This window comes from Mycoplasmoides gallisepticum (genome assembly GCF_900476085.1).
Classification (GTDB): Bacteria; Bacillota_I; Bacilli_A; order Mycoplasmatales; family Mycoplasmoidaceae; genus Mycoplasmoides; species Mycoplasmoides gallisepticum.
Map to the genome: position 1 here is coordinate 115,343 of NZ_LS991952.1, position 57,671 is coordinate 173,013.

General features: G+C 29.9%; 39 protein-coding genes, 6 tRNA genes and 4 pseudogenes (1 of these 49 cut by a window edge). 37 read left to right on the plus strand and 12 right to left on the minus strand.

Features of this window, described 5'->3' with window-relative positions; genetic code table 4:
• Window positions 1–666: 666 nt before the first annotated feature.
• Together D2833_RS00500 and D2833_RS00505 are read right to left on the minus strand one after the other, a co-directional pair.
• On the minus strand, window positions 667–2,148 hold the full coding sequence (locus D2833_RS00500; RefSeq protein ID WP_011113325.1) for a hypothetical protein: 1,482 nt from the start codon (window positions 2,146–2,148) through the stop codon (window positions 667–669).
• A 15-nt stretch (window positions 2,149–2,163) separates the two neighbouring features.
• A complete protein-coding gene (locus D2833_RS00505) occupies window positions 2,164–4,107 on the minus strand; it encodes a S8 family serine peptidase (protein ID WP_027333216.1) in 1,944 nt (647 codons plus the stop codon).
• A 263-nt stretch (window positions 4,108–4,370) separates the two neighbouring features.
• On the opposite strand from D2833_RS00505, the gene D2833_RS00510 reads away from it, so the two are divergent.
• On the plus strand, window positions 4,371–5,630 hold the full coding sequence (locus tag D2833_RS00510; RefSeq protein ID WP_117273920.1) for an IS256 family transposase: 1,260 nt from the start codon (window positions 4,371–4,373) through the stop codon (window positions 5,628–5,630).
• Between the two features lie 225 nt (window positions 5,631–5,855).
• Here the strand turns inward: D2833_RS00510 and D2833_RS00520 are convergent, their stop codons facing one another.
• From D2833_RS00520 to D2833_RS04405, 4 genes and pseudogenes are all read right to left on the minus strand, one after another.
• Window positions 5,856–7,307 (minus strand): hypothetical protein, encoded by a 1,452-nt coding sequence (locus tag D2833_RS00520; RefSeq protein WP_011113327.1) that lies wholly within the window; start codon window positions 7,305–7,307, stop codon window positions 5,856–5,858.
• Window positions 7,308–7,320: 13 nt separating this feature from the next.
• Complete coding sequence (locus D2833_RS04145) at window positions 7,321–8,466, minus strand: S8 family serine peptidase (protein WP_011113328.1); 1,146 nt, start codon at window positions 8,464–8,466, stop codon at window positions 7,321–7,323.
• 77 nt (window positions 8,467–8,543) lie between these two features.
• A complete protein-coding gene (locus D2833_RS04150; RefSeq protein WP_011113329.1) occupies window positions 8,544–9,293 on the minus strand; it encodes a hypothetical protein in 750 nt (249 codons plus the stop codon).
• 306 nt (window positions 9,294–9,599) lie between these two features.
• A pseudogene (locus D2833_RS04405) lies at window positions 9,600–10,818 on the minus strand (IS256 family transposase).
• A 349-nt stretch (window positions 10,819–11,167) separates the two neighbouring features.
• Here D2833_RS04405 and D2833_RS00545 point away from each other — a divergent pair.
• The 5 genes and pseudogenes from D2833_RS00545 to D2833_RS00565 all read left to right on the plus strand — a co-directional run bounded on the left by D2833_RS00545 (window position 11,168) and on the right by D2833_RS00565 (window position 17,490).
• Window positions 11,168–13,000 (plus strand): ABC-2 transporter permease, encoded by a 1,833-nt coding sequence (locus D2833_RS00545; protein ID WP_027333279.1) that lies wholly within the window; start codon window positions 11,168–11,170, stop codon window positions 12,998–13,000.
• Window positions 13,000–13,704, plus strand: a pseudogene (locus D2833_RS04390) (ABC transporter ATP-binding protein); the annotation flags it as partial. The gene D2833_RS00545 and the pseudogene D2833_RS04390, both read left to right, overlap by 1 nt.
• Before the next feature lie 973 nt (window positions 13,705–14,677).
• A complete protein-coding gene (locus D2833_RS00555) occupies window positions 14,678–15,676 on the plus strand; it encodes an aromatic motif membrane protein (RefSeq protein WP_011113333.1) in 999 nt (332 codons plus the stop codon).
• 5 nt (window positions 15,677–15,681) lie between these two features.
• Complete coding sequence (locus D2833_RS00560; protein WP_011113334.1) at window positions 15,682–16,563, plus strand: aromatic motif membrane protein; 882 nt, start codon at window positions 15,682–15,684, stop codon at window positions 16,561–16,563.
• Window positions 16,564–17,490 (plus strand): hypothetical protein, encoded by a 927-nt coding sequence (locus tag D2833_RS00565; protein WP_011113335.1) that lies wholly within the window; start codon window positions 16,564–16,566, stop codon window positions 17,488–17,490.
• A 504-nt stretch (window positions 17,491–17,994) separates the two neighbouring features.
• Here the strand turns inward: D2833_RS00565 and D2833_RS00570 are convergent.
• Together D2833_RS00570 and D2833_RS04425 are read right to left on the minus strand one after the other, a co-directional pair.
• The gene (locus tag D2833_RS00570; protein WP_011113336.1) at window positions 17,995–18,354 is read right to left on the minus strand and encodes a hypothetical protein; all 360 of its coding nucleotides are present in this window, start codon (window positions 18,352–18,354) and stop codon (window positions 17,995–17,997) included.
• 95 nt (window positions 18,355–18,449) lie between these two features.
• A pseudogene (locus tag D2833_RS04425) lies at window positions 18,450–19,614 on the minus strand (IS256 family transposase).
• A 382-nt stretch (window positions 19,615–19,996) separates the two neighbouring features.
• Between D2833_RS04425 and D2833_RS00585 the strand changes: the two are divergent.
• From D2833_RS00585 to rbfA, 8 genes are all read left to right on the plus strand, one after another.
• On the plus strand, window positions 19,997–21,940 hold the full coding sequence (locus D2833_RS00585; protein ID WP_170128407.1) for a S8 family serine peptidase: 1,944 nt from the start codon (window positions 19,997–19,999) through the stop codon (window positions 21,938–21,940).
• 15 nt (window positions 21,941–21,955) lie between these two features.
• Entirely contained in the window at window positions 21,956–23,434 is a 1,479-nt protein-coding gene (locus D2833_RS00590) for a hypothetical protein (protein WP_011113338.1), read from the plus strand.
• A gap of 295 nt (window positions 23,435–23,729) precedes the next feature.
• Window positions 23,730–23,876 (plus strand): hypothetical protein, encoded by a 147-nt coding sequence (locus D2833_RS04065; protein ID WP_011113339.1) that lies wholly within the window; start codon window positions 23,730–23,732, stop codon window positions 23,874–23,876.
• Window positions 23,877–23,882: 6 nt separating this feature from the next.
• Window positions 23,883–25,214: a hypothetical protein gene (locus D2833_RS00595; protein ID WP_011113340.1), complete on the plus strand. Its 1,332-nt coding sequence runs from the start codon at window positions 23,883–23,885 to the stop codon at window positions 25,212–25,214.
• A gap of 302 nt (window positions 25,215–25,516) precedes the next feature.
• Window positions 25,517–27,385, plus strand: coding sequence for a transcription termination factor NusA (nusA, locus tag D2833_RS00600; protein WP_027333277.1), 1,869 nt, complete (start codon window positions 25,517–25,519; stop codon window positions 27,383–27,385).
• 14 nt (window positions 27,386–27,399) lie between these two features.
• Complete coding sequence (locus D2833_RS00605; RefSeq protein ID WP_011113342.1) at window positions 27,400–27,669, plus strand: DUF448 domain-containing protein; 270 nt, start codon at window positions 27,400–27,402, stop codon at window positions 27,667–27,669.
• Window positions 27,662–29,509, plus strand: coding sequence for a translation initiation factor IF-2 (gene infB / locus D2833_RS00610; protein WP_011113343.1), 1,848 nt, complete (start codon window positions 27,662–27,664; stop codon window positions 29,507–29,509). Before D2833_RS00605 ends, infB begins: the two co-directional genes overlap by 8 nt.
• Window positions 29,509–29,868 carry a 30S ribosome-binding factor RbfA gene (gene rbfA, locus D2833_RS00615; protein ID WP_011113344.1) on the plus strand — a complete coding sequence of 120 codons (360 nt, stop codon included), beginning with the start codon at window positions 29,509–29,511 and terminating at the stop codon, window positions 29,866–29,868. Before infB ends, rbfA begins: the two co-directional genes overlap by 1 nt.
• A 320-nt stretch (window positions 29,869–30,188) precedes the next feature.
• Here rbfA and D2833_RS04395 read toward each other — a convergent pair.
• Window positions 30,189–31,449: pseudogene (locus D2833_RS04395) on the minus strand (IS256 family transposase).
• Between the two features lie 294 nt (window positions 31,450–31,743).
• Entirely contained in the window at window positions 31,744–33,612 is a 1,869-nt protein-coding gene (locus D2833_RS00625; protein WP_014885856.1) for a P68 family surface lipoprotein, read from the minus strand.
• Window positions 33,613–34,661: 1,049 nt separating this feature from the next.
• Between D2833_RS00625 and D2833_RS00635 the strand changes: the two genes are divergently transcribed.
• Genes D2833_RS00635 through mnmA form a run of 3 tightly spaced genes read left to right on the plus strand, consistent with a single transcriptional unit; the run spans window position 34,662 to window position 37,691 of the window.
• On the plus strand, window positions 34,662–35,093 hold the full coding sequence (locus D2833_RS00635) for an MPN157 family protein (protein ID WP_011113347.1): 432 nt from the start codon (window positions 34,662–34,664) through the stop codon (window positions 35,091–35,093).
• An 8-nt stretch (window positions 35,094–35,101) separates the two neighbouring features.
• The gene (gene truB, locus D2833_RS00640) at window positions 35,102–35,746 is read left to right on the plus strand and encodes a tRNA pseudouridine(55) synthase TruB (RefSeq protein ID WP_011113348.1); all 645 of its coding nucleotides are present in this window, start codon (window positions 35,102–35,104) and stop codon (window positions 35,744–35,746) included.
• Window positions 35,718–37,691 carry a tRNA 2-thiouridine(34) synthase MnmA gene (gene mnmA / locus D2833_RS00645; RefSeq protein ID WP_027333234.1) on the plus strand — a complete coding sequence of 658 codons (1,974 nt, stop codon included), beginning with the start codon at window positions 35,718–35,720 and terminating at the stop codon, window positions 37,689–37,691. Before truB ends, mnmA begins: the two co-directional genes overlap by 29 nt.
• Before the next feature lies 1 nt (window position 37,692).
• Here the strand turns inward: mnmA and D2833_RS00650 are convergent, their stop codons facing one another.
• Entirely contained in the window at window positions 37,693–39,009 is a 1,317-nt protein-coding gene (locus D2833_RS00650; protein WP_027333233.1) for an acetyl-CoA hydrolase/transferase family protein, read from the minus strand.
• 489 nt (window positions 39,010–39,498) lie between these two features.
• Between D2833_RS00650 and alaS the strand changes: the two genes are divergently transcribed.
• Genes alaS through D2833_RS00675 form a run of 5 tightly spaced genes read left to right on the plus strand, consistent with a single transcriptional unit; the run spans window position 39,499 to window position 45,321 of the window.
• Window positions 39,499–42,207: an alanine--tRNA ligase gene (gene alaS / locus D2833_RS00655; RefSeq protein ID WP_011113351.1), complete on the plus strand. Its 2,709-nt coding sequence runs from the start codon at window positions 39,499–39,501 to the stop codon at window positions 42,205–42,207.
• Window positions 42,195–42,623 carry a Holliday junction resolvase RuvX gene (gene ruvX / locus D2833_RS00660; RefSeq protein WP_011113352.1) on the plus strand — a complete coding sequence of 143 codons (429 nt, stop codon included), beginning with the start codon at window positions 42,195–42,197 and terminating at the stop codon, window positions 42,621–42,623. Before alaS ends, ruvX begins: the two co-directional genes overlap by 13 nt.
• Window positions 42,601–43,170 (plus strand): O-methyltransferase, encoded by a 570-nt coding sequence (locus tag D2833_RS00665; protein ID WP_231992469.1) that lies wholly within the window; start codon window positions 42,601–42,603, stop codon window positions 43,168–43,170. The genes ruvX and D2833_RS00665 overlap by 23 nt, the downstream gene beginning before the upstream one ends.
• The gene (locus D2833_RS00670) at window positions 43,139–44,092 is read left to right on the plus strand and encodes a U32 family peptidase (RefSeq protein ID WP_011113354.1); all 954 of its coding nucleotides are present in this window, start codon (window positions 43,139–43,141) and stop codon (window positions 44,090–44,092) included. The genes D2833_RS00665 and D2833_RS00670 overlap by 32 nt, the downstream gene beginning before the upstream one ends.
• Window positions 44,092–45,321, plus strand: a complete 1,230-nt coding sequence (locus tag D2833_RS00675) for a peptidase U32 family protein (RefSeq protein ID WP_011113355.1) — start codon at window positions 44,092–44,094, stop codon at window positions 45,319–45,321. The genes D2833_RS00670 and D2833_RS00675 overlap by 1 nt, the downstream gene beginning before the upstream one ends.
• A gap of 11 nt (window positions 45,322–45,332) precedes the next feature.
• On the opposite strand, the gene rpsT is transcribed toward D2833_RS00675, so the two are convergent.
• The gene (gene rpsT / locus D2833_RS00680; RefSeq protein ID WP_011113356.1) at window positions 45,333–45,587 is read right to left on the minus strand and encodes a 30S ribosomal protein S20; all 255 of its coding nucleotides are present in this window, start codon (window positions 45,585–45,587) and stop codon (window positions 45,333–45,335) included.
• 76 nt (window positions 45,588–45,663) lie between these two features.
• Here rpsT and D2833_RS00685 point away from each other — a divergent pair, with 76 nt between their 5' ends.
• The 15 genes from D2833_RS00685 to D2833_RS00755 form a co-directional block, all read left to right on the plus strand.
• Window positions 45,664–46,323 carry a DUF5385 domain-containing protein gene (locus tag D2833_RS00685; RefSeq protein WP_011113357.1) on the plus strand — a complete coding sequence of 220 codons (660 nt, stop codon included), beginning with the start codon at window positions 45,664–45,666 and terminating at the stop codon, window positions 46,321–46,323.
• A 6-nt stretch (window positions 46,324–46,329) separates the two neighbouring features.
• On the plus strand, window positions 46,330–47,277 hold the full coding sequence (gene fmt, locus D2833_RS00690) for a methionyl-tRNA formyltransferase (protein ID WP_011113358.1): 948 nt from the start codon (window positions 46,330–46,332) through the stop codon (window positions 47,275–47,277).
• Window positions 47,278–47,282: 5 nt separating this feature from the next.
• Window positions 47,283–49,433: a DUF2779 domain-containing protein gene (locus tag D2833_RS00695; RefSeq protein WP_011113359.1), complete on the plus strand. Its 2,151-nt coding sequence runs from the start codon at window positions 47,283–47,285 to the stop codon at window positions 49,431–49,433.
• Window positions 49,434–49,477: 44 nt separating this feature from the next.
• Window positions 49,478–49,966 (plus strand): YhcH/YjgK/YiaL family protein, encoded by a 489-nt coding sequence (locus D2833_RS00700; protein ID WP_011113360.1) that lies wholly within the window; start codon window positions 49,478–49,480, stop codon window positions 49,964–49,966.
• Window positions 49,957–50,802 carry a hypothetical protein gene (locus tag D2833_RS04185; RefSeq protein WP_231992475.1) on the plus strand — a complete coding sequence of 282 codons (846 nt, stop codon included), beginning with the start codon at window positions 49,957–49,959 and terminating at the stop codon, window positions 50,800–50,802. Before D2833_RS00700 ends, D2833_RS04185 begins: the two co-directional genes overlap by 10 nt.
• 1,167 nt (window positions 50,803–51,969) lie before the next feature.
• Window positions 51,970–52,674: a YebC/PmpR family DNA-binding transcriptional regulator gene (locus D2833_RS00710; protein WP_011883850.1), complete on the plus strand. Its 705-nt coding sequence runs from the start codon at window positions 51,970–51,972 to the stop codon at window positions 52,672–52,674.
• A gap of 34 nt (window positions 52,675–52,708) precedes the next feature.
• Window positions 52,709–52,783, plus strand: a tRNA-Asn gene (locus tag D2833_RS00715).
• Between the two features lie 4 nt (window positions 52,784–52,787).
• Window positions 52,788–52,864 (plus strand) — tRNA-Glu (locus D2833_RS00720).
• 123 nt (window positions 52,865–52,987) lie between these two features.
• Window positions 52,988–53,063, plus strand: a tRNA-Val gene (locus tag D2833_RS00725).
• Window position 53,064: 1 nt separating this feature from the next.
• Window positions 53,065–53,140: transfer RNA gene (locus tag D2833_RS00730), tRNA-Thr, on the plus strand.
• Between the two features lie 4 nt (window positions 53,141–53,144).
• Window positions 53,145–53,220: transfer RNA gene (locus D2833_RS00735), tRNA-Lys, on the plus strand.
• 4 nt (window positions 53,221–53,224) lie between these two features.
• Window positions 53,225–53,310, plus strand: a tRNA-Leu gene (locus D2833_RS00740).
• 449 nt (window positions 53,311–53,759) lie between these two features.
• The gene (locus D2833_RS04410; protein WP_011113363.1) at window positions 53,760–54,026 is read left to right on the plus strand and encodes an MPN207a family PTS transporter accessory protein; all 267 of its coding nucleotides are present in this window, start codon (window positions 53,760–53,762) and stop codon (window positions 54,024–54,026) included.
• A 57-nt stretch (window positions 54,027–54,083) separates the two neighbouring features.
• Window positions 54,084–56,759 (plus strand): PTS transporter subunit IIABC, encoded by a 2,676-nt coding sequence (locus D2833_RS00750; RefSeq protein ID WP_117273927.1) that lies wholly within the window; start codon window positions 54,084–54,086, stop codon window positions 56,757–56,759.
• 86 nt (window positions 56,760–56,845) lie between these two features.
• Window positions 56,846–57,671, plus strand: partial view of an NADP-dependent glyceraldehyde-3-phosphate dehydrogenase gene (locus D2833_RS00755; protein WP_011113365.1) — the 5' portion only. 662 nt of this gene lie beyond the right edge of the window; only the first 826 of its 1,488 coding nucleotides appear in the window; its start codon is at window positions 56,846–56,848; its stop codon lies off the right edge, out of view.

Here is a 57,671-nt window from a genome sequence, read left to right on the forward strand (position 1 = left end):
ATGAGATTTGAATTGTGATCAAAATCTCATCTCCTTGTTTTTGTAGTTTGGTACAACTTAAGACTGCGTTAAGTCTAACTTTAATTTTATAAATCTTTGTTGTTAGACAAAGGAGTAAAAAGTAAAGAAAAAAAGTGTGTAAGATAAATTTATTTTGCTAATTCTTTGATATTTGGGGCTATCTGATCGTTTTGTTTTCCTTCACGCGTTCTTTTTATTCTTGCGAAATTTCTTCTTTTAATTACTTATTCTTTCTAGTGTATGAACGGTTTTGATACTTATTAGCATTTTTTTTCTAAACAACTCTAGGTTAGCAACGCGTTCACGACCAACCAGAGTCTGTAAAACAGGCTTAACAATATAATCAACGATCTTTAATAGTTGATTTCGACTATTTGAACTAAATCGTTTGACAAATTCACAATTAATTTTTGAACCTGTCTAATTTGTTCGCCTTTTGAATTCATTCTTGTTTACCGTTTATAAAATTAATAATCTTATCTTTTTAAGTAAATTAATGATTTTACATAAAATTCAATTTAATGCCATCACAGAGAATAAATAAGTTCAGTGTTATATTTGGTCATAACATTAAGTATTCTTATGCATTAATCATAAAAACCCAGCAAATCATTTGCTGGGTTTTTATGATTAATAGTTATAGACTTAAATTAAACGGCAGTTAAATTTATTAACTTGTTTTCTTTTTTCTATAACGTGTTTAGGTACAAAGAATAATGTTGCAAAAGGGATATACATAAAGATTCTTGTTCTCTTAGAAAACATACCAGCTTTTGCATAGATCAAGAATCAACTTAGATATAATGCTACGAAGAATAGATTTGTAGTTGTAAATAAATCTGAGCTAGAATAAATTAAACTAGTTAAATCTGGCTTAACGGGTTCAGGCGGAGGATATACAGCTGGAACATCTGCAACTGACGATATAATCCTTCAGCTTGCATTAGATAAAAAGAAAATTCACACTAATAATAAGAATGCTCATTGTGCAATTTCAATAACAACTAAAGTTAATGATAAAGTATATTTATTCTTTCTGATTGCTTTAGGAAAAACGAATGGATTATCATCTAGAATGATTCCCATACTGAATACGATGAAGATGATCAACATTATAATTGCTGCTGCTCATCAAAATAACGATAATAATATTTCCTTTTCTAACATTGAATAATTTAAAAAGTCAATTGAATAAGCGGCAACATAAGTATCAGAAGGGATTAGTGTGTATCCATATCCATCAGTAAGAATAAAATATGAAGCTAATGCTGTGAATGTCAACACGCCAACTAAAAAGAAGAATGACAAGTAAACAACTGTTGAAGTTAATTTAATTTGGAATACTGTCTTATTTGATAATAAGATTTTTTGATATCACTTTAAGTTTTCATTATTATCGGTGATTAATCCTTCATGATTAAATCTTGTTGGTCTTAAATAACTTAATACCAATCCACTAAATGGAATTAAAACTAATGTTCTTTGCTTTGGTTTAAATAAACTAAGTTTTAAGAAAGGAATAAATAAAGCGATGTATAAAGCAAAGTAAATGATATTTGATAATGAAAATACATCTTTGTTAAAGAAATATGGAAGTGTAGCTGCATATTTCAAAACAGATAATTTTAGATCAGCAAAGAAGTTGTTATTAATACTAATGAATGATAACAAACCAGTTTGAATGCTGCGATTAGTAAAATCAGCTGTAGCTATTTGTTCTTGATAAATTTGTGCAATTGTTTTATTAATCGGATAGAAATAAGCGATTAAAATTATCAAGAAAAACAATCATGCAATTAACTGCACAAATTCAATAAAAGCTAATAGTGTCTTGAACTTATAAGTTTGTTGGATTAGTTTATTATCATACTTATAACTTTCTTTACCAGTTAATAAAATTGCTAAACCGGTGATAGCAAAAATAACAAAGAAAACTAACGGTAAAATTAGAGAAATCGTGTATAAATTTTCGCTATAAATTACGAAGTTATTTCCACCAGGAGATACAATTGCGTTTGTCATTAAACTGATGATTCCAGCACTTGCTAGAAAAATCGTCGCTAAATAAACTAAAAATAACGCTAATTGCCTTCTGGTTACATTGATAATCTTAAAATATTTTTTCATTTTATTTTTTTTAACTTACTCTACATCAGTTGTTCATGATAAAGCCAATTCTATCTCAGGTTTTACTAGACGGTTCGACTGTTTTGATACTACCAAATCATAATAACCATCTTCAGGAACAGTATACTTAATGAATTCGTAATTTCTTAAAGTTTTAGAAGAAACCTTTTCAAGTCTGCCCTTTTTTAAAATCAAATCATAATTTTCAGATAAATAATTAATAGAACTTGTTAAATTTAAAGTTTCTTTTAGTTGTCTTTTATAAGTTGTTTGTCTTTCAGGGTTAAATAATCATGATAAACCAGCTCTTAAAACGTCGCCTTTTCTTAAAAAAATTTTTTTAACTGTTAAAGAGTTATCAGTGTTTTTATTGCTTCATACATTATTCACTAATACTTGTCTATTATTAGTTCATCTAATATAGTTTAGATTATTAAATGCAGAGCTTAGTTTTTTGTAATCTAATGAACCAGCACCATATTCATAATCTAAACCTTTTTGCACATTAGAATTGTCATATTTTGAAGAAACACCTAAAGCTGCCTTGGCTATTATTGAGTTAATACCAAGTTTGTATTTTTCCTTATATTGGATTAATGTATTAGCCAAGATTCCTGATATAAATGGTGCTGAGAAACTAGTCCCTGATGAGAAATCGTTTTTAAAAGAATAATTACTACCGTTAGCTAAAATCAACGGGACATTAGTGTTATATGAACCGATAGATGAAAGACTACTTTTTTTACCATTATAATCATTAGAGCCAACCACTATAGTATTATAAGCAAGTTGATAGCGCGATAATTTTTTAAATTTTTGTGCTAAGTTACCATTATTTCCAGCAGAAAACACATAAATCATTTCGCGTTCATTTGCTGTTACAAGATCAATATATCTTGAATAAAAATTGTAACTATACCAAGCTTCAGGAATGCTATTACTATTTCTCACTCCTCAAGAATTATTCACAATTTTTAAATTATTCAATCTCTTTATGTAATCAATTTCGTTTTCTAACCCACTATATGCTGTTCCAGAATGCACAGCATTAAAATCGAACGCATTATATTTAACACCATATAGATCGTGATATAGATTTACGCCATTTGTACCTGATATTATTGAACCTACCTTAGTAGAGTGATTTCCATATTGTAAAGATCTGAAACCGACTCTTCAGAATAGATCTCAACGATTTCTTACATTTGTTATTTTTGGATCAAAATAGTATGGATCTATAGCATCAATTAATGCCTTTGAATCATTTTCTCTTTCTCCTACTTCTAAAACTGCTACACCAATTCTTTTTTCGTTATTGTATTTTAATTGATTTCTTGTATAAACAATTGCCTGAGATCGCTCATAATCTGTATATCCGTTAGATTCGAAATTCGAATTGTATCGATTTAGAAATTTTTCTCAAACTCTATTAGTTTTTGGATCATAATTAAATTGAGCAGAACTTTGTTCAACCGTCTCAACAGCTTGATTATTTTCTTTCATATAAAAATCACCCGAAAGATCGTATTTCTCTAAGAAGTGATCGAATTTTTCTTGATCATTAGAATTTTTCTTGAAAAAGAAAGAAACCAAATAATAATTTTCAATAATTTTACTTTTTCTTGCGTCTAAAACTTGAGGTTGCTTTTTAATAAGTTGTAAAATGCTGTTTTGATCATAAACAACAGCATTGCCTTTGAATGTTATAAAACCTTCGTAATATTCATTATTTTCAAAATCGTAGATTGAATTATCAGATCCATAAACAACTTCATTAGGTACCTTTTGTTCTTGCTTGTTAATTTGTACACTATTATTAACTAAACCATAATTTTTCATTTTAGTTAATTGATTAGTGATAGGAACTTCAGCTTCCTTTTTTTGCAATGCAGCAGAGAGTGGTACAACAGACGTTGTTATTCCTAACGAAACAACACTAATGAATGTCTTAAGCTTCACAACTTATACCTTTCTTCTTTTTCACATATTTTTTTTATTCAATTTATTTAATAATTTATTAAAACTTATTTGTGTTAATAAAATTCAGGTTTCTATAGAAGTCAAACTAATTATTTGTTGCCAACATATTTATCCTTATTGGTGTTAAATAAATTGTTAATTTAAACATAACATATTAGGCGGCACCGAATTCAATTTTGTGTAAAACAATTAATTAACTCAAAAAAAGAAAGGTTAATATAATTTTATAAACGGTAATAAAAATGAATTCAAAAGACGAACAAATGAAACAGATTCAAAAATTAATTGTTGAATTTGTAAAACAATTTGGTCCTAGTAGTGGAAAACAACTATTAAACATCACTGATTATATTGCTAAGCCTGTTTTACAGGCTCTGGTTGATGGTGAACATGTTGGCAAACTAGAATTATTGAGAGAAAATGCTGATAATGATGAGAATGTGTATCAAAACGGCTCATACACTAGAAATGTTAAGTGAGGGCAAGAAGAAATTCCCATAAAAATGAAAAGAATTCGTGGTGAAAATCAAGACTCTCAAATTATCCCGAAATATCAAAGAATTATCCATGATAAGTTTATCTTAGATGTTCTTTCTTTAGCTTCTACTCGTTTGTCAAACAATGAAATCGCTGATCAAATAACGTCAATATATGGATTCAAAGTAAGTCCTAGCGTAATTTCAAATTGTATCCAAACTGTTCAAGATGAGATGCGCGATTGGCACGAAAGACCGCTAGAAAACAACTACCCAATCATAATGATTGACGGTAAAGTCTTTAAGATCAAAACTGAAGAAAGCGGACGGTCAAAGTACGTAAATAAAACGCTTTATGTCGTGGTAGGAATCAATGCGGATGGTCAAAAAGAGCTTATAGCGCTATACGTAAGCAACACCGAATCTGCTACAGAATGAATTAACATTCTTGATAATTTGAAAGAACGCGGCTTGTCTGAAACATATATTATTGTTTCAGATGGTTTAAAGGGTTTGAAAGAAGCGATTGAAAACGTTTATCCAAAAGCAATGCATATTACTTGCACGGTTCATATGATTAGAAATGCTGCAAAATATGTATCTCATTCTATGAAGTCCGATTTTTTAAGAGACTTAAAAAACATATATGGAGCAGACAATTGAGAAAGTGCAAAACACAACTTTGAATATTTAAAAAATAAGTGAGGCGGTTCTAACAAGCGCGCAGTTGAAGTTGTGGAAAGAGCGATGGACAACATAGAAAAACTCTTTAGCTTTTCTAAAGCTTTACGGACATTAGTTTATACCAGCAACATAGTTGAAAACTATAATTCAGTAATTGGGAGTTTCCTAGCTGCTAAAAAGTCTTTTAATAACATAAACCAGCTGTTATTAGACCTATATGTACATTTTGGTTACAATCCAAGATATAAAAAACTAAATCAGAAAAGTAATAGAGTGAGAAATTGATATAGAATATATGAAGAGTTAATGGATGTATTTCCGAACTTACTTAAGAAAAACTAAAAGTTCGAAAAAATCCAATTACACAAAATTAGCTTCGTTACCTATTAGGCATGAAAACTAAAAAAAAGCAACTTAAAAATAAATAAATTTTTTAGCAAATTTTTTGTGGCTATATAAAATTTTTTATTTAAATCTGATGAGCTTTAAACGAAAATTCAAATTTTCTGTTTATATTTAAGTTAACTAATTTCACGTTTATATTTGCTTTGCTAGAACTAATATTAATTAAGGAAGATCATTATTATTGCTACTCTTTGTATTGTTTGCAACCATATATTTATTAACAAAGAATAGTGAAGCAAAAGGAACGATACTTAAAACTCCTGCTCGTTGCGCAAAAACACCTGATTTAATAAAGATTAAGAATCAAATAGAATATAAAACAACTAAAAAACCAATCCCAATCATAAACATGTCTTGCGCTGATAAAAGTGGATTAGCAGGTTGTTGCAGAAAAACCGTTGGTCGAATTACAGCAAATGTTGCTAAATTAGGGGTAGCGGCTATAAGGTATGGGTAGGCAACTATAAATAGGAGTTGGATAATCTCCATTATTATTAATACTAATGATAAGTTAAGCTTATTTTTAGTTAATTTAGCACTGAAAACATATGGATTTTTGTTTAAAACAAGAAAGATGATAGATCCAATAAAGACAGGTATTGGAATTAAAAAAAGAATAGTTCCTTGAATTGTTGCTAACGTCTCTTGGTCTATAGAAACTTCAGATCTTAAATCGATTACATATCTTTTATTATTTTCAAGCGATCAATTAAGTTTATATTCGCCTTGATTTAAAAATGTGATTGATGCCGCAGATATCGTAAATACAACAATTCAAAAGATGTAGAATATTAACAATTTGAACAGTTGTTTAGTTAATTTAATTTCAAATACACTCTTGTTTGATTCTAGGATTTTTTGATATCATTTTAGATTAACTTGTGAATCGTTATCAAGTGCTTGTTCGTTTAAGTTATTAGCTGATTTTAAAGAAATAACTGATCCAACAAAGGGAATTAAAGCTAATACTCTTTGTTTTGATTTAAATAGAGCTAGTTTAATATAGGATAAGAATAAACCAAGATAAAAAACTAAATAAACTACGTTATAAAAGATAAATGCATTCTTATTGTAAAAGTATGGAAGAATTGCAGCATAATCAATGATCGATCTTTTAAGATCGACAAAGAAATTATTATCTATTTTTATAAACGCTAATAGACCTGAATAAATCTGATCATTAGCAAAATCTACAGTCGTGGTTTTTGTTTGATAAATCTGATCTACTGATTGGTTTATTGGAAAGAAATAGGTGATTAATATTAATAAGAAAAATACCCATAAGATCAATTGAACTATCTCAATAAATGTTATTACTGTATGGATTTTTTTAGGACTATTAATTACTTTTGCACTAAACTGATATTTTTCTTTACCAGTAAGCAAAATTGGCAGCGTAATTCCAACTAGTAAAATGAAGAAAATCGATGGTAAAAATAATGAAATATTAAATTTCACTTGATCATAAAAGGAATATGATAATAAGTCATTTGATACTGCTTGACTCATTAAAACCAGCATGCCAATACTAGCAGATAAAGCAATTAATAGATAGACTATGAATAAGGTTAATTGTCTTTTGGTTACATGGATGGTCCGAAAGTTTTGGTTCATAGTGATGCAGTTTTTATTTGTTATCGATCGTTCAAGATACTGCTAAATCATTATTTACTGATTTAGATGTTTTAGATCCTTTGGAAATTATAATTTGGTAATAACCACTGTTTTTAATTTGATATCTTATGAATTCAAAATTATTAAGAGTTCTCGAAGAAGCAATATCGTTTCCGTTCATATCTCTTAAGATTAAATCATAATCCTGTGAAATATAATCAATAGAATCATAGTAGTTATTAGTGTATTTTTGAATATTTAAAGCAAAACTGTTTTTTGGTTTAAATAATCATGATAAATCGACTCTTAATACATCATTTTTATTTAAATATATTCTTCCTAAACTTAAATTATCAGAACTATCCTTTGAGTGTCATCCATTATTTACCGAAATATATTTATTATCAGTCCATTTAATATATTTCAAATTGTTGAATGCCGAATGAATTTTTTTATAATCTAAGATTCCTACACCGTAATTTTTATTTATACCCTCTTGTTTCGATGTTTTGTCGTTAGCTTCATTTAATGAAGAAACACCTAATATAGCTTTAGCAATAATAGAATTAATCCCTAATTTATATTTATCTTTGTATTTTAAAAGAGTATTAGCTATAACACCGGATATAAAAGGAGCTGAAAAACTCGTTCCATATCGATATTTATCATCTTGTGTAGCATAATTTTCTCCATTTGCAAGTATTAGCGGACCACCATAAGTATTTGTTCCTCTTGAAGAAAATGAACTTAATCTTCCGTTTGAATCATTAGATCCCACGGTTATAGAATTATATGAAAGGTTACTTCATGATAATTTTCTTGCTGATTCTATAGGATTATTACCGTTATTCCCAGCTGAAAAAACATAGATTAATTCTGGTTCGTTTGCAGTTATCAAGTCCATGTATCTCGAATAGAAATTATAGTTATACCATTGTTTTGTAACTGCATTTATAACTTTATTTTCTTGAAAATGTCCTCATGAATTATTAACGATCTTAACATTATCTAATTTCTTAATATATGAAATTTCGTTATCTAAACCTGATAACGCTAAACCGAATAAATTTAAATCATTTAAAAATGGTTGATTATACTTAATGCCATACAAATCATGATAAGGATTAACACCGTTAACCCCTGAAATAATTGAAGCCACAGCTGTTGCATGACCGCCATAGTTAGGACGTCATATTAGTCCGTGTCAAAAAGGATCTCAGCGATTATATACCCTAGTTATATCTTTGTTGAAATAATAAGTATTTCAGCGTCAATTAAGGCTTGAGCTTGAAGAAATCCTTCTCCTATTTCTAAAACTGCTACACCAACTCTTTTATTATTAGATGATAGCAATCGTGAAGTTTCATTTATAGCATTTATTCTTTCTATTTTATCATAGTTATTAGATTCGAAATTGGGTTGGTATCTGTCTAAGTATTTAGTAGTGCCTCCTGATATCTCATTAAATGGACTAAACGGAATGTCGCGCAATATAACATTCGGTTTGTACTCAGGTTCTACATCAATAATATAAAAATCACCCACTAAGTTATTAGTTTTTAAAAATCTTTCAAATTTATTGTAATCATCAGAGCCCTTTTTAAAAACTATTTCAACTAAATAATAACCTTGAATAGCTTTACTGATACTAGCATTTACTACTACTGGCTGTTTTTTAATGAGCTTTAGAATATTATTATTATCATAAACACGGAAATCACCATTAAAAGTAATGAATCCTTGGTAATAGTCATTGTTTTCAAAGTCATAAAGCTCATCGTAAGAACCGCCATATAAATCTTCTGACGGATTAATATCTTGTTTATTAATTTCTAGACTATTATTAACTAAACCATAATTACGATTATAAGTTCTTTTGGAATCGCTAAGTTTTCCAGTTTTATCATTATTAAAAGTAGCAAAAAGTGGAACAGCAGGAGTTATTATTGCTAATGAAATAATACTTGTAATTTTTTTAATTTTCATATCAATCCTTAAAAAATCTAATAGTTATTTAGATAAAACTATACGTAAACAATCCAGGTGGTCATTAGATTTCAGTTATTTTTTCTTTACAACACAAACATAATTATTTAATAATAGAAATGCATTTTCATATCATCATTCAAATAATATGATTTTTTAGTTTAACATATTCAACAGCCGATTCTTTTGTTTCACAAAAAAAATAATTCGAAATTTATTAACAGGTATTTTGAGAAATTTTGGTGAACAAAGATAATTTTGTTTAATCTGAGTTTTTTCAAACTTCCCGTTTTTCTCAAATAAGTACTAAAATAGATGCATCAACTCTTCATATTTTTTTTAATTGAATTTCCAACTCCGCGACTATTTTTATTTAGTTTTTTATCTCTTGGGCTGTAACCAAAATGTACATAAAGATCTAATAGTTAGTTAGCTTATGTTATTAAAAGATTTTTTTGTAGTTAAGAAACTATCAACTACAGTTTTCAACTATATTGCTGATATAAACTAATGTCCATAAAGCTTTAGAAAAAGCGAAGAGTTTTTCTATGCTGTTTATAGTTCTTTTGACAACTTCACCTGCCTGCTTGGCTAGAACCAACTTACTTATTTTTTTAATATTAAAGCTGTATTTTGCGCATTCTCAACTGTCTGCGCCGTATATGTTTTTAAGTACCTTAAAAAATCTGATCTCGTGGAGTATGATAAATATTTTGCTGCATTTCTAATCATGTAAAGGGTGCAAGTAATGTGCATTCTCTGGATAAGCCTTCTCAATTACCCATTTAAGCCATCTAAACTATAATGCATGTTTCAGACAATCCTCGTTATTTGAGATTACCAAGAAGGTTCATTCATTCAGTAGCCGGTTTAGTGTTACTTACGTATAGTGCTATAAGCTCTTTTTGACAGTTAGCATTGATTCATACCACCACATAAAGCTTTTTATTTACATACTTTGAACGTCCGCTTTCTTCAGTTTTAATCTTAAAACCTTACCGTCAATCACTATGATTGGATAGTTGTTTTCAAGCGACCTTTCACGCCGATCGCGTATCTCTTCTTGAACAGTTTGGATGCAATTTGAGATTACGCTAGGGCTTACTTTGAACCCATACATTAACGTTATTTGATCAGCAATTTCATTGTTTGATAAACGAGTAGAAGTTAAAGAAAGAACATCTAAGATAAACTTATCTTGAATAATTCTTTGATATTTCAGGATAATTTGAAAGTTTTGATTTTCGTTACGAATTCTTTTTATTCTTATGGGAGTTTCTTCTTTCCCTCACTTAACATTTCTAGTGTATGAGCCATTTTGATACACGTTCTCATCATTATCAGCATTTTTCTCTTAGTAACTCTAGTTTACCAACGTGTTCATCATTAACTAAAGCCTGTAAAACAGGCTCGGCAATACAATTAGTGATGTTTAATAGTTACTTTCTACTACCAGGACCAAATTGTTTAACCAATCGACAATTAATTTTTGAATCTGTTTCATTTGTTCGTCTTTTGAATTTATTCTTGTTTACCGTTTATTAAATTATATTAGTCTTTCTTGTTTGAGTTGATAAATGTTTTACACAAAATTTAATTCAGTGCCACAAAAAACATTTTTATCGGTTTTACTTACTTGAGTAAAAAGTTGATTAAAAACTCATTAATTGTTAAATTGATATATAATATAAAAAAGTTAATTCTATACCCATGAACCTAAATAAAAAATTTTTATTAGGTTATAATATCCCCAAATTTTTAATTTGAATATTATTTAATTAATAATTTAGTAGTTGGAACTACTAAATTATTAATTATTTAAAACATACGCAATCGTTGATTATTCCACTTATTATTATCATTTAGTAGTTAATATGAAATCAGTAAAAAGTTATGTATATTTTTTACATAAAATCATCTTAAAAAAGAAAAGCAGTTACGTCTTACCAATTGTCTTTTTTGCTTTAGCAATTATCTTTAGCATTACATTATCAGTAGTTCAGATTCCAGATCGTTTTAAGAACTTTACTATTTATGCAATTATCTTTGCTGAAATGATTCTAACAATCTTTTATGCGAGTTTAAAAGCACTAAATATTTATAAAGATTTAGAAGAAGAAGGATTGGAATTACTTACATATAGTAAACCGATTAACCGAAGGGATATTTTTATTGCTAAATTTATTGTTTTTATTATTTTCGATTGTTATTGAGCAATATTAATGACGCTTAGCAATATAATTTTAGTTTTAAATCTACAAAAAACAAACTTAACACTGGTTTTGTTACTTTCATTTACGGTTTTCTTTTTTGCTTTTTTAATTTTTGGGTTGTTTGCTTCAATCATCGGTTATAAATTCAATGGAAAGATTGCCTTAGCGATCCCATTAACAATCATCTCGCCTTTAATTATTGGTGGTAGTATTGTAAGCTCACAGTCTACTTCGTCAGCAAACAATTTAGCTTTCTATCTGAATACAAAAAGGTTATTACAACCAGCTGGAAATGAAGCTAATGTAGAAACATTTTATCTAAATAATAATCAGGATAATTTTTATATCTTACCAAACGGTTATGACGAACCAACCTTTAGTCAAAAACAAACTGAATATCTAAGAACTGCTTATAATTTTGCAAAAAACTCGTCTACTGAATGACAGATATATTCTTGACTAGTTACCCCTTATCAAATGATTGATATCTTTAACTTTAAAAACCAAAATATTTTTAATACATTTCAAAGTAACTATACTACTAATTTAGATAACTACCTATATTACAACAAGCTAGATGCACCAACATATTCTTATCAATTAAATGAGAATAACGTTTTACCAAGATATTTAGTCAATATACGTGACGACAAAACACCTAATTATCAAGATGTTTATTTAGTTCCAGGAGCCTTAAAAAATAATTTAAATCCAAGTTTAGACGAACTAAATAACACTAAAATTATCTATGCGCGACAGGATGCTGATAATTTTGATATTACTTTTCCTGAAGATGAATTTAATAATACTAATGCTAGTGATATTGTCGGCAAATTGAACTGAACTTATATTAAAGAATTATTAGATTCAAAAGTATTTAATGCTTATTCTAAACAATTTATTGATAATTTAATTAAGTCTGATGGTTATATAAACGGGGATCCTAATGATTTAACTTATTATCACAATCTTCTTATGAGTGAGATTCAAAATGAAATTACTGATGAACAATCTAAGTTTAACAATTTGGATGATAATATAACCGTTTTAGAGGATTCATCAATTACCAACAAAATAATTAAATCTAATATTGAAAGACAGATCTATTTAACTGTTGCTTTAGTTTATTACATTTACTTTAATCAAAATAACGATCTATTAACAACTGCTTTATTATTTAATAATAAGCTAGATGATAATTCAAATAACTTTACACCAAAACAATTAAGTTTTAATTATGGTGCTTATACTTACCATATTGGTGGATATACAAATTACTCAACTAAGCAAGAAGTGCAAAATAATAAAGTTATCATTCGTTACGACTTAAAACAATCTAATAATTTTGTTTTTCAACCTGTGACACAAATTATGCAAATGACGCGTAACAAAGAGATTATTAATAAATACTCATTCATTTTACTATGAGCTGTGATTGCATCATTATTTGTAGTAGCAAACAATATCTTATACATTAGAAAGGATTACAAATAATGTATATCTTGGAAGTTAAACGTTTAAATAAAATATATCAAGATAAGAAAAGCTCTAGAGGAGTGTTTGATTTAAATTTTAGTGTTGAAAAAGGGGCATTTCACGCTTTTATTGGTGAAAATGGTGCAGGAAAAACTACAACAATTAAGTCAATTATTGGTTCATATCGTCAATATGAAGGTGAGATTCTAATTAATGGCATTTCCTCACGAGAAGCTGCTTCTAAAGCTAAGTTAGGTTATGTGCCAGAAAATACAATTTTTCCAAAAGAACTAACAACATGAGAATATTTGTTTTCCTTGGCTAAATTAAGTGGTTTAAGTTCGACTCAAGCTAAAACCAAAATTAATGAATTGTTGAAAAAATTTGATATTGTTGATTTAGTAAATTTAAAACCATATTCTTTTTCATCCGGACAAAAGAAAAAAGTATTATTAATGCAAGCATTAATTAACGATCCTGAAATAATTATTTTGGACGAACCAGCAGCTAACTTAGACCCCACTGCTCGATATCAATTATTTAAATTATTAAGTCAATTACATAACGAAGGTAAAACGATATTTATCTCTTCACACAATCTTAGTGAAATTGATAAATACGTTGATTCTTACACTTTAATTCATAAGGGTAAAATAATTTCATCGAGTAAGAAAGAAAAATCATTAGAATGCATTTTTTATGAAAAGTCATCAATAAATAAAATATTTGTTTTTATCGCAAGTTTTAGTATTTTTCCTGGCTTACTTTTATCTAGCTGTGTTAATGAAAGAAATCCAAAAGATCAAAGCGAAGTAACTATTAAACTAAAACAGAAACAACCCTTAACAACAAATGAAATGTTTGTTGAAAATTATTTGAATCAAATTCAACCTGATAAGAAATTAGCCGATCTATACAAAAGAACTCAGCTAACTATCTCTAATGCTTTTTATGATGAATTAAAAGCAGCATTAATCACAGCTAGCCCTTCAAACATTAATGTCTTGTCAAAGTCAGCTTCAGAAAACTCATTACAAGTAACCAACTCAATTAACACAATCAAAAACACATTAACTAAAAACTGATTTTGATACTTGTGAAATATCAATCAAAACACATACGTTTTAAATTACTTTAACGACGATTACACTGACATCAAAGGTAATGAAGAAACTCCAGATAATCCAAAGAACACTAAAAGTCTTTTTGATTACGTTCAAGATAAATATAAATCATATTTTTATAATTTAAAAAACTTAACTTTTGAAGGAATTAAAACATTTGAGTTGGCAAACCAAAAACATGATGTTTATACGGCAAAAACGGCTAATTATTTAAAATTAGGAACAGATGCTTTCATTGTGTTTTTTAGATATACACAAGATAATAAAGAAGAGATTTTATTTTCCCCAGATGTTTTTGTTAAAAATGTTGAAAATTTAGATCTGAATACTTTAATTGATGCTTTTAATACAAATTATATTTTAGCTTACGAAAATATAATTAAACAAATGATTAATTATTACACTGTGTTAGGAGAAGAAAATCCAGAAGATCTAGCTTACAAGGAACATGCTGATAACGTTCTTTTTAGCTTATACACAAGAAACAATTACGCAAGCGTTTTTAATAGGGCTTTAGATCTAGTAAACAATGATCAACTAAAACTTTTAAGGTATAGATGAGGAGATATCAATGAAATTAAAAACTAAATTAACCAAATTATCTTTAATTATTCCGTTTGCTTTTAGTGCCGCTTCATGTGCTGATTATGATCAAAAATCAAAATTAAGTTCACTTATTGATCACAGTAAGGATATTTCTTTAAGAACAACAAGTAAGGAAGAATTAGTTCATAAGAATATTATTGATAGTTTACTTAATTTAATCTATAAAAATACTCCTGAAGCTCAAAATGCTAAAGAAGTTTATATTCATCAACAAGAAACAAATGCCGATAATATAAAAGCGCAATTTAAACAAATTGAAGAAGACTTTAATAAACAATTCAAAATTTTAGAAATAACTAATTGAGAAGAAGAGTTAAAACAAAAACGTGAAGAATTAATTTTTTCTAGATTTAACCCTGAAAAAGCTGCTGAAATAAGAGCAAGAATTCAAGAACTCCAAGACTTAATTGCTAGCGCTAGAAACGATGATAATCCAATTGATTTTTTTGCTCAATATCAAGATTTTGTGTCAAAAAATTGATTCTTTATTCTTAACAACTTAAATATCTTTGATTGAAACTTTATAACCTGAGCGCTAAATCCTTATTATCCCGAATCAAAGAAGATCTTAGTATCTGAAGAATACCAAAACAAAGTTAAAAGATTAACACCATTTAATAGTTTGAATTTTAGCAACACTTATTTAGATGATATTAAACTTGGCGATGAAAGTCGTGAAATTGGCGATAATGACGTTTATTATCTCAAAAAAGATAAACTAGTCCTTAGATTTTTAATTAGGACCGTTTCAGCACCTATTAGTGGAGTTGTTCTAAGTTATTTACCAATATATTTTGGAGCTTCAAGAGCAAAAAACATTTCATTAAATTTAATTTCATCAGTTATTCATAGTGGGTTTATTCACCGTTATGAAACGGGATTACAACAATACGAAGTTGATATGCCAATAAAGCAAAGATATGGTTATCCGGCTTTTGTTTTTAATTTTCTAAAAAAAGGATAAAACTAATGAAAATTAAAAAGGCTTTTTTAAAATTTATTATCAGTTCAGCTTTTGTTAGTCTTGCTTTAGTTACAATTCCATCTTATGGTATTAAAAGTCAAGTTGTGAGTCAAAACTTAGATCAAATTAACTTAACTTCTGATCTTGATTTAAAATGAAGAAATTTTTTAAATCAAACTGCTATTACTAATGTTTTGCATGAAATGTTTGGTGATAACAATCAAGCAAAAGATGAATACATTAAAAGTCAATTTGATCTGATTAACTCACCATATGCAATCAAATTAAAATCAGCACTTAAATATGCTAATTTAATTACAAGACCATCAACAGCTAAATTCGATTTTTTTAGTGGTATTTCATACCCTTATCCAATCGAACAGGCTATTAAGGTTATCGACGAAGCACAAAGTCAAAATTGGTTATGATATCTATATAATTTAACTACTTTAGTTTTTATGCAAAAATCTGATTTTACCAGGCAAAACAATGAATCTGCTGCATCTTTTGCTATTCGCGATAACGAAAACAAACTACTTTACAGTAATTTTGTAACCTTAAAAAGTAATATTTTTATCCAAGAGGTTAAACAAGTTGATTCAGATAATAATGTTACTTTTTATCTATTAAATAAGGATGGTTATATTTTACAAATCGAAATACGCAAAGATCCAGAAGAACCAACTAGCGCTATTATATTTGGATATATTAGAACATATCCAAAATTATTAGAAGCTAATCAAATTAACGAGATTTTTAATTTAAACAAATATGTAAACCTATATGCTTCGTTTGGTTTAAGTTCTAATAATGAAACTGCTGAGGTTTTATATAAAGACTTTTATGGAGGGGTTTTATTGCAATATACTGCAGTAGATATTTATTAAATGAAAAAGATATTTAAACTATTAAATTTAGGTTTGTTAACTGCTTTATTACCTATTGTTATAGCATCTTGTACTAATGACAATATTTCTGAAAAAATTAGGATGAAAAGCGATGATAAAGTATCTTATAGTCCGCTACCTAGATTATTTTTTCCTAAAGCTAAGTATGTTGATGATTTAGAAGCCGCTTTAGCTAAATATGATTTAAGTTTTTCTGATGAACAGGAACAAAATTTTGAGAAATTTGATCTTGCAAAATTTAATAAATTAGATAGCCAGTTAACTAAAAATGCGAATGAAATCTATCGTTTGCAAAAACAAATTGCTGAAACATCAATATCAGCTGAAGTTAAAGCAGAAAAACATCAACAAATTTTAGTTTTGTTCGATAAAAACTCAGCTTTATTAAGTGATAATATTATGGCTTTCTTTAAGTATATTTATAATTTCAGAATGAAATTTTATGATTACGCTTTATTAACAGATTCATTTAAAAATAACTCAGAAAACCATTCAGCTCGTTATCTACATTTTGCACTAAACGTTAATAACCAGTTTGCTAATGATAATCTTGCAGCTCATATTCATTTTAGATACAACCGTAGCATCACTCGCGTAAATATTGTTGGCACTGATTTAAAGACTTCTATGTTGGTTGACTCAGAATTAAGAGAAGGGTACAGAGTTATGTATGTGTCTTTATCAAATGTAATCTTCAAACTTTATGTTTCAAATGATAACAAAATTTCATTAGATTCAAGAGCGATCTTCTTCTCTGGTGCTATTGGAAACATTGACCCACAAGAAACATTGGATGCTATGGAAAAAAATCCTGAAAAATTAACTCAGTTTGACATTGAAAATTTTGAAAACAAATTTACTGCACTCCCATATGTTAAATACCCACAAATTAACTCAATTTTTTAACAATTAATTTCATATAAATAACCAAAATCATCGGTAAAAATTAATAAAATTAACATGCTGCTGCTAAAAACAATTTGCATGTTGATTTTATTTTGCATTAGTTTTAGTTCTATTTAATTAGCCTCATAACCAAAACAATCAATTGATAAAGGTGTTAATGATTTGTTAACAATCTTGATTGTATGTTGATCATAACTAGCAAATCTGTTTTCAAACAACTTGACACCATTCATTGCGTAGGTTGATGAAATCTTATAGTTTTGCTTAATTAATTTCCATCTTCGTAAATATCTACAATGACTGGTTGATTAGACGTATTGCCATAAAGAACAAACACTTTCATCTTTCTAGAAAACTCAAGATAATCATTAACTTTATCAGTAGTTAACAAGCTTCCATTAACTAATGATGTGTTATTATCATCAACTTTTCAAAAGTCATAATAATTAGCGCTATCATTAATTGCGTCTAAATACTTATTAATTCGATTATCTTGATAAAAAGCTATTCTCCAATAACAATTCCGCTATTAGTACTTGTATTTTTATATCAAACTTGATCGCTTACATTAGTTGAATTTACTAATGCTTCTACGTTTGCTGATAAATAAGCAGTATCACCATTACCCGTAGAATTACAGCTAGATAAATTACCACCACTAATTATGGTGCTATCACCTATACTTGAATTGTTTACAACTGAACTATTAGCGCTGTTAATTTTATTAAGATTAGCAGTCTCGCTTTGCGCATTATTTTCAGTAGCTACCTGAAGTTGAACCCTATCATTCCTTACTTGTTTTTTTAAGACTGAAACATAAGCACAACTACTCATTGCTAGACCTAAAAAGATGATTGAAAGCAATCATACAAGTTTTGTGGGGACAAAGCTAATTTTGTGTAATTAGATTTTCTCTAATTTTTAGTTTTTTTAATTAAGTTCGAAGATATATCCATTAACTATTCATATATTCTATATCAATTTCTAACTCTTCGAGTTTTTTGATTTAGTTTTTTATATCTTGGGTTGTTACCAAAATGTACATAAAGATCTAATAGGAATTGATTTATGTTATTAAAAGACTTTTTCGCAGGTAGGAAAGTGCCAATTACTGAATTATAGTTTTCAACTATGTTGCTAGTATAAACTAATGTCCGTAAATCCTTAAAAAGTAAAGAGTTTTCTATGTTGTCCATGGTTCTTTGGATAACTTCGATTGCGCTCTTGTTAGAACTGCCTCACTTATTTTTTAAATATTCAAAGCTCTGTGTTTTGCGCCTTCCAATTGTTTGCACCATATATGTTTTTTTAAGTCTCTTAAAAAATTGGGCTTCATGGAGTGTAATACATATTTCGCGGCATTTCTAATCATATGGACCGTACAAGTAATATGTATAGCTTTCGGATAAACGTTCTCACTTGCTTCTTTGAAACCCTTTAAGCCATCCGTAACAATAATACATGTTTCAGACAATCCCGTCCTTTAAGATCATCAACAAGGTTTGTTTATTCAGTATCCCATTCAGTGCTATAAGTTCTTTTTAACAGTCAGCATTGATTTCTATCACCAGATAAAGTATTTTATTTTTATACTTTGAACGTCCACTTTTTTTAGTTTTGATCTTAAAAACCTTACCGTCAATCATTATGATTGGGTAGTTGTTTTCTAGCGACCTTTCGTGCCAATCGCGCATCTCATTTTGAATAGTTTTGAAGCAATTTTAGATTACGCTAGGACTTACTTTAAAAACATACGTAGCCGTTATTTGATAAACAATTTCATTGTTTGAGAAACTAGCAAAAACTAAAGAAAGCACATCTAAGATAACTTATTTTGGATGATTCTTTGATATTTCGGGATAATTTGAGAGTCTTGATTTTCACCACGAATTCTTTTCATTATTATAGGAATTTTCCTTGCCTACATTTAACATTTCTAGTGTTTGGCTGTTTTGATACTTAACAACATTTTCTCTCAACAATTCTAGTTTACCAATGTGTTAATCATCAACCTGAGCCTGTAAACAGGCTTAACTATATAATGAGTGATGTTTAATAGTTACTTTAACTACCAGAACCAAATTGTTTAACAAACTAAACAATTAATTTTCAAATCTGTTTCATTTGCTCGTCCTTTAACTTCTTATTTTTTTAACTCTCATCAAATTATATTTAGCTATGTCTTTTAGGTTAATTAACTGTTTTACACAAAATTGATTCGGTGCTATAATTTCCTATAATGACGAATAAAGTGAAAAAAGTTATTAATCATAAGTAAGTTTAGGTAAACAAAAACAAAATCTTAAAACTTAAAAATTTGACACAAAAATTGATTCTTATATTAAGATAAGTTATATTATAAGTTATATTAGTTGATTTATAAGATAGTCCAAGCTATTATTTTTCAATATTTAAAAATGATATTTTGAAAAAGCTTTGAATAAATAGATATAGCTATTAATTCAAAATTAGTTTGGGTTATTTACATTTATTATTAGAAGATTTTATGAAGTTAAATAAAATTATAAGTGTAATTTCACTAGGAGTAACAGGAGCAGCATTTCCGCTATCTGTCGTTTTCAACAGTTATAAAAAAACTAATACTAAGAGCTTAATTAATAAAACTACCAACGGAGTTATTAATAAAGATAAAACAAATACCAAAGTACTAAATAATGAAACAGAAAACCTAGTTGATCAATCTAGCGATTCGTTTTATGACTTTGAAAAAAACGATTACTTTAAAGGTTTTATTACCTTTAAAGGCAATTTTGATATTTTCAACCATGATAATATTTTGAAACTTATAAGACAGCAACCTCAAGTTCTATACGCGAAAAAAAGCCTTGCAATCAAAAATTATTATTTAGTTACACTTTCTTTCAAAAAGAATTCAGATGATAAAAAACAATTTGATAGTTTCTTAAACACATACGATCTGGTTGGGGATTTTTATGAAATAGAAAATGATGAAAAGGTTGAATCTAATCCTTCTATTGCGATCATAAATGGCGTTGAGGACAGTTACGTTAATGGTGGTGGATTATCACAAAATTTAAACAGATATAGGAATAACTTTGAATCCAACTACTATACTGATCTAGATAGAAATGTAATTATACAACATGTAGATCATCAAGTTAATTATTACGGTCAAAAAAGAATTGGTATAGCTGTATTAGAGGTAGGTGAAGGTGATAAACATCCAGAACGAGCTTTAATTGATGCTAATAATTCTTCTTATTATTTCGACAAAAAGATAACCAATGTCTACAATAGATGAGATCCTTATTGAAACGGGTTGTTTCATAAACCAACATACGGAAATCACTCTACGGAAGTTGCTTCAGTAATTTCTGGAATAAATGGAGTAAATCCTTACCATAATTTATATGGAGTGAAAGTAAATCTATTTAATAGTTCGCTTTTGTATGCTTTTTCAGGTTTAGATAATGAAATAGATTATATAAGACGCATCGATAACTTAAAAATTGTTAATAATTCTTGGGGTATAGGGAAACCGAAAAATGCTAATTCGAATTTATTTAAATATAATTACTATTCAAGATTCTTAGATCTATTAACTGCAAACGAAAGAGATTTGATATTTGTAATTGCAGCAGGTAATGAAGGAAATACAAATCTTCCAAAATTATTTGGTTTTGATCTGTCATATAACAGCATATTAGTTGGTTCTAACAACGATGATAAATCATTAAGTTGATTTTCATCACGAGGGTCAAATACATATAGCTCACCTCTTATTTTGGCTAATGGTTCTTCATATCCATTTAAAAATTCAAGAAAATCGGGAACAAGTTATTCTGCCCCTTTTGTATCTGGTGTCTTGGCTAATACACTAATTCAATATAAGGAAAAATATAAACTAGGAATTAATTCAATTATTGCTAAAGCAGCATTAGGCGTTTCATCAACAAATGAAAAAAACGATAAAACTGTAGAGAAAAATAGATTAGATCCTTCTCAAGGTGTGGGGATACTAAATTATCAAAAATTATGATCTGCATTCAATAATCTTAAATATATAAAATGAACTGATAGTAGTGATGTTTTAGTGAATAATTTATGAAAATCTAAAAACGTTGATAAAAGCTTAACAATAGAAAGGCTGCAGTTAAAAAAAGGTGATAACTTAAGAATTAGTTTATCTTGACTATTTAAACCTTCAAGTTCAACTGTATATAGATGAGAACAAAACAATAAAGATTTAACTAGTTCAATAAATTATGATGAACAAAACTTCAATTTGATCTTTAGAAAAACCGATGGTAACATTTTTAAAAGAACAGAATCATTAAATAATTTTGAATTTCTACAAGTGCCTATTACAGAGGATGGATCTTACGAAATCATTGTTTCTAAGCCGAATCAAAAACCATCTAAAACAGAAACAGAACTAGCTTTATCTTGAACAAAAGAAAGAATTTAGGATTTATATTTAATTATGAAAAACTATCTAAAAATTATTAATATTACAAGGAGACAATTAGCATTATTTCTAGTCTTCTTAGGGACCGTAATATTTGCTAGTGCAGGAATCATCTCTTTGATGACATATGCACTTTCAGATCAAGGGTTTTATTTTGTAATATACGATCAAATGAAATTTAATATTTCATTGATTTTACCACTGATTTTCTTCGTTATTTTTGCTGTTGCTGGTTTAACAATTTTACTAATAGGTAAAGAGAGTTATCAATTTAGCAACAAGTTAATTAAAAATCCAAATTGATTGAAAATCGTCATTTTATTTGTTGAAATTATTCAATTAATTATTTGAGCTTTGTTCATCATAATTTTAATGACTTACTTTTACCCAATAAATAAGTCAATTGATGAAATTTATCAAGCTCAAACATCAACTGTTGATTTTAACAACAACACTATTTATTCAGGGTTATTATCTTTTGTTCAGATTAACAATAATTTCTTTGCTGATTTAAAAATATCAATTTTAAATTATGCATCTATCCTTCCGTATTTTTACAATAAAGATTCGTTTACATTCTGAAACATTGTTTATTTAACTTTATATTTAAGTTTCTTCTTAGCTTATGTTAAGTTAAGTCTTTTCAAACAAAAGCAAAAACTGTTCTCACTAATTCCCTTTGCTGGGTTAATTTCTTATTTAAAAACACCTAATAAGTTAGAACAAAACGTTTTCTTAGAACCAGACACAACAGGTTTAAAGTGATATCAAAAAATCCTAGCATCAAATCAAACAGTATTTAAGATCAAGTTAACTAAAACTGTTCTTTACTTATCGTTATTCTATTTGATTTTTGTTATAGGTTTTGTTAGTTACTTCATTACAATAACATTTATATATGGAATTGGTTTTAAACTAAAACGATCTGTAGATGTAAATAATGCATATGTATATGATTTTAATCGTTGAAACAGACAATTTAATGATTCTGAGCTAAGAGTAGTCTCTGATTACAGAACAGCATTACCGCTATTCTTCATTATTACATTTTTCGTAATGAGCTTAGGAATTATCTTTGATAAAAATCCTTATACTTTTGGTGTTAAAGTTAGAAAAAATCAAGCTAGATTATCTTTAACTTTATTAGCTATAGATATAATTCAAGCATTATTCATTACATTATTGATCTTATTCTTGTCTGCTAACGCTTACGATAAAATTAATCCTACAGTCGAAAACAAAGCGTTACCCGTAGATAGCGATTTTAATGATCCTTGATCTCTATATACTGGTCAAGATCTATTTATTACTAGTAGCTTAGTGTTTGTGCTTACATACTTTAGTTGATTCTTAGCATATGCTAAAGGTGGAGTGTTTTCTAGAAGAACTAGAATCTTAATGTACGTTCCATTTGCTTCATTATTCTTTGTTAATTACCATGTCGTTAATAAAGAAATAAGTAACAGTAAATCATACAGATGTCAAACTATTTAGGATATTAAATCCGAACCTTAAATAATCTATTAAATTTAGACAATAATTCGTAAAGAATTATTGTCCATATTTTTATACTTAATTTTAGTGATTATTTTACCACTGTGCGCAAAATTTAGTCTGTAGCCAATTTAACTATTCACAAGGCGCTCTTTCTTTTTATAAAATAAATGTATAAAGAGATTTATTAAAGTATCTTAATCTTGTTTTAGTATTTTTTTTAATAAGGTTTCATTACTTTTAATGAATAAGGATGATTAATTAGCTTGATTTATATATTTAATTACAAGTACAAATGAAATTTACAAAAATTATTAATATCACCAGGAGACAATTAGCATTATTTCTAGTCTTCTTAGGGACCGTAGTATTCGCTAGTGCAGGAATTATCTCTTTGATGACATATGCACTTTCAGATCAAGGGTTTTATTTTGTAATATAAGATCAAATGAAATTTAATATTTCATTAATTTTACCACTGATTTTCTTCGTTATTTTTGCTGTTGCTGGTTTAATAATTTTACTAACAGGTAAAGAGAGTTATCAATTTAGCAACAAGTTAATTAAAAATCCAAAACAATTAAAAATTCTAATTTCATTTGTTGAAATTATTCAATTAATTATTTGAGCTTTGTTCATCATAATTTTAATGACTTACTTTTACCCAATAAATAAGTCAATTGATGAAATTTATCAAGCTCAAACATCAACTGTTGATTTTAACAACAACACTATTTATTCAGGGTTATTATCTTTTGTTCAGATTAACAATAATTTCTTTGCTGATTTAAAAATATCAATCCTAAATTACGCATCAGTCCTTCCGTATTTTTACAATAAGGATTCGTTTGTATTCTGAAACATTGTTTATTTAACTTTATATTTAAGTTTCTTCTTAGCTTATGTTAAGTTAAGTCTTTTCAAACAAAAGCAAAAACTGTTCTCACTAATTCCCTTTGCTGGGTTAATTTCTTATGTGACAACACCTAACAACTTAGAGCAAAATGTTTTCTTAAAACTAGACACAACAGGTTTAAAGTGATATCAAAAAATCCTAGCATCAAATCAAACGGTATTTAAGATCAAGTTAACTAAAACAACCCTTTCTTTATCTTTATTCTATCTAGCTAGTGTCTTAGGATTTGTTATTTATGCAATCGCAATAACATTTATGTATGGAATTGGTTTTAAACTAAAACCATCTGTAGATGTAAATAATGCTTATGTATATGATTTTAATCGTTGAAACAGAGAATTTAATGAATCAGAATTAAGATTAATGACTGATTTCTCAACTGCATTAATGGCATTTTTCATTATCATATTCGTAGTAATGAGCTTAGGAATTATTTTAGATAAAAATCCCTATACTTTTGGTGCTGTAGTTGGAAAAAATCAAGTTAGATTATCATTAACTTTACTAGCTATAGATATAACTCAATCCTTATTCTACACATTGATATTCTACTTTTATGTTGCTAATGCTTATGATAGTTTATATCCTTTAGCAGTACCACTCGATCTCGATCTAAGAGGAGACACTGATCGTAATAATGCGGGTTGACTTTATGGAAGTCAAGATTTATTTATTACTACTAGTTTAGTGTTTGTACTTACCTACCTGAGTTGATTCTTAGCATATGCTAAAGGCGGAGTGTTTTCTAGAAGAACTAGAATCTTAATGTACGTTCCATTTGCTTCATTATTCTTTGTTAAGTATCATGTTGGTAATCCAAAAATAAGAAACAGCAATATCAATAGATGCCGATTGCTTTATTAAAAAAAGATTTTTTGATAATTATCGTGTTCATTTTACACAAACTTGAGTTGATTGCAAAAAATTTGTTTATTCCAACAACATCTTGAAACACCGGATATAAAAACACTTTTTATCTAGTAATATAAATGAAATTAAATAAGCGAAAAATGCTACCAACAATTAAGGATATGTTGGATGAATGAATTCAAATAAACCAAAATTAAGATAAAAAGATTTTTAGCTAATTAATTATTTTTTGTATAATACATAGGTAAATATGAATGCGACAACGTTAAGTTGTCGTTTCTTTTTTAAAATAATTAATGAGTGTTGATAATAAAAGTTTTCTAGAAGCAATCCAGACGGTTGCCGAAACGAAGAATATCTCTAAAAAAGAGATTAGTACAATCTTAAAAGATGCGATTATTCGCGCTTGCGCTAAAGAAGACCCTGATCAAAGAATCGACGTTATGATCGATTTTGATATGGGATTATTAAAGATCTTTAAATTATATAAGGTCATTGATGATAGTGTTAGTGAAGAAGAATTTGATGAGATTAATGAGATCCATCTAAAGGATGCTTTAGCAACTAACCCAACAATTAAAGTGGGTGATGATTTCTTAAAATCACTAAGTATTGGTGATTTTTCAAGAGTAGTTGCTACTAATATTTCGCAGTATTTCAGACAAAAATTATCTGAATTAGTTAATAAACAAGCAGTATCAGAATGAACACCTAAACTGAATAAGATCGTTAGAGGGACTGTGGAGAAAGATGAGAATAACCCTAACGTTTTATTAGTTAACTTAGGTGGGATCTATGCTTATTATTATAAGAGGGACTGAGTTCCTAATGAAGAGTTACAAAACGATGTTGAGTATGATTTTGTTTTAACTCAGATTAAAGAACAATCTAAGAGCTGACCACTAATAGTGTCACGTTCAGACGCTTTATATGTAAAACACGTTTTAACTGAAAATATCCCTGAGATTAAAGAGGGGATTGTTGAGATTAAAGCGATCCAAAGAGTGGCTGGACAAAAAACTAAAGTAGCAGTTTTATCAAATAACCCTGATATTGATCCAGTAACCTTAATCTTAGGTGATGGTGGGATTAGAATTAAGTCGATAGCTGCTAACTTAATTGAACACTCATCAGGTGTTAAAGTTAGTAATGAAGTAATTGATGTCTTCCATTGAAACGATGATGTTTTCAAATTAATTGCGAATGCTTGTTATCCTGTTGATATCATCGGGGTTGATGTTTTAGAAGATTCAGAACGTGATAAGAGTGTTGATATTATTGTTGAAGATCAATACTTACCGTTCTTAATTGGTAGAGCTGGAATCAACGTAAGATTATTATCTTACATGACTGGTTGATCAATTGATTTCAAATCTCAATCAGCAGCAATTGAAGATAATATCAATGTTGTGCCATTAAACTATTCACCAGTTGATAATGCGGTTTTAGTAGATCAATTCAAGCGTAACAGTCGTCGTACTAAGATTGCAAGTAAGCAATCTTTCAAAAAGGTGGAAACTCTGCAAACTCCATTGATTGCCTATTCAACAGCTGTTGAAGGTGATGATGATATCAAAGTTGATTTTCAAAAGATCTATGAAGAAGCTAAAGAGCAACGTTATGAGATGATTGATCTTACTAAGTATCAACCAAAACCAGTTGCTCAAAATGATCTAGAAGACTATCAACCTGAATTAGGTGATGGAATTGAAGATGAACTAGTTGTTGAACAAGAAAGTGAAGTGGTACAAGAACAACCAGAAGTGGTTGAACAAGAACAAGAACCTTCAGTTAATGTTACAGCTCGTTATGATGATGTGTCAGAACAACTAGCCCACCTAGATCTATCAAAACCACTAATTGTAGAAGAAGAAGAGCAACAAGATCTAGTTCAAAAAACTGCTAAAACACCTAAAAAAGAGAAGAAAGTTCAAAAAGAAAAAGAAGAAACAGTTGAGTTTGTGGACATTGACGAATCAGCTTATGATAACGTGCAAAATGAAAACACCTCAATAACTGAACTAATTCGTGAACTAGATATAACTCAAACCCCTAAGAAAGAGGTGAAGAAAGTTGTTCTTGTCCAAGATAAAAAGGACAAATACAAAGATAAGAAGAAAAAGAAATCACAACGTCAAAGCTTGGACAGCTTTGAAAATCTATAAGGCTTATTGATTAAATGAAAAAGATTACTCAGCGCTTTGATCTGATTACAAAAAAACAACTACCAATAGATCAACTATATCGGATTGTTTTTTATCAAAATCAACTAACAGTTGATTATCATTACAAGATTAAAGCGCGAGGAGTATATCTTAATAAAAATGAGCACTTTATTATTGATAAGAAAGTCAAAGCATTAATTCAAAAGAGTTTTAAAACTAAGATCTTAGATGAAGAATTTAATCGCCTTAGTGATGCTTTAAGAAAACGAGGTCAGGATGAATAAAAAACCAACAAGAAATAAGAAACCAGTTGATCAAAGATCAAAGATTAATATCAAATCATACTTAAAAGAGGTTCAGGTTGGTGTTAAGGATGGGGTTTTTATTTATACTGATCCATTAAGTATCGATCAATTTGCTAAAAAAGTTAACCAACCTGTCGCTAAGATTATTAAGCACTTTTTTAGTAAAGGGATTAATACGATTAATCTAAACACGATCTTATCTTTAGAACAGATCGGAGAGTTGTGTTTAGATCTTGGCTTAGATTTTAAGATTGAAAAATCCGTAACAAGTGAAAACTTACTAGATAATATTGAATTCAAAGATAAAAAAGAAGATCTAGTAAAACGCCCTCCGATTGTGACAGTAATGGGTCACGTTGACCACGGAAAGACCTCGTTGTTAGACGCAATCCGTTCAACTAACGTGACTTCGAATGAAGCAGGGGGAATTACCCAACACATTGGGGCTTATCAAGTTAAGAAGAACGATGAACTAATTACGTTCATTGATACCCCAGGACACGAAGCTTTTACAGAGATGAGAGCACGTGGGGCAAATTTAACTGATATCGTTGTTTTAGTTGTAGCTGGTGATGATGGGATCAAACCCCAAACTGAAGAAGCAATTGACCATGCTAAGAATGCTAATGTGCCAATTATTGTCTTTGTTAATAAGATGGACAAATCTGGTGCTAACTTTGATCGGGTGATTCAACAGATCTCAAAATATGATCTATCTCCAGAAGAATACGGTGGTGATACGATCTTTGTTCAAGGATCAGCGATTAAAAAAGAAGGGATCAACGAACTTTTAGATGCGATCTTAACGTTAGCTGAAATTAATGAATATAAAGCTAACCCTAATGCTGATCCTTATGGAATCGTTATTGAATCTAAATTAGAACCAGGGCTTGGTCCGCAAGCAACAGTGATCATTAAAAGAGGAACATTAAAAGTTGGGGACTACATCTGTATTGGAGCGGCTTATGGAAAAGTCAGAATTATGCAAGATGAGAATGGGAATAATCTTACTGAAGCCACGCCATCACGCCCAGTAAAGATCTCAGGACTTGATGCAATTCCTCAAGCAGGGGAAAAGTTCTTAGGACTAGCAACTGAAAAAGAAGTCAAAGAACTATCTGATTCTTATAAATTAAAACAACAAAAACAAAAACATCTAAGTTTACAAGAAAGCCACGAAAAAAGAACCCGAATTAATACCAACGGAATTAAGTGCGTAGATCTGATTATTAAATCAGATGTTCAAGGTAGTCTTGAAGCAATTAAATACGCGATCTCTAATATTAATATTGAAGGGGTAACCACAAATATTATTCGGGCTTCAACCGGGGTAATCTCTGAAACAGATATTAAACTAGCCCAAGCTTCTAACTCAACCGTAATCTCATTTAATCTAGGAGTAAGTAAGCAGATTAGAGATCTTGCTAACTCTGATAATGTTCAGATCTTATCTTATGAGATTATTTATAAGATGGTTGAAGATCTAGAAAAGATCATGAAGGGTGAACTAGATCCCGTTTATGAAGAATCAGTGATCGGTCAAGCTGTTGTTAGAGTGTTATGAAAACACTCTAAGATTGGAACGATTGCTGGTAGTTATGTTACATCTGGTAAGGTTGTTAAAAACGCTTTATGTCGTGTTTTAAGAGATGATGTGATCATCTATAAATCAAAGATTGCTTCACTAAAATCTAAGACAACTTTTGTTGATAAAGTAGAACATAATAAAGAATGTGGAATCGTGGTAGAAAATTACAATGATATCAAAGAAGACGATATCATTGAAGTTTATGAAATTGTTAAAAAACGAGTTTACTAATGAGCAAGATTAAAACCTTAAGATTAGAAGCAACAATTCATAAACTGCTTAGTCAAGCAATCAGCACAGAGATTAACAATAGTTTAATTAAAACTAGTGTGATTACTGCAATCAAACTATCAGATGACAAGAGTGTTGCTAAAATCTATATTGATTGTTTAATCCCTAATAATATTGCTAAAACCTTGCAAGCATACAAGGATGCAACTGGTGTGTTTAGACATGTTTTAAGTAAACATTTAACAATTAGAAGGATCCCACAACTAGTCTTTTATTATGATGATAGTATCTCTAAAGGAGCTAAGATTGATCAGATCTTAGCAGAGATTAAACAAGAGAAAAAAGAAAATCATGAATAAGAATTTTTATCTAGATCTTTGTTAATAAAAGGTGCTAGATATTTTTTTTATTTATTTTGTTGAGAAATGTAATGATTTTAGTTTGGTTGTTGGGGTTGTTGAGCAAGTTGGATTTACACAACAATCTTCAAAAATCGTATTAAATTAGCATTAATTTATGGGATTTGATTGGGTTTTGGCATTTTAGTAAATGGATCTAACGGTAGTTCTGTAACTAAAAATTGTGTAATTTTACCCAAAATAGGTCAGATTGATTCTTTCGTTTTCTTTTAAAACGTGGTAACGAAGCTAATTTTGTGTAATTGGATTTTTTCGAACTTTTAGTTTTTCTTAACTAAGTTTGGAAATACATCCATTAACTCTTCATATATTCTATATCAATTTCTTAGTCCATTACTTTTCTGATTTAGTTTTTTATATCTTGGATTGTAACCAAAATGTACATATAGGTCTAATAACAGTTGGTTTATGTTATTAAAAGACTTTTTAGCAGCTAGGTAACTCCCAATTACTGAATTATAGTTTTCAACTATGTTGCTGGTATAAACTAATGTCCGTGAAGCTTTAGAAAAGCTAAAGAGTTTTTCTATGTTATCCATCGCTCTTTCAACAACTTCAATTGCGCGCTTGTTAGAACCGGCTCACTTATTTTTTAAATATTCAAAGCTGTGTTTTGCGCTTTCTCAATTGTCTGCTCCATATATGTTTTTTAAGTCTCTTAAAAAATCGGACTTCATAGAATGAGATACATATTTTGCAGCATTTCTAATCATATGAACCGTGCAAGTAATATGCATTGCTTTTGGATAAACGTTTTCGATCACTTCTTTCAAACCCTTTAAACCATCTGAAACAATAATACATGTTTCAGACAAGCCGCGTTCTTTTTCAAATTATCAAGAATGTTCATTCATTCTGTAGCAGATTCAATGTTGCTTACGTATAGCGCTATAAGCTCTTTTTGACCATCCGCATTGATTCCTACCACGACATAAAGCGTTTTATTTACGTACTTTGACCGTCCGCTTTCTTCAGTTTTGATCTTAAAAACTTTACCGTCAATCATTATGATTGGGTAGTTGTTTTCTAGCGGTTTTTCGTGCCAATCGCGCATCTCATCTTGAACAGTTTGGATGCAATTTGAAATTACGTTAGGACTTACTTTGATCCATACATTGACGTTATTTGATCAGCGATTTCATTGTTTGACAAACGAGTAGAAGCTAAAGAAAGAACATCTAAGATAAACTTATCATGGATAATTCTTTGATATTTCGGAATAATTTGAGAGTTTTGATTTTCACCACGAATTCTTTTCATTTTTTTGGGAATTTCTTCTTGCCCTCACTTAACATTTCTAGTGTATGAGCCGTTTTGATACACATTCTCATCATTATCAGCATTTTCTCTCAATAACTCTAGTTTGCCAACATGTTCACCATCAACCAGAGCCTGTAAAACAGGCTTGGCAATATAATCAGTGATGTTTAATAGTTGTTTTCCACTACTAGGATCAAATTGTTTTACAAATTCAACAATTAATTTTTGAATCTGTTTCATTTGTTCGTCTTTTGAATTTATTCTTGTTTATCGTTTATTAAATTATATTAACCTTTCTTTCTTTTGAGTTAATTAATTGTTTTACACAAAATTTAATTCAGTGCCCTAATGGCTTGATTCACCTATTAAAAAAGCTCTTAAAACATTGAGTAAATAAGTTTATTGTAAAAATATTCGTTGATAAAATTGGCCGTTTTTACCGTTAAATTTGATTAAATTTGCATCTTAGCAAAAATTCTAAATCATATATTTGTAAAAAAATATCAAGCATTTCTTAGTTATAAATACTTGATAACTATTTAAACGTTATGTAGCTTATTGATCAGTTGATCCTAAAGCATCGTTAATCTGTCTAAGTAAATTTTCTTTAGTTAGATTAGTTGGATCGGCTGATCTAGTAATTCCTGAAACTGCTCCATTAAGAATAGATAGAATTCGATTTGCCTTTTCATCTGTATGAATGAAAGCAATTGAATTATTAGCAGGATCTTTATTTAATTCTGATTTGAATGTCAATCAATCCGTTAAACTTGCTAAAGCCCCTTTATTTAAATAAATTCTTGATCAGTCGCTATTATTATAAGTTTCTGGAGTTGGGTTATTTTTTACCTTATCCACTTCGGCTTGTTCTTTAGCTATAGTATCTGTAAGTGCTTGTTGAGCTGTTGTAGATAGAGCTTGTTTAGAAGTTAAATCATACGCTGACACACTATTTAAGATCTGACTTACTGATTGATTGTTAAACGGAGAATCAGGTACAGCTATTCTAGTATCGTTATTAAATAATCACTCTAAGAACTTTTTGGTCTGTTCATCTCTTTGTCTAGAAGTTGAAATCCCAATTAAAGAAGAACCACCAATTCAGAAAGTGTTCTTATTTAAATTATTTTTATCTAATTTAGTTAGCTGTGTTTTTCACAAAACATCATCTGCCGAAGCAAAGTTATTTTTTGCGTTATTAATGTCTTGTTGGGTTACATCACCTTCAGTGCTTCTAAACGTTCTAATCGTAAAAGGAGATACAACTGATTGATTTCATCCAACGTGAGAAGCGATACCAAAAGCCGTATCGAAATTTCTAATATCTCATGCCGCTCAATCAGATTTTCCGCCTGTTCCAAAATAAATTGATTTTAAAACCTGTTCATCATTTAAATTTAATGTTGTGTAATTATTCTTAAAGAAATCGTAAGCTTCTCCAATTGTGTTTTGATTAGCTGTCTTTTTTAGATTAGAAAAATCTAAATCAAATTGGTTGTCTTGTAATTTTAGATTTCACAATCAAGAATCTCTAGAATTACCTAATTTTGATCACAGATATTTTTGATAAATAGTTGGACCATAATTTAACATAAATACTTTTAAATCTCTTTGTTGGCCTGTAACTGTTGGAGTTTGCTTTAGTTCTAAACCTTCAGTAAATTTCTTAGAAAATTCAAACATTGATTCTAGGTTTGAAAAAGTTTTATCGTCAACAGTAAGTCCTTTGTAAATTTCGTTACTTTTTACCTGCAAATTTTTTCATTTTTTGTTCGGAATCTTCTCCATAAAGTCTTCCATATGAAGTTCTTTGTATGTTGCAGAATTCTTATCTACAGTTCCACCGCCTTGCTCTACTAAACTAAATAACAAATTCATTACAGGTTTGTTAAATACCAAGCTGTCAGTGGTTGTTAAATTAAACGGAATTGCATAAACTTTATCACTACTTTGGGTAGATCCACTTATTTTATTGAAGTTGTTATAAATGTCACTGTCAAAATAGCTTTCGTTGATAATTGGATTGTTAGATAAATCTAATAATCGATTAAATCCATTAATCTGATAAGCTGCATTTAGATCAGCTAATATAATATTTGGAACTAAAGGTGAGTTAGAGCGAATGCTACCTACAACATTATTAGTTAATTGTAATTCGCTAGTAGCATTAGTTTTTTCACTTTGTTGTAATTCAACAGGTAAAAAACCTGGTGTATTAGCAAATTGTTTATTGTAGAGATCAACCAATTGACTAAATGCTGACATTAATGGATAAAATTGATTTTGTGCAGTCTGAATAACAACTTTGTCATCAAATTCTCCTTTTTGAACGGGTTGTGACGCTCTAGTGCAAGACGACAAAAATATTCCCAAAGAGCTTAAAGTTGCGATGGAATACATATAAAATTTAGTTCTTTTTCTCATAAATTTTTCCTATCTTATAGTTAGGTTAGTTTTTAACTTTAACCTGGTTTTTCTTTTTTACTTTACTACTAATTATTTATTTGTTTATATGAAAACGCAAATATTTAAATTATTGGTTACCCAAACCAATTTATGTTTTCTTATTCACAATCTTGTAAAACAACGAGAAATCGTTCGATTTCTAAAATATGTCTAAGTTTTTAAACTAGCGAATTTAACGCTCTGCGGATTAAGGCATCACGCTTTATTCGTTTCTGTTTAAACTGAAACTAATTTGTAAACTTTTTATACAAAATTTGCAATTATAAAAAGTACATTTTAGTAAGTAAAAAAATGTGCATGCACTCTGAAAAATAAAAAGAAATTTATCATTTTTACCGTTAAATATTAAAATTTTTATTTATGTAAACAATAATTTATTCAAACATTTTTTTGAATTTAAAAAAAGAATTATACGATGTCCGAAAAAACATTTCATTTGTCTCTTGATAAGCTAAAAAACAAAGTTCAGACATATCCATATAAACACTTTTTGCAAACTTAGTTGTCAATTAAAACAAGAAATTAAAAAAGATGTTAAAGTTCAAACGGTTTGAACCTTTGGCACCGAATTCAATTTTGTGTAAAACGATTAATTAACTCAAAAAAAGAAAGGTTATTATAATTTTATAAACGGTAATCAAAAATGAATTCGGTGCCAAAAATACTCATTATTCTAAATAATTAATTTTAACAAATGACATCTAGATAACAATTTATCTGGAAGTTTTTTATTTAATTAGGAATCAAACCTTTTTCTTTAAACATCTATAACGTTTACTCTTGTTCTCATCAACCTTAATTATAGGTATAACTTCAAGCTAAAACCAGCTAAATAAAAAACTAGCTAACAAGTAATAAAATTTAATAATGTGTAGTTTTTAATTCAATATTATAAACTTTAGTGTAGATTTTATTAATAGTAAAAGACCAGATTTACAAACCATTAGCTTTGACTAATGCTGATACAACGTTGGTTTTAAATAATTTTTCAAATATTATTAAAAATTATGCAAAAAAGAAATATCTTTAAAAGTTATAAACTAGATCTTAATAACGATAAGTTAATGAGAAAAAAATGATACATGATTTCTGGAATAACAACAGTATTAATCATTTTTTTCGCTGTCATTCTTGGCATTATGCAAAGATTTGTTAATTTATCAGGGATCCAATATCCAGCTGTTAACAACGCTAGATCACTAAACCAAGCAATGCGTATTATGGCAATTGTTTATTTTGCCATCTTCTTTTTGCCATACCTATATTTTATAGCAGCGTTCTTTTCAGGGATTAACCAGATCTATCGTTCGTTTACTTTACATATGATTATCTGATTAACAATTTTTGTTGGGATCTTGTTAATGTTAACCACATGTGCTTTGTTAATTGCTGGTTATTCTAATCTAGATAGTTACAACCTAATTAGAAACTTCCAATAATAATAAGAATGGACTTTAATAACAAGATCGTTATTATTGATAAACCAAAAAATATCTCAAGTGCTTTTTGTTTGAATTTATTCAAAAAGCGCTTTAATATAAAAAAAGCTGGACATAATGGTACACTAGATCCGTTAGCATCTGGGGTTTTAGTGGTTGCAACTAATAAGAGGACCAAAGAGTTAAGTCAACTAAACCAAGACGATAAGCAATATTTAGTTAAGCTAAAGTTTAACACCCACACTGATAGTTATGATCGTCTTGGCAAAGTAATTAGAACAACTAATTATGTTCCAGAGATAAAACAATTAAATGATTATCTAACTAGCTTAGATAATCATAGTTTTTATCAACTTCCCCCAAATTTTTCAGCGCTTAAGGTTAATGGTGTTAGGGCTTATCAGTTAGCAAGAAAAGCAGTAGATTTCGAACTAGAGAAGCGACCTACAACCATATATAAGGCTAAGTTAATTTCATATTATGATGATTATGCTGAGATCTTATTAGATGTTAAAAAGGGTTTTTATGTTCGTTCTTTCGTGGTTGATCTAGCCAGTCAATTCAACACCACAGCCATGATGGTAGACTTGGTAAGAACAAGATCTGGTCAATATAGTTTAAAAGATGTTATCGATTATCAATTTAACAAGTAAGACAATCAAAGAAGTCAACAAAGGTGTTGATTTAGTCATTGGCTTTTTTGATGGGATCCATAAAGGACATGCTAAATTATTTAAACAATCAGATCGATTTAATCTTTTAACTTTTGACCATATTCCCAAAAAGCAAAGGTTGCTATATCCTAAAGTTGATGAAATTGAACAATTATCAGCTTTAAGTGGTCTTGAACAACTACTTGTTTATGATCTGTTAAATAATAATTTATCAGCTCAAGAGTTCATTGATAATTACATTAAACTAATCCAACCTAAAAGAATTATTGTTGGATCTGATTTTAAGTTTGGTAGTGATCAAGTAGATTATTCTTTGTTTGCAAAGAATGGTTATGAAGTTGTTGTTGTAAAAAAAGATCATTGTTCTACAAGTGAGATTAAGAAACTAATTATTAATTGTGATCTTGATCAAGCTAATAAATTATTGCTTACACCCTTTTATCTTAAGGGAACAGTAATTAAAAATGCCCAACGGGGAAGAACAATAGGGTTTGTTACAGCAAACATTATTTTAGATAATAAGTTAATTGAGTTAACTGAAGGATCTTATGTTTGTAAAGTCATTGTAGACAATAAAACTTATCAAGGGATCTGTTTTATTGGAAAACCTAAAACGTTTGATGAAAAACAAAGACAGTGCGAAGCTCATATCTTTGATTTTGATCAAGACATTTATGGAAAAAAAATCAAAGTTGAGCTTTATCAATTCATCAGACCAACAGTTAAGTTTAATTCAATCAATGAATTAAAAGAAGCGATTGAAAACGACAAGAAAGCTGCACTTAGTTTTTTTCATAAACAAGAAAAACCTAAGGTTGTAGTAGCACTCTCTGGTGGGGTTGATTCTGCAGTTTGTGCTTATTTGTTACAACAACAAGGTTATGATGTTGTGGCAGCTTTTATGCAAAATTGGGACAAAGATCTTAATTTCGAACTATTATCAGATCATGCTGATGATCAGATTCAAGGGTGTGATGCCAAACAAGATTATGAAGACACACAAAAACTGTGTGAACAATTAAAAATCAAACTTTATCATTTCAATTTTGTCGAACAGTATTGAAATGATGTATTTCTTAAAGTTTTAGAAGATTACAAGAAAGGTCTGACCCCAAATCCAGACGTGTTATGTAATCAGTTTGGTAAATTTGGTTGATTCATAAATGCATTAAGAAAGCAGTTTGGTGATGATATTAAGATTGCATTTGGACATTATGCAAAACTTATTACTAAAGATGACGAAGTCTTTTTAGTTCATACAAAAGATCATAATAAAGATCAAACATATTTTTTAACGATGCTTAAAAAAGAGCAATTAAAAAATATTATCTTCCCTTTAAGCGAGTTGGATAAGCCAACAGTTAGAGAAATTGCTAAACAAGCTAATTTGTATGTTGCCAATAAAAAAGATTCAACAGGAATCTGTTTTATTGGTGAACGTAATTTTAAGCAATTCTTAAGTAATTATTTAGCGATTAAAAAAGGTCCAATTATTTTAATTGACGAAAATAAAAAAATTGGTGAACATGACGGATTGTATTTTTATACAATAGGCCAATCTCGAAGACTGCATGTTGGAGGGACTAAAGAGAAGATCTTTGTCTGTGACAAAGATTATAATAACAATACGTTATATGTTTGTTATGAATCAAGTAAAGATCAATATTTAAGTTCAGTTAGTTGTGAACTAGAGAAGTTTAATTGATTAATTGATACTAAAGATCAATTATTTAATAAGAAATTATGAATCAGATTTAGACACCGCCAGAAGTTACAAGAGTGCGAAATTGTTTCATATCATGATGATAAAGTGATAGTTAAATACACCAAACAGATCGGGGTAACTCCTGGACAGTATGGTGTTATTTATGATCAAAATTTATGAGTAGTAGGCGGCGGTAAAATTACGAAGATTATTAAATAGATTAATCAATAAGTAGTTTAGATCTAGCAACTCTAGTTAAATAAGATCTAAACTTAGGATGAGCAATACTAATTAACAATTTTGCGCGTTGTTTTACTGATTTAGCTTTTAAGCTAATAATTCCATATTCGGTGATTACATAATCTAAATCATTTCTTAATGTCGTTGTAACCCCTTTAAGTTTGGTTACAATCTTAGAAATTTTGCAATCACTAGTTGTTGATTTCATTGCAATGATACTCTTACCATTTTTAGAGTAGCTAGCACCTCTAATAAAATCTGCTTGTCCACCAGAACCCGAATATTGGTTATGCTGAATTTGTTCAGCGTTAACATTACCTAATAAATCTATTTCGATAGCGGAATTAACCGAAATAAAGTTTTCGAATTTGGCAATATTTAATGGGTTATTTACATAATCAAATCGTGCAATTTTAAATTTATCGTTATGATCAAGATATTTGTACATATCTTGGTCTCCAACAGCAAATACAAACGTTGATACCCCTTGGTCAATTTCTTTATATTTGTTGTTAACCACCCCAAGTTTGATAAGTTCGACCATCCCAGTACCTAGGATTTCTGTATGAATTCCTAGGTCTTTTTTATTTACAAGTTTTTTGCACACCATGTTGGGAATTGCACCTATACCCAATTGAATCGTAGAACGATCTTGAATTAATGAAGCTACATAATCTGCTATTTTCAAGTGTTCTGGACTTGGATCAACACTTAATGCTTCAGTTAGTTGATAGTCAGATTTGACTATTGCGGCTACCTCATTAATGTGAATTTGATGCTTATCGCCCATAATATGAGGCATATTTTTATTGACTTCAATAATTACTTGTTTTGCTTTTTTAATTAAATCTAAATCATAACAAGTGGATAAGCCTAAATTAAAATAACCGTTTTCATCAATATCAGTAGTTATTAAAATAACCGTATCTATAGCAAAATTATTAAGAATCTTAGTAGATTCAGAGAAATGAAATGGATAGTATTCAACGTTATTTTGAAGTATTCCGTTTTGATATTTCTTTAAAGCATTTCTTTCATTAGCTCTGTAGAAAAAACAATGTCTTTTAACTATTTGATTAAATTTGTCTAAAAAGATTGTTTCTTCACAATCAGAGCTAGAAGCATAATAATAAAAATTTAAATTAGAGTAGCTATTAGTTTCTAATGTATCTTTTAGCCCCTGTAAAAGTAGTTTTGGCTGCAGATAATCAAACCAAATATTCGAGTTATTTTTTATTAGTGAAATGGCCTGATTGACAGAAACTAATTTATTTTTATATGCTTTAAAATAATTCATTTTTGCGCTCGTTTATATTAATTTTAAAGATCTCATTTAAATTTTAAGAAAAATTAATGACTAACTTTTAATTTGTTCATGTTTTGAAGTTATTGTTAAACTTCAGGTTTAAACAAGTTGTATTCTTGTTTAAAGGTCGTGATATCTATGGAAGTAAATGAACTAATCTTTAAAACTCAATAAATGATTAAACAATGCAGCAAAATAAAAATGTATTTTTAGCATTTGACTTTATGGAGTTAATCAATAGAATTTACATAAATTTACCGCTTATTTTAACTATTTTTAAAAATCAAACAAGTTAGTATAAACAAAAAAGATAAGCAATAATTTACCTGCCTTAAGAACTACAAAATTTGTGTTCAATTTCAGTTAACTTTTTTTTGAACACGCCACAATCAATGTTTATTCTGTAAACTTCTTGTTAATGATTATTCGATAATTTAAAATTAAGTAATTAGTTTTCTTATAAAAACTAAATTTTTACGTATGAATAAACACTTAAGTGGCTCACAAATAAGACAAATTTGGTTAGATTTCTTTAAATCAAAAAAACATGAGATCATTGAATCAAAATCATTAGTACCTATCAATGATCCTAGTTTATTGTGAATAAATGCAGGTGTAGCAACTTTAAAAAAATACTTTTCAGGTGAAGAAAACCCTATTAATCCAAGATTAGCTAATTCGCAAAGATGTATTAGAGCTAACGATATTGAAAACGTTGGAGTAACATCAAGACACCATACTGTTTTTGAAATGCTTGGAAACTTTTCAATCGGGGATTATTTCAAAAAGGAAGCAATCGAATTTGGTTATGAATTATTAACCAAATTCTATGGTTTAAATAAAGATAAGCTATACATCACAATTTATGAAGATGATAACGACGCTTTTAATTATTGAGTAGGTCAAGGGATCAATCCTCACCACATCATCAGATGTGATAGGAAAAGAAATTTCTGAGATCTAGGATCTGGTCCTTGTGGTCCAAGTACAGAAATTTATTACGATCGAGGTGAAAAATACGACCCTAATAAATTAGGTGAAAAACTTTTCTTTGAAGATATTGAAAATGATCGTTATATCGAAGTATGAAATATCGTTTTTTCTCAATTTAACAATACTGGAAATAATAATTACACAGAATTATTAAGAAAAAATATTGATACAGGTGCTAGTTTAGAACGATTTGCATGTATTTTACAAGATGTTCCAACTAATTATGACACTGATCTATATTTACCAATAATCAGAACAATTGAAAAACACACTAATCATAAATACGTTGTTGATCATTACTTTAGTAAAGATCAATCTGAACAAGATGTTTTAAGAGCCTTCCGTGTTATTGCTGACCACTTAAAGTGTGGTGTGTTTGCAATTGCTGATGGTGTGTTACCTGGTGCTAAAGATCGTGATTACATTATTAGAAAGCTACTACGTAGAGCTTTTGTATATGCTAAAAAGTTAAATGCTAAACCAGAATATCTGGTTGAAACAATTAATGTAATCATTAACACCTATAGCGATTTCTTTAAATATTTAATTCCAAATAAAGAAATTGTTATTCAAGCAATTACTAATGAAGCAAATAATTTTACTAAAACATTAGATTATGGTTTTGAGATCTTTAATGAAGCAAAAACAACTAATAATATAACTGCTGAAACGATCTTTAAACTAGTTGAAACCTATGGTTTCCCTTTAGATTTAATTAAAGAATTATCAGCTGAAGCAAAGATTAAATTAGATTTAGATGGTTTTGAGGAACTATTTAAAAAACACCAAGAAATTTCAAAAGCTAATAATGGTGAAGTTGGTCTAAAAAAACAAAATGAAAACTTGCTTAAGTTTAAGACACCATCTAAGTTTTTCTATGACAAAAACAATATAAAAACTAAAGTGGTTGCAATCTTTGATGATAAGTTTAACCCAGTAGACCAGATTGAAGTTGGTTCTGGTTGAGCGGTTTTTGAAAGTACGCCGATCTACGCTACATCTGGTGGTCAAAGATTTGACGAAGGTTATTGTCTTAAAAAAGGTAATCTTGTTGTTCACTTTGATAATGTGATTAAAGCTCCAAATAAGCAACACCTACACCACTTTAAGAAGGCAAGTTTTTGGCTTAACGAAAAAGTGGAGTTAATGCATGATGAGAACTGAAGAAAACTAGTAAGAAAAAACCACTCTTTAGAACATATCTTACACGCGACACTTAAAAATACGATAAGTGAAACAATTAAACAATCAGGTGCATTTAAATCAGCAGCTAAAGCAACTCTAGACTTTAATTACCCAACAAGATTAACAGATGAAGATCTGGATAAAATTGAAACCAAAATGCGCCAGGTAATCGCAGATAAAATTCCAGTTACCGTGCACCATGTTGACTATGAAACTAGTCAAAAAATGAATGCAATTGCTTACTTTGAAGAAGAATATAAAAAACACGAATTACTTCGAGTAATCAAGATTGGTGATTACAGTGTTGAACTGTGTGGCGGAACTCATGTTGACAACACCAAAGAGATTGAAGAATGTTTTATTACTAACCTTTATTCATTAGGTGCTGGTCGTTGAAGAATTGAAATCATGAGTTCTTATGAAACGATTTACAACTATTTAGTTGATAAACAAAACGAGATCAAACAAGAAAAAGATCATATGTTCAATGAATTAGGTAATTACGATCTAACTCATTACTTAGATTTTAGTAAGAAATTACATTCATTTAATTTACCTAATTCTATTAAAGATCTAAGAAAGACTTTAAGAGCGTTTGAACAGATTAAAGAAGAATATAAGGCCATTAAATTAGAGTTAGATAAAAAGAAAACCAAAGACCGTGCTAACCAGATTAAAAAATTGGCTTTAGACAACTTAGAACATAAAATTGTTTTATTGTTCTTTGATAAAGAAGAACATAAAGCTTTATCAATTGCTCATAGTGAATTAGTTAATGAAAAACCAGATCATCTCTTCTTTTTCATTAATAAATCTGATAATAAGATTAACTATCTAATCGGAATTAAGAATGCCACTTATAAGTTGAATGCTAAGCTATTAATTGATAAAGTTAATGCGATGTTTGGTGCTAAAGGTGGTGGTAAGCAAAACTTTGCTCAAGGTGGATTTAGCACAGATAAAGATGTTGGCAAACTAAAAGCAGATTTCGTTAATATATGTATTACGTAGCTTTGGATGTTGGCTCCAGAACCCTAGGGATCGCTACTGGTGATGGTGAGTTTAAGATCGCTTCACCATATTGTGTGATCTCATTTAACCAATATGATTTCAGGCAATGTTTAGCTGAATTAAAAGAAAAAACAGCAAGCTTTTTTTATGATTTTAAGTTTGTTATCGGAATGCCTAAAAATATTGATCAAACTAAGTCTTCAACCACAGAGATGGTTGAGAACTTTATTGAACTATTAAAAGCAAACTATAAAAATGAGGTGATCATCTATGATGAAAGCTACACTTCAATAATAGCTGATCAACTATTAATTGACAACCAAATAAAAGCTAAGAAACGTAAAGAAAAGATTGATAAGCTTGCTGCTTTTGTAATCTTGCAATCGTTTTTTGATGATGACAGATACCCTAAATAAATTTAAGCAACTTAATCTAGAACTAAAAATTCCGATTATGCGTGATGAGAATCTGGTTAATTTAGTTAATCAATTATCACGACTTAAAATTAGTCAACTACTTGAAATCGGCACGGGGATTGGGTTCAGTTCAATGTATTTAAGTGTGCACTTACCAGATCTAGTGATCGATACACTAGAAAAAGATATTCAACGTTATCAGATTGCTAAAGAGTGGTTAGTTAACTTTAGCAAGATTAACTGTCTTCTTGGAGATTGCTATGAATATATGCCGACCAAAAAATATCAAGCAATCATCCTTGATGGGCCTAAAGCTAAACAGATCGAATTATTCAATAAATATCTTAACTACTTATTACCTGATGGGGTAATGATTATTGATAATTTTTTTTTAAAAAATATAAAACCTAACAATAAACTTTATCATAAGAACTTAGCGTGGCAAGAGTTTATTCACAACTTAGATAAAAAACAATTTAATGTCGAAATTGACCAATCAGGAGACGGAGTAGTTTATGTTTTTAGTAAGCCAAGTACAATCGCTTAACCAAGCTAAAAAGTTTATTGACCAAGCGATTGATTGTATCTTAGTTGGTTATGAAAATTTTGCTTTACGGTGCACTAAAACTTTAAATCACGAAGAACTTAAAGAGTTAGTAGATTACCGTAATACTAAGAAAGCTAACACTAAAATCTTTGTTCTTTTAAACAGTTTTATTTTTGAAAACCAGTTAGATGATCTAACCCAAAAATTAGTTGAATTAGATCAACTAAAAGTTGATAAGGTCTATTTTCAAGATTATGCGATTGTTCAAATCATTCGTGAAAACAAACTAAATCTAGCAGTAGCTTATCATTCAGAAACGATGGTAACTTCTTATGGTCAATTTGATTTTTTTAGAGAAAATAAGATCAACCATTTAGTTATTGCTAGAGAACTATTTATGAATGAAATTAAGCAAATGCATGAACATAAAAAATCCCTTGAATTAGAGATGCAAATCCAAGGATATGCATTCTTCATGCATTCGCGGTGAAAGATGATCTCTAACTTTGAAGCTTATGCTAAGATATCAGACAAATTATCTTCTAAAAAGCAACTATGGATTAGAGAAGCACTAAGAAAATACCCTAATGCAATCTACGAAGATGAATTTGGTACCCACATGTTTACTGGATACATCTTATGCGCAATTAAGCAACTAAAAGAATTGCATGATTATGGTTTAGATTATGTTAGGATCGATTCGATCATGATCAAAGAAGAAGATCATGAAAAAGTTACTTTAATCTACCAAGATTTAATTAACAAATTAAATAATAAAAAAGCAGTGTCCGATCAATTAATTAATAAAAAGTATGATGAGATTGCAAAAATCAGCTCACCAATCGAGATCGCTTCAGGATTTTTTGGTGGGATGAAAGAGATTAAACACTTAATTAAAGAAGAAGGAAAAGTTAAAAGATAATGAAATATGAATTACTAGCTCCTGCTGGAGATGTACAAAAAGCGATGTTTGCCATTGATTATGGTGCAGACGCTGTATTTTTAGGTGCTAAAGCTTATTCATTAAGATCAAGTGCAAGTAACTTCTTTTTTAAAGATATCAAACAAACGGTTGATTATGCTCATGAGCGTAATCGCAAAGTTTATGTTGCAGTTAATGTCGTATGTCATAACCCTTTGGTTAAGGGTTTTGCTAAATTTATTGCTAATTTAGAAGAAACTGGGGTGGATGGTTTGATCGTAGCAGATCCATTCATCATTGATTACACAAAAAAGCACCACCCAAATTTAGATCTACACCTATCAACCCAACAAAGTGTTACGAACTCTAAATCAGCTTTATTTTGAAAAAGTAATGGCTTAAGTCGAGTTGTTTTAGCTAGAGAAGTAACGATGGATGAACTATCATTACTTATGCCTAAAGTAAAAGATAAGGTTGAGATCGAATATTTCATCCACGGGGCTGTGTGTATTGCTTTTAGTGGTCGTTGTATGATGTCAAATAACTGATCGTTACGTGATGCTAACGTTGGTGGTTGTGCACAATCTTGTCGTTGACGCTATGAACTAAAAGATGATAAACAACAACACCATTCTGATTCATTCACGATGTCGCCTAAAGATATGGCATTAATTGATGAGATCAAACAATTAATGGAATTAGGAGTAGCATCATTTAAAGTTGAAGGACGTATGAAATCAATCAATTACGTGGCAACCGTAATTCGTTCATATCGTTACGCAATGGACTATTATTTAGCTAATGGTTTTAATACAAACAAAGAAGATGAAAAAGTGATTTTAGATCAAGTTAAACAAGATCTAAAATCAGCTGAAAACCGTCCTACCAACAAAGGGTTTGCGCATAATCAACCTGGGATTGATGCGATGCTATACCACGAAGAAGAACGCAAGATTTCACAAACGTTTGCTTTCATCGTGGATGAGATCCAAGATGATGGATATATTAAGGTTACTTGTAAGAACAACTTTAAAAAAGCCCAAGAATACATTATCTATGGTCCGAACTTTAAGATTGATCAAGTGAAGATCACTTCTTTATTAAATAAGAATAAAGAAGTAGTTGAAGTGGCAAACGATCCAATGTCAACTTATTATTTAAAATTTGATCAGCATTATGATCTGATCAAAAATAGTATTGGTCATATTAAAAAAACCTTGGACTATTAACGTTCCAAGGTTTAGCGACTAGCAGCAGTTGCTGAATTTGATCATCTAGCTGCTCTTGATTTAAGACGACGAGCTTTGTTCTTAGAGATTCTGTTGTTTTTAGCTAGCTTATCAGCTAAAGAATAAACTTGTTCAACATCTTTTTTATCTTTAGAAGCCTTAGTTTTCTTCAGTTGGTTCTTTAAAGATGTTTTAAACCCTTTAGTTAATAAATTTGCCTTTTGATTCTGACGATAGCTCTTTTCGTTTGCTTTTATGTTAGCCATATCGTTTGATACCTTAAAATTATATAACTTATTAATTATAATATATAAGTAGATAAATTATATACAACAAAAATTAATGAATAGTAGTTTCCTTTTTATCGTCTTATTAGTAATTATTCCAATCGGGCTAATAAGTTACGTTATCTATAAGAGAAAAAAATCTAAAGAGCCTGGTCAGTTTTCAGGAAAAACTAAAGAAGAACGTCGTAATGAGGTGTGAAAAACCATTAAGCGTTATCTCCAAGATAACGAAATGTATGGGCGTGAAATTATGTATTCTTTTGTTGCTAAACGACCATCTCCAAACGATGATCGTAAGTTGCACAAGCAATTTAAAGAAGAAACAAAGCAATACCTATTAGAGCACAAACTATCTAAAAAAGATAAAAAACAATATTTAGATAATCGTAAAAAAGAGATGGCTCGTGAACGATATTGCATTTATTTCCAAACCAAAGATGCTAGGACTCAAGCTACATTTGATCCTGCAATTATTGAAGCAGAAGTATTAACATTACCAGCTAAAAGTAAGCGTGATGTTCCAGAAAGAAAAATCCAAATTAATGGGTTGCAAGATTTTCAAAAAGAATTTTCTTGAATTGAACCATTAAAGAATAAAGAAGATGCGCGATTGAAAAAAGCAGAAGATGAACGCTTAAGAAAATTAGAGATTAAAGAGCGCAAGAAAGCTGCTAAATTAGCTAAAAAAGAAGCAAAAGCTAAAAAGAAAATTTAAAAAATAATGAATAAGAAAAAAGTCATTTTTTTTGGAACAACAGAATTATCGCTAGCTTGTCTAAAAGAGCTGTTAGTCGATAATTTTTTTAATGTTGTTGCGATTATTTGTCCTCCAGATCGGGTTAATCTAAATAATAAAAAAAATAAACTTAATGCGGTTAAACAGTATTGCTTGGATAATAAATTAACAATCTATCAACCTGAGAAGTTATCAGAATTCTACGACCAATTAGCTCAGATGGAATTTGATCTTGGGGTGTGTATTGCTTATGGGCAATTTATTCCCAAGAAAGTAATTGATCTATTCAGCGATGGCATCTTAAATGTTCATCCGTCTAAATTGCCTTTATTAAGGGGTGGAGCACCGATTCATCACGCGATTATTAATGGCTTTGAATCAACAGCGATTTCAATTATGAAGCTAGATGAGAAAATGGATCATGGACCAGTTTATGATCAATTAGAAATAAAGATTAATCCTGAATGAAATCACGATGATTTAAATCAAGAAATTATTGCTAAATCACCGGCATTTTTAATTAAAACCATTAAAAATATTTATGAAACTAATTTACAACCTAAAGAGCAAAACCACGAGCGTTTTACTCTAGGTTTAAACATAAAAAAAGAGCAAGAACATCTTATTCTAAATCTAGATGCAAAAAGTTTTGTTAACTGGCAAAAAGGATTATGATCAACACCTGGTGGTTATTTAGATTACGATAACCAACGAGTAAAAATTGCTGCTTGTCATCTTGTAGAAAATAATCGAGAACACAACGACGATTTAGTGGGAACGATCTATCAAATCGATTCTAGTGGTATTTATGTTTATTTAAAGCAAGGCAGTATTGCTATTACCAAATACTTAATGCCTTCAAAAAAAGTTGTGGATATTAAACAAGCAATAAATGGTAAAATTCCTTTTAAATTAAATAGCAAGTTTAATTAGCACTTATGGAAAAAAAACAGATCTTCAAGAAAACTGACTTTTTAAACACTTTTAATCGCCCTAAATCGTTGTGAAAGTTTAGTAACACTGAATTACTTGCGATTATTCAAAACGAACTAGGTTTATCTAAAGACGACTACGTAGATTTAATTGATCAATTAGAAAATGAAAACACCTCAGTGATTGATTTTGATGAAATTGATTTTATTACTGATGAATTAAATCAAGAAGAATCAAAAAACATCTACCTAAATGAAGTAAGTAAGATTAAAGTTAAAGCAAAAGAATATATTAAAAGAAGAGTTCTGTTTCAAGAAATCGACTATGCTAATTTAGAAGAAGATAATCTTAAATTTGTTGATGGTGTATTTAATGAATCTCAGATTAAATACACAGATGTTTTCGATCTACAAGAAGATAAAAAAGCATTAAGAATAATCGATTTAGCATATTATCAAAAAACACCTTTAATCACAGCAATCGATTTACATGAAATTATCAAAAAACACGATTATAATGAAACAAAACTGCTAATCTTGGACGGGATTTACTTTAATGAAAAATCCCAATATTTTTTACAAGCAAATATTGATTGTTGTTTATTTGAAAGACATAAAAACGGAAAGATCAAAGCAACTGTTTATAGTTTAAAAAATTCAACAACCACTAAAAGAAAAGATATCGTTGCTTTTTATTATGATTATCGAGTTTTAGCTGAATTAGGTTATGAAGTTGTTGAATGAAATGTTGTTTTAATTAAATACACATTATCTAAAAAGAATGGGGTGGAGTTTACTACTACAAACACAGTTTGTCATAGTAAAAATAGTGCAGCTTTCCCTGAAAAACTAAAAGAACCTAATTTATTTAGCAAATCATTAATTGAGAATAAAGCTAGTTTTAAGCGTTCTGGTTATGAAAAATTAGCTTTAGATTATCCAGAACTAAAACCTAATAATACCTCATTTGGCGATCTTTTAGACATTTTCTTATTTAACGTAAAAGAAAGCGACAATAAGAAAACCTATAACTTTGTTGCTGAACATATGTCGATTGTTAAAAATGCTTTTGATAACGTTTTTGATGAAATGATGCAGATTAAAGAGACGAATATAGGTAAGATTGTTTTATCAAATGCTTACTTTAATCAGTTCGCTGATAATGTTCATGGAACGATCATTAAATATACTTTAGGTAAGAAAGTTTTTGAACCGTTTTTATTAAGCGGGAACGTCTATAAGGTTGCAAAGTTTTTTAATGAAAACGACCAATTAGACTTTCCTTTAGTTAATCAAAATAACGAACCATTTTCAATAACGAATTTTATGAATTACGTTTCAAACAACGCTGATACTCTAAAACCGGTTAACTATTTCAATACTTTAAATAAAGTATATGGAACCAAACCAATTGATTATTTTGTTTTTGATGAAGCAAAAACCGCATTTAACAAATTAAAACCAAAAAAAGTTTATTTTGACTTTGAATCAATTTGTCACCTCTTTGCTCCGATGGATGATTTGTTACCAAATATGCAAATTGTAACGCAAAATTCATATATTATTGATAATAACGATTCTAAAGAATTAGAGTGTTTTAACGATGTTATCGATCCGTGTAAACTAGATGTAAATTGGTTTGCTAAGATCATTAATGATCTTCATCAAGGTGAAGATTATAGTTATGTTGTTTATAACAAGTCGTTTGAAAAAAGCCGACTATATGAAATGGCTTATTATCTTGAAAGATATAAGCAATATCATCCTCAGCAGTTTCTTGATCAAAAAAATCTGGATGTTGATTTCTTAAAAAAAGTTAAAGAGATTGAAAACAATCTCTTTGATTTAGCCGATTTCTTTAATTTAAGTAAAAAACTACTGGTGATCAGGTCTTTAAACGGTTTTTACTCAATTAAAAAAACCTTATTATTGACTTCTTCAGAACACCGTAAGAAAGCTAAAGCTGTTGATTATGCTACGCTTAATGTTAAAAGAGGAGATATGGCACAAAACCTAACCGCTAAACGGTTCTTAGGTTTATTATCTGATCAAGAATGAGAACAAATCGCAATCGATTTAGCAATATACTGTGAAAACGATGTTCGTTCAATGATCGCAGTCGAATACTATATTAGAGACCTACTGAAAGCTAATTAAATTTATTTTTTTAAGATAATAAATAATAATAAAAGTAACTAGCTATGATTTACGACAAATTAGAGAATTTTGATAAATACTTATCAGTTAATAAGTATTTCCCTAAAATTAAAGCGTTCTTAGAGCAACACAACTACGATCTATCGCATTTAAGAGTGGGGATTCATGAGATCGATGGGATGGATCTATATCTTAATGTTCTAGATTCAGTTGTTTATTTAAACACAGAAGCTAGATATGAACTACACCATAAATATGGTGATGTTCATCTAGTATTTAACTCTGGAGAAATCTACTTTAGTCAGCACGCTGAAGATGCTAAGAATATGAAAGTGGAAATTCCTTATAATGAAACTAAGGATGTAACTTTTTATATTTCAGATACAACTAAAGATGGTGTTTCTCACAATCGCTTAGTGCCATCAAAAAACTCTTTTGTTGTGTTCTTACCTGGGGATTTACATGCTCCAAGGGTGTCTGAACAACCTTCTAATAATATCATTAAGTACATATTTAAATTTAGATGTTCATAAGAAAAATTTTTCGGTTAATTTCATTCTTCTTTATCGCTTTATTAGGTTTATTTAACCTAAATATTGGCTTGATTAAAGAGAATAAAATTGTCGACTATAAACAGAGTTTACATGACGAAAATTTAACAAATAATGCCGATTTTTTCTATGATGATCTAAATCAAACAGCGCAAACAAAAACGATTAAAATCTTTTTAACAGATGGTGATTACCAATCAGTTTTATCATCGTTAATGCTTACGCAATACTTTTTAAACGACGATGTAGTTGATGATAAAAACTCACCTGTGGTATTTTTATACCAACAACAACTAGTTAATGACGTTGATTTTAGTATTAACGTTGCTAGTAATATCACGAACTGGTTCCAAAACAACTACCCCCAAAACCAAGGGTTAGTTGAAACAAATAATAGCACGATCTTTGCTAACAATACAAACATTAGCTACACTTCAGCTAATGCTTTAACGTTTTTAGATCTGATTCGGATCTATTTTCATAATCAATATATTAATGATCCACAGTTAGTAAACAAACCTTTATTGTTTGATATCTTTATCTCACCTCAGTTACTAACAACGATCTGGGATAACCAATCACTGATGTTATATAACTTCTTACCTTATCTTAATAAGTTTCATGTGATTGCTAACACTAACTATCTAAAAACGGTGTTTTTTAGAAACTACGCACAACTAATCAACAACAATTTAATTAACTTTAACCCCCAACAGGTGTTAATTAATTACCAAGATGATTTCAAGAAGATCTTTGTCAATGCAAAAAGACATTTAGAAAGTAATACCAATAATAACAACGATTTTAATGATGGTTAAATAGACCAAATTAGTCTTGACACATTTAAAAGAACACCGTTATACCAACTAGTGTACAACCAAGAAAAGTTCCTTTTCTATGATGGTGTATCTTACCAACTAAATAATACTCAAGTTAGTGACAAGCTTAGATTAAATGTGCGGTTTTATCAGAAGATTTATGAACTCTTCTTTAATGCGAAAAGATTAATGTTAGATCCAACAAAGGTGCCTTTGTTGATCAAACAATACCTAAATATCTTTTTGGTAACTGACCAGTATAATATCTCTGATTATATATATAAGAACCGTACTGATTTTGATATCAATAAGAAAACATTTGTTTTCTTAGAACCATTAGCACCATCAAAATTAAACCTTAATGAGCTTAACTCAAGTAATACGATTACGAATACCAAATTTGATGAGTATAAGTCGATCTTAGCGACTTTTAGAAAGATCTATCCTGATGATCGCTATAATTTTATTTATCTAACTAATGTTAATTTTGATGGGTTTAAAAACCGGTTTGATTCGTTTCAACAACTCTTAGGACTAAATGATGCAAAGATCATTTATACCAAACCGATCTCAGGTTATTTCTTTTTTTATGAGCTGTGAAACGAATACCAAAGAAACATTACGAGTAATGTTGATTCATCAATCATCTTAGGTGGGGTTGATTATAATGATGATAATGTGCTTGAGGCTTATGATTTCTTAACTACGAACACCTCAACTAGAACTGAACAAAGTAATCTGATAGTTAGAAACATTAACAACTTCCCAGTACCTTTAACGTTTCTAATCAACGATTTTGAACCAGGTGTACTAAACCCACCAGCGCAATACTTCTTATTAAACTCATCATATGTTACTGTTGTCCAAGGGTTGATTAATGAAACGCTTAACACTAATCAAGCTGTTAATCTCATTCGATCTAAACGATTTTTTGATGATAATAATTACACCTCTTATGATCCGATCCAAGCTTATAATCGGATCATAAGTCAAGAAAGAAGAGAGATCTCAAATCAAGCCACCATCCCGATTATCTTAGTTGTCTTTTTTGTGCTTCTAATCGGATTGGTCGGAATTATGATGATTTTTATTATTTATAATTACAAGAAGTTGAGAAGAGCTGATCAGCTTATATTGCTAAGTTTAGAAAAGAAGAAGAGAATAACCATGCCTAGAAAACATTTGATTGCTAACCAGATTAATAAAAAACAACAATCTAACGCCAAGCTGTGACAAAAATTAGCTAAAGAGATTAAAGCAGCTGTTAAAGTTGGTGGAACTGATCCTGAGACTAATTACCGGCTGAAAGCCGCAATTGATAAAGCATTAACTTACAACTTATCAAAAGATTCAATTAATCGTAATATTTATGGGAATAGCAATAAGGAAGATGACCAATTAATCGAAGCTGAGTATGAGATTTATGGTCCTGGTGGGTTGGGAATTATCGTTAGAACCTTATCAGATAATCCCAACCGTGTTATCTCTTCATTAAACGGGTATATTTCTAAACTAAAGGGTTCTTTAGCTAAACCAAACAGTGTTAAGATTAACTTTCAAGAACAAGGAATTATCTTAACTGATTTAAATAACTATCACGATGAAGCATTATTAGAGTTATTAATCGATTATGAACTAATCGATATTAATTCTGATGAAGAAGGTTATGAGATTATTACGGTCCCTAATGCTTATTATGAAGTGAAGAAGAAATTAGAAGCAGCTGGTTTTAAGATTCACCATTCTGAACTAAAATTAATTCCGCTTTTATACGTTCAACTAACTCCCGAACAAAATGAAATGTTCGAACGGTTTAGTGCATCATGTGAAAATGATGATGACATTCAGTGAATCGTAGCCAATAATCAATAATATTATGGTATAATTTTAAAGGCATCAGCTATAAGGCCACATAGCTCAGCGGTAGAGCAACCGGCTGTTAACCGGTTGGTCACAGGTTCAAATCCTGTTGTGGCCGCCATTATGGCGCGTTGGTGAAGTGACTTAACACACACGCCTTTCACGCGTGCATTCACGGGTTTGAATCCCGTACGCGTCACCATTAATTAACAAACTTTTTAAATAACTAATAGGGTTTAAAATCCCGCTTCTTTGAATTAATGCACATAGTTCAAAGAGACAATATTTTGTTAGGATTTTGTTAGGAAATTCTTCCTAGCATTATGGAGTGTTAGCTCAGGTGGGAGAGCATATGCCTTACAAGCATAGGGTCGGGGGTTCGATCCCCTCACACTCCACCACGCCGACTTAGCTCAATCGGCAGAGCAACTGACTTGTAATCAGTAGGTTGTAGGTTCAATTCCTATAGTCGGCACCATAAAGCTTCTTTAGCTCAGACGGTAGAGCAAGTGACTCTTAATCACTGGGTCGTGGGTTCGATCCCCTCAAGGAGCACCATGTTGCACTCGTGGCGGAACTGGCAGACGCGCTAGACTTAGGATCTAGTATCATTACGATGTGGGGGTTCAAGTCCCTTCGAGTGCACCATTAATAATAATTTTAGTATCCGCACAATTACAACTTAATTGTGTCTCTAACTTTCGATTAAAACTTTCGTAATTTTTATAAAATTATTGAAAAATAAGAGCCGCTTAGGCTCATTTTTATATTTAATAAGTTTTCTTATCTTAATCAAGAAAAAAAACGAAAAAGAATTCAGTTTAACTCGTCCTTTTTCGTTTTTTTATTATCTAAGCTTATCAATTTTGATTAGATTGAACTTTTCTTAAGTAATACCTAACGATTTTAGGTTTTTATTCGACCTATCTTTAAGGATTATTAGCTTATATCACATAATTAAAGACAAAACGATTAAGATCAATATTTTTCATTAAGAATTAAGCTCCAGAATTTTGCTTATTCTCTCTGATAAAGTGATTTTGGCTTCAGTTAGTAATATATAATAAATATGATACCGATAAAAATTAATCATCATTATGGACACAACTAGAATAGTATTTATTACTTTAAGCACTCTAGCGTTAGTGATTTGCTTAGTTTTTTGAGGTTCATCATTCTACATGTTTTGAAAAAGATATAGAATTAGACGCACAACTTACGATGGCGCTTTTGGTAAAACAATAAGTGATAAAGAAATGAAATTAACATGATGGCAAAAGAATGGTGGGTATCTACTATTTATTTCTGGATTGATGATTTTATTATTTTCTGTTGCGGGATTTGTTAGTCTAACTAATCTTTAATAATAAAAGAACTACGAATGATGTTTATTATATTTAAAAACTGAAAGAAAATAAATAATGGCTTCAACTACAAATCAAGTTCATAGCCAGAAACGCTCTTCAGAACGCTGAAAGAGATTTTCTGGTCATTTTAAAGAAGTTGTTGGTAAGTTGTCTGCAGGAATTATGATTCCGATTGCTTTATTACCCATCGCTGGGTTATTGCTAGGGATCTTTGCTGCGGTTCAAAACAACGTAAGTCAAGCTACTCACCCTGGTGTGTTTGCGATGGCTGCCTTCTTTAAAAATTCTGCCGAGGCTGTTTTCGGTAACCTACCTACGCTATTTGCGATTGCAATAGCAGTAGCATTCACTAACCAATCAGGGGTAGCAGCATTATCTGCTTTTGTTGGTTGGTTGATCTTCAATGCTACACAAACAGCATTAATTTTCCCTAATGCTAACTCACAAACATTTACGATTCTATATTATAACAGCGTTCCGGCTACTGCGTTAGCTATGAACGTTGGTCTTAGATCGCTAAGTACATCTGTGTTTGGTGGAGTTATTGTCGGTGCTATTACAGCTTTATTATTCAACAAATTCCACACAATCCAATTACCTAAAGTGGTTGGGTTCTTCAACGGTAACCGTTTTGTTCCAATTATTACATTATTAACAATGTTACCGGTTGCTCTTGTTGCATTAATGATCTGACCAGCAATTGGTATTGGTCTAAACGCATTAGGTCAAAGCCTTGGGGTCCTATCAAGAAATGGTAACTTCAACTCGTTCATCTTTGGTTATGTTGAAAGAGCATTGGTTCCATTTGGTCTACACCACGCTTTCTATGCTCCTTTATGGTTCACTAGTGCTGGTGGTAGCATTGCAAACATTATTGTTAACCAAGCTGGATCAAACGCAATTGCTCCATTAATCGTTACTGACGAAAATGGACAAAGAGTGATTCGTTCAATCGTTGGTGTTGCTGCAAACAAAGATGCAGTTAAACCTGCTGGATTTACTGCTCAAAACTGAATGTACTGAGGTCAAGTTGTTACTGCATTAAACCCTAATACACAAATTAACACAGATAGCTTAAGCGGTGACCAAAGATTATGATTCACCATTAACTCACTATTTGTCAATAAATCTGTATACTTAAGTGGTTTATCTGATCCTTACACATTCACATTCAAATCATTTGCTGACTCAACTCTTAACCACCCTTCACTAATCCAATCTATTACTAGAAACGGAACTGTTATTAGTGGTGCACAACTATTAACAATGATTAAAGAGTCTTCAACAGGATCTGTTGTTTTGCAAGCAAATGACACACTAAACTTTGCGTTCCCTGGTGTGAACCCTGGTCAATACGAACAAGGTAAACATGCATTCATGATCTTTGGTTTACCAGCTGCTGGTGCTGCGATGATTATGGCTGCTCCTAAGGACCAAAGAAAATACGCGTCTTCAATCATCATTTCAGCTGCGTTCACTTCATTCTTAACAGGTATTACTGAACCAATCGAATTTACATTCTTATTCTTGGCTCCTTACCTATTCTGAGGATTCCACGCAGTATTCTGTGCGATCTCATTCTGATTAACAAGCTTACTAGGTGGTAACATCGGTCAAACATTCTCTGGTGGTATTATCGACTTGACAATCTATGGATTCATTCCTGATGCCTTAGGTGCTAAGACAAACAGCTGACTTCCATTAGTAATTGGTCTATTCTACATCCCACTGTACTACTTCACATTCTACTTCCTGATTACTAAACGTAACATTGAGACTCCTGGACGTGGTGCTGGTACAAGACTGTACACTAAAGCTGACTACCAAGCAAAAGTTGCAAGCAAAAATGCTGCTAGTACAAACGACGGATCTGCTAATTTCAAACCAATCGAAATCACTTCATACAAACTAATCAAAGCGTTTGGTGGACGTGATAACATTAGTGCAGTAAATGCATGTGCTACAAAATTAAGAGTATCTGTTAAAACTAAAGAAAAAGTAAACTTTGGTGAGATCGGTGCCCTTGGTTCATTAGGTACATATGCAGTTAGTGATACTTTAGTTCACGCTGTTTATGGTGGTGATGCTGATATCATTAAATCTTACATGCAAAAGATGATTAATAAAGATTATGACTCTTCTGCTATTGAAAAAGTAATTGGTGATCCAGCTACTAAAGAAATCGACCCATCAATGCCAAAAGCTACTCCTGAAGTTGATCACAAACTATATGATGTAGTTGATGTATACAGCCCTGTTAAAGGGACAGTAACTGATCTAGCTGATCTTCCAGACCCTTCATTTGCTGGTAAAATCATGGGTGATGGTGTAAGCATCGAACCAGAAGATGGCATGTTCTACTCTCCAGTTGATGGTAAATTAGAACTTGCTTACAACACAGGTCACGCTTACTTCTTCGATGTTAACGGTGCTAAGATCTTAATCCACATTGGAATTGATACTGTATCATTAAACTCAAACAACTCAGATTCTAACAACTTAGTTGGTTTCAAAATGTTTGCTAAATCTGGTGACAACGTTTCATTCAAGAAATCACCAGTTGTTCAAGCTAACTTAGAGATGATTAAGAAGAAAGAATTATCAACTAATTCGCCAATTCTAGCTCTAAAAGAAACATTAGCTAACTACGATCTTAAAGTGGTTGTTAAACCTGGAGACAAGGTTAATGTTGGTGACTTATTGTTCAAATTAACTAAAAAGAATAAATAGTCCATTTAACTAATCGAAATAAAGTGCATTCTTTGCACTTTATTTTTTTATTTATATATTTAAATTACATAAATAATTTTAATAGTATGAGTAATAGCGAATGCATAAAGAAAAAGGTGTGTAATGCATCTTCTTATGATTTTAAGGACAAATATCACCACTTAAAAGGGTTAATTAATAACCAAGAAGTGGGTAGTAGTAAACTAATTGAAATCAAATCACCAATCGATCATGAACTAAGCGGTTCATTTTATGGGATGACAGCAGAAGAGATCGATGATGCTTATGAAAAAGCAGATATTGCGTTTAAAAGTTGATCAAAAGCAGGTTATGAATATCGCAAAGCTAAGATCTTAAAGTTCGCCCAATTACTAGATGCACACAAAGAAGAATTTGCTAACTTACTAACTGATAATATTGCTAAAGCATACAACGAGTCACTAGCTGAAGTAACTCGCTCAATCCAATATATTCACGACACGATCAGTGTTTATGAAGAGATGATTACTCATCCATTAGTAATGGATGAAAAGATCCACCGCGTTAAGGAAAAAGTGGGTAAGTTTGTGCGTGAACCACTAGGGGTAGCATTAAATATTTCGCCATGAAATTACCCCCTAAACACTCCATTATCAAAGATGATTCCGACTTTAATTGCGGGAAATACCGTTGTTTATAAGGTGGCAACCCAAGCAGCAATTATTGGGATTAGATTAGCTCATTTATTCAAGCAAGCTGGTTTTGATCCAGGTGTAGTCCAATGTGTTGTTGGTTTAGGCCGTGAGATTGGTGATAAACTAAATACGAACAAACACATTAAAAGCATTTCATTTACAGGAAGTACTCCAGTTGGTTTAAGTTTATTAAAACAATCAGCTGTGGGTAATATCTCACTTGAATTAGGGGGGAAAG